The 57,671-nt window shown below is 43.9% G+C and carries 44 protein-coding genes, 1 tRNA gene and 1 pseudogene (2 of these 46 running past the window's edge); 23 read left to right on the plus strand and 23 right to left on the minus strand.

The features are described from left to right. Window positions 1-74, minus strand: the 5' portion of a protein-coding gene (locus P150_RS0112145) for a helix-turn-helix transcriptional regulator (protein ID WP_028897916.1). The gene continues 253 nt to the left of window position 1, outside the view; 74 of the gene's 327 nt are visible here — the first part of the coding sequence; the start codon lies at window positions 72-74; the stop codon falls past the left edge of the window. 558 nt (window positions 75-632) lie between these two features. On the opposite strand from P150_RS0112145, the gene P150_RS18050 reads away from it, so the two are divergent. Further along, window positions 633-887, plus strand: a complete 255-nt coding sequence (locus P150_RS18050; protein ID WP_255327177.1) for a DUF4372 domain-containing protein — start codon at window positions 633-635, stop codon at window positions 885-887. Here the strand turns inward: P150_RS18050 and P150_RS0112150 are convergent. After that, on the minus strand, window positions 784-1,704 hold the full coding sequence (locus P150_RS0112150; RefSeq protein WP_028897917.1) for an IS982 family transposase: 921 nt from the start codon (window positions 1,702-1,704) through the stop codon (window positions 784-786). The genes P150_RS18050 and P150_RS0112150 overlap by 104 nt on opposite strands. A 106-nt stretch (window positions 1,705-1,810) precedes the next feature. Here P150_RS0112150 and P150_RS16495 point away from each other — a divergent pair, with 106 nt between their 5' ends. Next, complete coding sequence (locus P150_RS16495) at window positions 1,811-2,863, plus strand: IS4 family transposase (protein ID WP_231477607.1); 1,053 nt, start codon at window positions 1,811-1,813, stop codon at window positions 2,861-2,863. Window positions 2,864-3,037: 174 nt separating this feature from the next. Here P150_RS16495 and P150_RS0112165 read toward each other — a convergent pair whose 3' ends face one another. The 3 genes from P150_RS0112165 to P150_RS0112175 all read right to left on the minus strand — a co-directional run bounded on the left by P150_RS0112165 (window position 3,038) and on the right by P150_RS0112175 (window position 7,838). Further along, a complete protein-coding gene (locus P150_RS0112165) occupies window positions 3,038-3,745 on the minus strand; it encodes a response regulator transcription factor (RefSeq protein ID WP_028897918.1) in 708 nt (235 codons plus the stop codon). A 67-nt stretch (window positions 3,746-3,812) separates the two neighbouring features. Further along, window positions 3,813-5,354, minus strand: coding sequence for a sensor histidine kinase KdpD (locus P150_RS0112170; protein ID WP_028897919.1), 1,542 nt, complete (start codon window positions 5,352-5,354; stop codon window positions 3,813-3,815). Window positions 5,355-5,675: 321 nt separating this feature from the next. Further along, window positions 5,676-7,838: a translation factor GTPase family protein gene (locus P150_RS0112175; RefSeq protein WP_028897920.1), complete on the minus strand. Its 2,163-nt coding sequence runs from the start codon at window positions 7,836-7,838 to the stop codon at window positions 5,676-5,678. A 199-nt stretch (window positions 7,839-8,037) separates the two neighbouring features. Between P150_RS0112175 and hemW the strand changes: the two genes are divergently transcribed. The 4 genes from hemW to P150_RS0112195 all read left to right on the plus strand — a co-directional run bounded on the left by hemW (window position 8,038) and on the right by P150_RS0112195 (window position 13,012). Then, on the plus strand, window positions 8,038-9,234 hold the full coding sequence (gene hemW / locus P150_RS0112180) for a radical SAM family heme chaperone HemW (protein ID WP_028897921.1): 1,197 nt from the start codon (window positions 8,038-8,040) through the stop codon (window positions 9,232-9,234). Window positions 9,235-9,419: 185 nt separating this feature from the next. After that, entirely contained in the window at window positions 9,420-10,673 is a 1,254-nt protein-coding gene (locus P150_RS0112185) for an alpha/beta fold hydrolase (RefSeq protein WP_036932225.1), read from the plus strand. A gap of 27 nt (window positions 10,674-10,700) precedes the next feature. Further along, on the plus strand, window positions 10,701-11,216 hold the full coding sequence (locus P150_RS0112190; protein ID WP_051617631.1) for a hypothetical protein: 516 nt from the start codon (window positions 10,701-10,703) through the stop codon (window positions 11,214-11,216). Between the two features lie 575 nt (window positions 11,217-11,791). Further along, window positions 11,792-13,012 (plus strand): DUF418 domain-containing protein, encoded by a 1,221-nt coding sequence (locus P150_RS0112195; protein ID WP_028897924.1) that lies wholly within the window; start codon window positions 11,792-11,794, stop codon window positions 13,010-13,012. Window positions 13,013-13,150: 138 nt separating this feature from the next. Here P150_RS0112195 and P150_RS0112200 read toward each other — a convergent pair whose 3' ends face one another. After that, entirely contained in the window at window positions 13,151-15,298 is a 2,148-nt protein-coding gene (locus P150_RS0112200; protein ID WP_028897925.1) for a M3 family metallopeptidase, read from the minus strand. Window positions 15,299-15,683: 385 nt separating this feature from the next. On the opposite strand from P150_RS0112200, the gene P150_RS0112205 reads away from it, so the two are divergent. Continuing rightward, on the plus strand, window positions 15,684-16,829 hold the full coding sequence (locus P150_RS0112205) for an MFS transporter (protein WP_051617688.1): 1,146 nt from the start codon (window positions 15,684-15,686) through the stop codon (window positions 16,827-16,829). Between the two features lie 424 nt (window positions 16,830-17,253). Here P150_RS0112205 and P150_RS0112215 read toward each other — a convergent pair whose 3' ends face one another. Together P150_RS0112215 and rlmD are read right to left on the minus strand one after the other, a co-directional pair. After that, complete coding sequence (locus tag P150_RS0112215; protein ID WP_028897927.1) at window positions 17,254-17,745, minus strand: DUF4112 domain-containing protein; 492 nt, start codon at window positions 17,743-17,745, stop codon at window positions 17,254-17,256. Window positions 17,746-17,832: 87 nt separating this feature from the next. Beyond that, a complete protein-coding gene (rlmD, locus tag P150_RS0112220; protein WP_028897928.1) occupies window positions 17,833-19,260 on the minus strand; it encodes a 23S rRNA (uracil(1939)-C(5))-methyltransferase RlmD in 1,428 nt (475 codons plus the stop codon). A 202-nt stretch (window positions 19,261-19,462) separates the two neighbouring features. Here rlmD and ppdK point away from each other — a divergent pair, with 202 nt between their 5' ends. Next, on the plus strand, window positions 19,463-22,183 hold the full coding sequence (gene ppdK / locus P150_RS0112225; RefSeq protein ID WP_028897929.1) for a pyruvate, phosphate dikinase: 2,721 nt from the start codon (window positions 19,463-19,465) through the stop codon (window positions 22,181-22,183). Window positions 22,184-22,528: 345 nt separating this feature from the next. Here the strand turns inward: ppdK and P150_RS0112230 are convergent. The 9 genes and pseudogenes from P150_RS0112230 to P150_RS0112270 form a co-directional block, all read right to left on the minus strand. After that, window positions 22,529-22,606, minus strand: a tRNA-Arg gene (locus tag P150_RS0112230). A gap of 116 nt (window positions 22,607-22,722) precedes the next feature. Beyond that, window positions 22,723-23,660, minus strand: a pseudogene (locus tag P150_RS16500) (IS30 family transposase). Window positions 23,661-24,090: 430 nt separating this feature from the next. After that, window positions 24,091-25,569, minus strand: coding sequence for an MBOAT family protein (locus P150_RS0112240; RefSeq protein WP_028897930.1), 1,479 nt, complete (start codon window positions 25,567-25,569; stop codon window positions 24,091-24,093). A 7-nt stretch (window positions 25,570-25,576) separates the two neighbouring features. Beyond that, window positions 25,577-26,335 carry an SGNH/GDSL hydrolase family protein gene (locus tag P150_RS0112245; protein ID WP_028897931.1) on the minus strand — a complete coding sequence of 253 codons (759 nt, stop codon included), beginning with the start codon at window positions 26,333-26,335 and terminating at the stop codon, window positions 25,577-25,579. A 3-nt stretch (window positions 26,336-26,338) separates the two neighbouring features. Continuing rightward, window positions 26,339-27,091 carry an exodeoxyribonuclease III gene (locus P150_RS0112250; RefSeq protein ID WP_028897932.1) on the minus strand — a complete coding sequence of 251 codons (753 nt, stop codon included), beginning with the start codon at window positions 27,089-27,091 and terminating at the stop codon, window positions 26,339-26,341. Between the two features lie 48 nt (window positions 27,092-27,139). After that, entirely contained in the window at window positions 27,140-27,733 is a 594-nt protein-coding gene (gene folE, locus P150_RS0112255) for a GTP cyclohydrolase I FolE (RefSeq protein ID WP_028897933.1), read from the minus strand. Between the two features lie 68 nt (window positions 27,734-27,801). After that, window positions 27,802-28,569: an SPOR domain-containing protein gene (locus tag P150_RS0112260; RefSeq protein ID WP_028897934.1), complete on the minus strand. Its 768-nt coding sequence runs from the start codon at window positions 28,567-28,569 to the stop codon at window positions 27,802-27,804. Window positions 28,570-28,641: 72 nt separating this feature from the next. Then, entirely contained in the window at window positions 28,642-30,762 is a 2,121-nt protein-coding gene (locus P150_RS0112265; RefSeq protein ID WP_028897935.1) for a BT_3928 family protein, read from the minus strand. Further along, window positions 30,749-31,303 (minus strand): DUF1599 domain-containing protein, encoded by a 555-nt coding sequence (locus P150_RS0112270; protein WP_028897936.1) that lies wholly within the window; start codon window positions 31,301-31,303, stop codon window positions 30,749-30,751. Before P150_RS0112270 ends, P150_RS0112265 begins: the two co-directional genes overlap by 14 nt. 1,069 nt (window positions 31,304-32,372) lie before the next feature. On the opposite strand from P150_RS0112270, the gene P150_RS0112280 reads away from it, so the two are divergent. The 6 genes from P150_RS0112280 (at window position 32,373) to P150_RS0112305 (ending at window position 42,282) form a co-directional block, all read left to right on the plus strand. Next, window positions 32,373-33,797, plus strand: coding sequence for a CCA tRNA nucleotidyltransferase (locus P150_RS0112280; protein ID WP_028897938.1), 1,425 nt, complete (start codon window positions 32,373-32,375; stop codon window positions 33,795-33,797). 216 nt (window positions 33,798-34,013) lie between these two features. Further along, on the plus strand, window positions 34,014-35,381 hold the full coding sequence (locus P150_RS0112285) for an efflux RND transporter periplasmic adaptor subunit (RefSeq protein ID WP_028897939.1): 1,368 nt from the start codon (window positions 34,014-34,016) through the stop codon (window positions 35,379-35,381). A gap of 23 nt (window positions 35,382-35,404) precedes the next feature. Further along, the gene (locus P150_RS0112290) at window positions 35,405-38,668 is read left to right on the plus strand and encodes an efflux RND transporter permease subunit (RefSeq protein ID WP_028897940.1); all 3,264 of its coding nucleotides are present in this window, start codon (window positions 35,405-35,407) and stop codon (window positions 38,666-38,668) included. Between the two features lie 26 nt (window positions 38,669-38,694). Then, complete coding sequence (locus tag P150_RS0112295; RefSeq protein WP_028897941.1) at window positions 38,695-40,074, plus strand: TolC family protein; 1,380 nt, start codon at window positions 38,695-38,697, stop codon at window positions 40,072-40,074. Window positions 40,075-40,159: 85 nt separating this feature from the next. Next, window positions 40,160-40,942, plus strand: coding sequence for an acyl-ACP--UDP-N-acetylglucosamine O-acyltransferase (gene lpxA / locus P150_RS0112300; protein ID WP_028897942.1), 783 nt, complete (start codon window positions 40,160-40,162; stop codon window positions 40,940-40,942). A gap of 383 nt (window positions 40,943-41,325) precedes the next feature. Continuing rightward, the gene (locus P150_RS0112305) at window positions 41,326-42,282 is read left to right on the plus strand and encodes an aldo/keto reductase (protein WP_028897943.1); all 957 of its coding nucleotides are present in this window, start codon (window positions 41,326-41,328) and stop codon (window positions 42,280-42,282) included. A 531-nt stretch (window positions 42,283-42,813) separates the two neighbouring features. Here P150_RS0112305 and P150_RS0112310 read toward each other — a convergent pair. The 3 genes from P150_RS0112310 to P150_RS0112320 are packed head-to-tail and all read right to left on the minus strand — an operon-like array spanning window position 42,814 to window position 44,151. Then, the gene (locus P150_RS0112310) at window positions 42,814-43,242 is read right to left on the minus strand and encodes a hypothetical protein (protein ID WP_028897944.1); all 429 of its coding nucleotides are present in this window, start codon (window positions 43,240-43,242) and stop codon (window positions 42,814-42,816) included. Further along, the gene (locus P150_RS0112315) at window positions 43,239-43,733 is read right to left on the minus strand and encodes an RNA polymerase sigma factor (protein WP_369793323.1); all 495 of its coding nucleotides are present in this window, start codon (window positions 43,731-43,733) and stop codon (window positions 43,239-43,241) included. Before P150_RS0112315 ends, P150_RS0112310 begins: the two co-directional genes overlap by 4 nt. Beyond that, a complete protein-coding gene (locus P150_RS0112320; RefSeq protein ID WP_155953008.1) occupies window positions 43,723-44,151 on the minus strand; it encodes a DUF6249 domain-containing protein in 429 nt (142 codons plus the stop codon). Before P150_RS0112320 ends, P150_RS0112315 begins: the two co-directional genes overlap by 11 nt. A 589-nt stretch (window positions 44,152-44,740) precedes the next feature. On the opposite strand from P150_RS0112320, the gene P150_RS17685 reads away from it, so the two are divergent. The 8 genes from P150_RS17685 (at window position 44,741) to P150_RS0112365 (ending at window position 53,612) form a co-directional block, all read left to right on the plus strand. Next, entirely contained in the window at window positions 44,741-44,929 is a 189-nt protein-coding gene (locus P150_RS17685; RefSeq protein ID WP_155953009.1) for a hypothetical protein, read from the plus strand. Between the two features lie 210 nt (window positions 44,930-45,139). Next, window positions 45,140-45,859: an NDP-sugar synthase gene (locus tag P150_RS0112335; protein WP_028897949.1), complete on the plus strand. Its 720-nt coding sequence runs from the start codon at window positions 45,140-45,142 to the stop codon at window positions 45,857-45,859. Window positions 45,860-45,867: 8 nt separating this feature from the next. Continuing rightward, on the plus strand, window positions 45,868-46,653 hold the full coding sequence (locus tag P150_RS0112340) for a hypothetical protein (RefSeq protein WP_028897950.1): 786 nt from the start codon (window positions 45,868-45,870) through the stop codon (window positions 46,651-46,653). A gap of 155 nt (window positions 46,654-46,808) precedes the next feature. After that, window positions 46,809-47,759 carry a CDP-alcohol phosphatidyltransferase family protein gene (locus tag P150_RS0112345; protein WP_036932377.1) on the plus strand — a complete coding sequence of 317 codons (951 nt, stop codon included), beginning with the start codon at window positions 46,809-46,811 and terminating at the stop codon, window positions 47,757-47,759. 21 nt (window positions 47,760-47,780) lie between these two features. Further along, window positions 47,781-48,479, plus strand: a complete 699-nt coding sequence (locus tag P150_RS0112350) for an HAD family hydrolase (RefSeq protein WP_036932226.1) — start codon at window positions 47,781-47,783, stop codon at window positions 48,477-48,479. Window positions 48,480-48,595: 116 nt separating this feature from the next. Beyond that, a complete protein-coding gene (locus P150_RS0112355) occupies window positions 48,596-49,903 on the plus strand; it encodes an inositol-3-phosphate synthase (protein WP_028897953.1) in 1,308 nt (435 codons plus the stop codon). Further along, entirely contained in the window at window positions 49,887-52,601 is a 2,715-nt protein-coding gene (locus tag P150_RS0112360) for a DUF5686 family protein (RefSeq protein ID WP_081819328.1), read from the plus strand. The genes P150_RS0112355 and P150_RS0112360 overlap by 17 nt, the downstream gene beginning before the upstream one ends. Before the next feature lie 168 nt (window positions 52,602-52,769). Further along, a complete protein-coding gene (locus P150_RS0112365) occupies window positions 52,770-53,612 on the plus strand; it encodes a pirin family protein (RefSeq protein WP_036932227.1) in 843 nt (280 codons plus the stop codon). 528 nt (window positions 53,613-54,140) lie between these two features. Here P150_RS0112365 and P150_RS0112370 read toward each other — a convergent pair. Both P150_RS0112370 and P150_RS0112375 read right to left on the minus strand, forming a co-directional pair. Further along, on the minus strand, window positions 54,141-54,488 hold the full coding sequence (locus tag P150_RS0112370; RefSeq protein ID WP_028897956.1) for a hypothetical protein: 348 nt from the start codon (window positions 54,486-54,488) through the stop codon (window positions 54,141-54,143). After that, window positions 54,489-55,019, minus strand: coding sequence for a zinc ribbon domain-containing protein (locus tag P150_RS0112375; protein WP_028897957.1), 531 nt, complete (start codon window positions 55,017-55,019; stop codon window positions 54,489-54,491). 185 nt (window positions 55,020-55,204) lie between these two features. Here P150_RS0112375 and P150_RS17690 point away from each other — a divergent pair, with 185 nt between their 5' ends. Continuing rightward, complete coding sequence (locus tag P150_RS17690; protein WP_155953011.1) at window positions 55,205-55,357, plus strand: hypothetical protein; 153 nt, start codon at window positions 55,205-55,207, stop codon at window positions 55,355-55,357. Window positions 55,358-55,442: 85 nt separating this feature from the next. Here the strand turns inward: P150_RS17690 and clpB are convergent, their stop codons facing one another. Then, window positions 55,443-57,671, minus strand: partial view of an ATP-dependent chaperone ClpB gene (gene clpB, locus P150_RS0112385; protein ID WP_028897958.1) — the 3' portion only. 360 nt of this gene lie beyond the right edge of the window; the window shows 2,229 of its 2,589 coding nt (coding positions 361-2,589); the start codon falls outside the window, past its right edge; the stop codon is at window positions 55,443-55,445.

Raw genomic sequence — 57,671 nt, forward strand, 5'->3', positions numbered from 1 at the left:
CGTGCCGGATGCCCCATTGCTTTGGCAAAACGAGCAATCTGTTCCTGCTCTGCTGTGTACTGTTTCTCTTTCACTTCAATTCTCCTTTCTTATTTGTTGTTCGCAAAACTACGAACAATATTTTTAATAGCCAAATTTTACGGCATATTTTTTTCGGATAGGTGCAAGGTGCAAGTATATATCTATATATATAGCTTGCACCTTGCACCTAAGTTGAAATATTAATAATCAAACACTTGCATAATTCAAAACGAATGCGTACTTTTGAACCCAAGATAAATGGAGACAGACATCTGCCAAAAGCAGACAGAAACGCATAAAAAAGTCAGTGTCCAAATCGTACCCCCTTAAAAGGGTAAAGATAGATAAAATATTGATATTTAGGACTGTGAACCGGATGGGTTAAAGACCCATGCGGATCACGAAAGGAGGATTTCAGCAATGAAGTCCTCCTTTTCTTTTGCGATATACTTTCAGTTTATTTTCATTGACTTTTGTATTATACCACTACTGTCCAAAGAAAAATTCTTGAACCTAATTCAAATTGATTATTTTCAATGAGTTACGCGAATATTATTTTTTCGAGATTTGGTTTTGTACTTTTGCAAATCGTATTGCAAGAGGCAGAACTCATGAATCAAGGAAAGACCGTATTCGCTCAAATCATGTCGCTCATACCAAGATATGAGTTCGACAAGTGCGTAAAGAGATACAACGGCAATAGACATGCCATCGGCTTCAAATGCAGAGACCAGTTTATACGCCAGTTCGGGATAATAAATCTTAAAAAAGTTCCAGTTGTCTTTTATCTTCCAAATATACTGACAGCCCATCCGGTTTATTTTCAAAGAAACAATACGCCGCCAATGCCGAGCATAAGTTCATGATGAAATTATGTATCGACCTGTGTCTTGAATGTACAAGGTTTGCCTTGTTTTTCAATAACTCATTTATACACTCTATTATATATCTCTTTCGTAGCATGATTTTATCATACACAGGCATAAGTTTGTTTTTCATCTTTGCTTTCAGTCCGTGTACAAGATGTATTCCCTGCTCAAAGAGTCCCTCAAAGAGTTCCCGCTTGATATATCCCCTGTCTGCGAATACTTTTCCATAGAGTACTTTTGTAAAAACAGACCATACCCTTTGTTCTCTGTCATCCACGTTGGCAGGTGTAAGACAGAATGTTATGACCTCTCCTGTGTCATTGCAAAGCAGATGCAGTTTGAAGCCATGGCACCATCCCATTGTGCCCTTTCCGCTCTTGGCAAAGCCCTCAAAAACCCTATTGAAATATCTTCTTACATTATGGCATACAGGTATCATAGTACTATCGACAAAGCTGATTCCCGTGCATTTGCCAAAGGCGTAAAGTTTCATAAAAGTAAGCATTGTAAAGAACTCCCGAGGCATAAGTTCCACAAAGCGATTGTAGGATACTGCGGTGGGAAAACATTGGGCAAGATGAACTTTCACAAAGAACAGATAATAATGTTTGAAGTTTCGGAAAGTCCCAAAATGGCAGCATAGCAAAATGGTCATAATCTCACTTTCACACATACGCCCCTTACGGTGTCTGACATGCTTGTAGCCTTCGTCTGTGGGAGCTATTTGAAGGTTTTTATTCAATTCTGCGCCTAAATTCTTGCAAAACTCATCAATAACACAGAAAATTTCTATAACTTTGTCTTCGGTAATCATCGCTTATATTGTTTGTAATTAATTGATGTTCAACTGTAAAGTTACAAAAAATAAGCGAGATTACCAACATTTTCAACAACTTTCTTATCCCGAACTGGCGTAGTTTATGGTGATGAGCTTTGCCCAGTTCACCGACCAGATTAGTCTCCGCAGCATTGATGCGACGCTGGTGGCTCTCTCTTCCAAGCTCTATTCGAGTGGAATAAAGTATATCCAACGTTCGACTTTGGCCCATATCAATGAGACCAAGGATTGGCGTATATACCATGATTTTGGGCAGAGCCTGATAGCCTGGGCAAGAGAGCTGTACCAGGACGAACCGTCCCGGCTTGACGTGGATGGCATCGTGTATGCCTTTGACAGCAGCACCATCAAACTGTGCCTCCAGCTTTGCCCGTGGGCTCGTCTGCATCATGACAAAGGGGGTGTAAAGATGCATACACTTCTGGATTTGCGTGGCTCCATACCAACCTTCATCCATCTGACGGAGGCTGCTGTTCATGATTCCAAGACCATGAGTCTGATTCCCGTAGAACCAGGAAGCTACTATCTCATGGACAAGGGTTATGTTGACTTCAGACAGTTGTTCAACCACTTCCATCGTCAGCAGGCTTTCTTTGTGACAAGGGCAAAAGATAACATGAGGTATGAGGTAGTTGAGGAACGTCCTGTAGACAAACAGACAGGAGTTACAAACGACACCATTGTCAGACTTACAGGACCAAGAACCTCCAAGTGGTATCCAGACACACTGCGTATGGTTGTTTACGAAGATTATGCCACAGGTAACGTCTACAGATTCTTGACCAATGACTTTACTCATTCCTACCTGACAATCGCAGAACTCTACAGGGAACGCTGGCAAGTGGAGTGCTTCTTCAAATGGATAAAGCAGCGAATGCACATCAACTCGTTCTACGGAACGAGCCAGAATGCTGTATTCTCGCAGATTTGGATTGCTATCTGCGATTATCTGCTGCTTGCCATTGCAAAGAAAGTGTACCATATTGAACAGGATCTCTATATTTTATCGGCTGCCATCGGGAAGGTTCTCTTTGAGAGGAAACCCTTAGGCGAACTATTCGTTAAACCAAAACGTCCTCAGAATGACTCCAATGATGGTCAGCAGACCTTATGGAAAAATTTCTTTGGACAGTAGTGAATAGAATTATATCGCTGTAAGAAACATCTTATACAGATACTGGACAGATTTATCTATACATCCGTTTCTGACTTTCTTACTGACTCGCTCTGAAATCAGGAAATTTATGTCTCCAACGAGTAAAATATTTAACCCCATCAGGCAAAAATACCTAATGGGGTTAAATCGTATTTATTCCTCTTCAGGCACGATGAGCTTGTAGCCCTTGCCGTGAATATTGATGATTTCAATCTGTTCGTCTTGCTTCAAGTGCTTGCGCAACTTGGTAATATACACATCCATAGAACGGGCATTGAAATAATTGTCGTCAATCCAGATGGTCTTCAAGGCGTAGTCGCGCTGTAAGATTTCGTTGGAATGCGAACAGAGCAATGCAAGCAACTCGTTCTCCTTGGTTGTAAGTTTGGTAGCCTTGCCAGGATCATTGTCGAGTGTGAGCAACTGTTTCTGTGTATCGAAGGTAAAACGGCCAATCTGATACAATGTTGATTCCTTGCTCTTCTTGCCACGAACACGGCGAAGGATTGCTTCAATACGGAATACGAGTTCTTCCATTGAGAAAGGCTTCGTGATATAATCATCAGCACCTATCTTGAAACCTGCAAGAATATCTTCCTTCAACTGTTTGGCTGTCAGGAAAATGATTGGGATTTCAGCGTTTGTCTGACGGATTTCCTGAGCCAATGTGAAACCATCTTTCTTAGGCATCATCACGTCGAGCACGCAGATATCATACTTGTTCTTCAAGAATGCTCTGTAACCAATTTCGCCGTCTGGGCACAAATCTGCCTGATAGCCTTTTGCCTGCAAGTATTCGCTGAGCAGTGTTCCGAGATTCTCATCATCTTCACATAAAAGAATTTTGAAATTTTCTTCCATATCCATAAAGTTTAAATTTATATTTTCTTGTTTAATAAATAATTATTCTGTTTTAAAGGTCAGACGACTAATCGAGAATTACCGGCAGAATGATGGTAAACTTGGTGCCTTTTCCGTAGTCGCTGTCCACTTTTATTTCTCCATCGTGCAAATCTACCATTCGTTTCACATACGCCAGACCTAATCCGAACCCCTTTACGTCGTGGCGGTTGCCTGTGTGTACTCTGTAAAACTTATCGAATATCTTCTTTAAGTTTTCCTTCTTGATGCCTTGTCCCGTATCTCTGATTGTAAGATAGAGATGGTCGTTTGTATTCCACGTTTTCAGATATACGTTGAGGGGCTGATCCGGTTTAGCGTACTTGACGGCATTGTCGAGCAAATTGAAGATAACGTTCTGAAAGTGCATCTCATCTACGTACATCTTGGAGTCTATCGCTTCTATTTCCGTATAAACTTTTCCTCCGGTATGTTCCACACGCAGCGTGAAAGAGTTTGCAATGGTTTCCACCATTTCGTTCAAGTCGGTTTCTTTCTTTTTCAGAACGGCCTTCTTTTGGTCGTACATACTCATCTGCAATACCTTTTCCACGAGGAAGCGCAGTCGTTTTGTCTCTTCATTAACCACCCCTCCAAGGTGTTCTACCATCTTCGGCGACTTTGTCAGACCGCTGTCATTCATCATTTGTGCAGCGAGGGAGATACTTGCGATTGGCGTTTTCAACTCGTGCGTCATATTATTGATGAAGTCGTTCTTTATCTCGCTGTATCGCTTCTGTCGGAATATAACTACGATGGTAAATATAAACGTTACAAGCAGTACGAAGGTGAAGATAATCGACGGAATCATAAACCGTATGCTCGAGAAGATATAGCTGTCCATATCAGGGAAGTGAATCTTCACAACGCCCATTCTGTTCGGGGGATCGTTTCGGAAAAGCACTTGCGAGTAATTGGTTTCCTCGCCGTCTGCCACATAGTCCGGGCATCGATACACCTCGCGTCCATCTTGCGTGAGCACCGAGAAATGATAAGGAATGCTGATTCCATTGTTCATCATCTCTGCTTTCAGGTCCTGATCCAACAGTTTGAAGTTGATACGGTCTTTCAGAGGCTTGTCCGATGCTGAATAAAGAATATTATAAACAACTTCTTCGAGCATAGCTTTCTGGTAGACATATCTGTTGCGAACCACTTCCTGCATTCGTTTCTTGGTGGTGGAAAGCGAACCGCTGTCGCTGCGAAGCACCAAAGCCTTGGGCGTTAATGAAGGGTCGCTCCTTACCAATTTCGACTCGAATGAAGTGTAGGTGTCCGTGGTGTTTGAGCCGGTTGGTGCTTGATGCGTGCCGGTTGCTCCTTTCTGCTTTATCGTATCGTTTTTATTGGTCTTCAATTCGTTTCTGTTTACATCCTCCTCAAGAAAACGCAGGGTTTCGTTCAGCTCCATATTGCGGGAAGCCTGATAGAGCGCACGGTTTACGGACTCATCAAACTGCTCCTTTTTCATCTCTGCCATCTCCTCAATGTAATTGAGTTGCAGAAGAAGCAAAGCAAGGAACGAAAGCCCCATTATGATTGCTATTGTCCAAATCGTTTTCTTTTTCATTTGTCTGTCTTTATCTTGAAGTCGATATTACACATATACTGTTTTTTCCTACAAATATATTAATGTAATCAACTCAAAAATTCTTGAATTTTATATAATGCAAAGATAATCTTATTTCTTAAATTATTAACAAGTAAAAGTTAATTAAATGGTTTTTATTTCGTCTTATTAACAAAAATGAAGCTATATAATTGATAATTATTAATTTGCTTAGGTTGCGAATATTATAAAAGGGATGCTATCATTTGATAACATCCCTATCAATATAAGTTAAACAGCCAACAAGTTCTTCTCAGGAAAGAAATGTCAAGCAATTAAAAACTATTCATTCTCGTCCTTAGCCTCAGCTTCGTGGTCAGCAATGAGTTTCTGCTGCAAGTCGTTTGGAACAAGTTCGTAACTTGCAAACTTGGTAGTGAAACTTGCACGACCACCAGTCAGTGAGCTTAATGAAATGCTGTAATTGGAAAGTTCCTTCAAAGGAATCTTTGCCTGCAACTTCTGATAACCTGCCTCGGAGTCCATACCCATAATCATTGCTCGGCGACCTTGCAAGTCGCTCATTACATCGCCCATATAATCGCCCGGAACATAAACTTCCAAATCGTATATTGGTTCGAGAATCTTCGGCCCTGCCGTTTTAAACGCATCTGAGAATGCGTGGCGGGCAGCCAAGGTAAACGAAAGTTCGTTTGAATCTACTGGGTGCATCTTGCCGTCGTACACGATAACACGTACATCACGGGCATAACTACCCGTCAGCGGACCACGTTCCATACAGTCCATAACACCCTTCAGGATTGCAGGCATAAAGCGAGTGTCAATCGCACCACCCACAACAGAATTGATAAACACGAGCTTTCCGCCCCAAGGAAGGTCTTTCTCTTCCTTTCCCTTGATGTTCATCTTAAATTCCTGACCGTTGAATCTGTAAACAGTTGGGTCGGGCATACCTTCTGCATAAGGCTCAACTATGAGGTGAACCTCGCCGAACTGGCCGGCACCACCACTCTGTTTCTTATGACGGTATTCTGCTTTCGCCTGCTTTGTAAGCGTTTCGCGATATGGTATCTTTGCTTCCTTATATACGGTCTGGAGTTTTTCGTTGTTCTCCAAACGCCATTTCAACGTGCGCAAATGGAATTCACCCTGTCCGTGAACAATAGTCTGGCGCAATTCCTTGCTCTGTTCAACTACCCAAGTAGGATCTTCCTGACGCATCTTCAGCAAAGCAGCCATCAATTTCTCGGTATCCTGTGAGTTTACAGCTTCTATTGCGCGTGTGTACTTAGAGTTTGGATACTTAATGAAGTCGAAACGCTGGTCGTTATCCTTACCATTCAGCGTATTGCCAGTCTTGACATCCTTCAACTTAACCGTACAGCCGATATCACCGGCATTCAACTGCTCTACGGCAACACGGTTGGCACCTGCGCAAGTATATAATTGTCCGATTCGTTCCTTCGAACCACGATCCGAGTTTGTCAGGTCGTCGCCCACCTTTACAGAACCACTCATAACCTTGAAGTAGCTCACTTCGCCGATATGTGGCTCAACACTGGTCTTGAAGAAATAGACAGATTCAGGAGCATTGCTGTCCGGAGCAACTTCCTCGCCACGTGTATTGTGTACCTTAACCATTTCATCAACGAAAGGAACTACATTGCCCAAGAACTCCATCAAGCGACGAACGCCCATATCCTTACCTGCACAGACACAGAATACAGGGAAAATGCTGCGCGCAACAAGTCCCTTACGGATTCCTTCGCGCAACTCGTCCTCTGTCAGAGATTCTGCTTCAAAGAATTTTTCCATCAAGCCTTCATCGTTTTCAGCAGCCGCCTCAACAAGAATCTTATGCAATTCCATTGCCTTGTCCATTTCCTCAGCAGGTATGTCCTCGATAATCGGAGCACCACCTTCAGGTTTCCAACTATATTTCTTCATCAAGAGTACATCAATCAAACTGTTGAAGCCTGCACCTGTCTGAATAGGATATTGAATCTGAACACACTTGGAACCATAGATATCCTTCATATTGTTGATGAGGTTATCGAAGTCGCACTTGTCAGAATCCAACTGATTAATCAAGAAGATTACAGGCTTCTTCAATTTCTCCGTATAACGGAAATTATTCTGTGTGCCAACCTCCGGACCATACTGTCCGTTGATGAGAATAACAGCCTGATCGGTTACGTTCAAAGCCGTAATCGCACCACCCACGAAGTCGTCGCTTCCGGGACAATCGATAATATTAAGTTTCTTATTGTTCCACTCAACGTGAAAAACAGTAGAGAATACTGAGTAGCCGTATTCCTGTTCTACTGGGAAATAGTCACTAACGGTGTTCTTTGCTTCAACACTACCACGGCGTTTGATGATGCCTGCTTCGAACAACATACTTTCGGCAAGAGTAGTCTTGCCACTACCCGCACTGCCAAGCAGTGCAATGTTCTTGATTTCGTTTGTCTGATATACTCTCATATCACGATAGATTTAAGTTGTTAGTAATATTGATCAGTTCCAAGCTGATAAGCAATGCTTACCATTTCTGCCGTCTAAATTATAAATTTTTCAGCTAACAACCAAAATATTTTACAGGAAAAACGCAAAAAAATAAAAGAAATTAGTATTTTTGCAAGTGTTCACATTTCAGTTTTTGCGTACTACTTATATATAATATATGGCAGGTTTATACATACACGTTCCTTTCTGTGCCAGTCGCTGCATCTATTGTGGGTTTTATTCTACGCTCACTCCCAAATCAGCAATGCGAGATGAAAGCACAAACATCATCGACAGGTATGTAAATGCCCTATGCAAAGAACTCGAGCTTCGGAAAGAGTATATCTTCCAACCGAACGCCGGCAACGAAACCGATACAAAGCTGCAAACCATCTACTTTGGAGGTGGCACTCCCTCTCAGATTTCCTTTCGGCATATCAAGCAAATTTTCAATTGCATTCAGACGGTTTACGGCAATCATATCACTTCCTTCGAGGATATGGAAATTACCTTCGAGTGCAATCCTGACGACATTACCGAGGAGTTTGCAGACAATCTTAAACATCTTCCCATCAACAGGATATCGATGGGCGCACAGACATTTTCAGACAAACGGCTGAAATTCCTGAGACGGCGACACAAGTCAGATGATGTAAAGACTGCCATAAGCAGACTTCGCCACGCCGGAATCAAGAATATTTCCATCGACCTTATGTTTGGCTTCCCTGATGAAACGTTGGAAGATTGGCAAGAAGACATAAACGAAGCACTCGCTCTCAACGTTGAACATATCTCTGCATATAGCCTTATGTATGAGGAAGGAACGCCACTCTATCGGCTCCTCGAAGAAGGAAAGGTAAAGGATATGGACGACGAACTCTACCGAACGATGTACGATGCGTTGATAGACAGCCTGTCGGCCAAAGGATACGAGCAATACGAAATCAGCAATTTTGCCAAGCTGACTGATAGCAACGTTTCCTCATTCCGTTCAAAACACAACAACTCATATTGGCAAAACAAGCCCTATCTGGGCATTGGTGCTTCGGCACATTCCTACAATTTGCAGACTCGCCAATGGAACGTTTCCAATCTTCAGAAATACATCGAATCCATAGAAACAGGAAAACTCTATCTGGAAACCGAAATCATTGATGCCGACACCCATTTCAATGACCTCATAACTACCACCCTGCGCACTCGCGAAGGCATCAATCTCAACACGCTTTCTCCCCAATACAAAGCGCATATTCTCGATACTGCCCAACCTTTCATTGCCCAAAAATTACTCGTCCTTGACGGAAATTACCTTCATTTCACACGTGATGGCATCTACGTTAGCGACAGTATTATGGCAGAACTTATGTATGTGTGATTAAAGTTTGGCATATTTCAAGCATATTTAATTATGGGCAATGAACTGATAAGTGGATTTTTTGACTTTGCACTATGTATATACCGTATAAAAAATGTTAGGGTGTTGTGAAAATCATTGAAAACTAATCGTTCTCAATGATTTTTTTGTACATTTGTGGCAGATACTTATAATAATCTGCAATTATGAAACGATTTTTTTTAGTTTTCTTTTGTATTATACTGGCTTCATTTCCGATACGTGCCCAAAAACTCGTTGATGTGTTGAATCGCTTTTATTCCAAGCCAGAAAAAATCTATCAACACTTCATCCATAGCGAGGGAGACAGCATTTGGTCTGTATCTGACGCCGTTTTTCAAGGTGCGGTTACGGCTGAACAGCTTTCGGGACTCTTCAAAACTATTGAAATGCAGTTGGGAGAATATCAAGGCGAAGAAAAATGGGAACTTTCTGCAAAAAGTGATGATGCTCAAACCTATACAAGGATGGTGCTTTTCAAGAATTTCAAAGCACCGATTCATCTTTCTTTCAATGCGGATAACAAACTCATTGGTCTGTTTCTTGGAAATCCGGAAGCTGTCAAGAATGCCTCAGCATTGGACGGAGAACAGGACATTGTCGTTTCAACGGATGGAATGAAACTTCCCGGAAAATTGGTTTTGCCTAAAAATGGCACTGCGCCGTACCCTTGCGTCGTCTTAGTTCACGGTTCCGGACCATCTGATATGAATGAGCAAATAGGGCAGAACAGACCTTTCTACGATATAGCTAAAGGTCTGAGCGAACGAGGAATTGCAGTAATCAGATACGACAAGCGCACATACGTCTACAAAAATAAAATAGCACCTGACGGTAAGCAGGTTAATTACGACACAGAGGTTGTCGATGACGCTGTTGCTGCTGTGAGGTTGGCTGGAACATTCAGGGAAATAGACAAGAAACGCATCTATATTGTCGGCCATAGTCTTGGTGCAAACTTGGCGCCGAGAATCGCCGAGCGTGCAAACAATGTAGCAGGACTTGTGATGATGGCAGGAACTTCAATTACTTTAAAAGAAGTGATACAGAAACAGATACGGGATTTGATGAAAGGCGAACCTCAGGAGAAAATAGATGAGACCATAAAATCGATGATTGATTCGCAACCTGCGAGTTATTGGGAAATGGATGCAGATTATTCTGTTGGCAAAACCTTGAAGAACCTCAAGCAGCCAGTACTCATATTGCAGGGAGAACGGGATTATCAAGTTACGATGGAAATGTATCGTATGTGGGATAAGTATGCAAAAGGCAAGAATATCTCTTGCAAGTCTTATCCTAAACTCAATCATCTTTTCATTGAAGGAGAGGGTGTTTCTACTCCACAGGAATATGCTGTTCCGGGGAATGTGGCACAATATGTCTTGGATGATATAGCAAAATTCATTTTAAAACGGTAATCTGTCTTATCGGATACCATAGAGCCTATGCTGCCGAAGAAATTGTTTGTACTTTTGGTATTTACCCTCATAAAGCTTTCTGCATCAGCACAAGCCTTATGTATTGTAGACGGCTTGCTCACCCCTGATTCTATCCTGTACGTAACATCAGATGAAATGCGCTCTGAAGATGCACCTGCTATCATTGGAAATCGGATTAACGGCATCAGCAAGTATGCCATTAAATCCATTTCCGTGATTGATAAAGACAGTGTATTGAATAAAAACACAGTATTTTGTTACGGGATACAGAGAGATATTGTAATAATAAGAACCAATTCTCTGGCATTGTTTGATTGGGTAGTTGATGGTAAGCAGGTGTTACCCAGACGTCCGTTGAATGTTATTGAATATAAAATATCTCCACACTTATTGCATAAATCATTGCCTAAAGGGATAAACGAAAAGAATATAAAAGATGTTAATATTGTGTTTCGGAATGGCGAAGTACGTCCCGAAGCACGCTCCACGATATACATCAGCACTCGTAAAAAGAAGCATTAGAAGTTTTTGGGAGTGAATTAATTTTGTTTATACGTTTTTACATTCTAGTGTTTTTCTGTTATTTTCCCAAGCTGTTAGCCCCTCTCTTACCCCTTATAATAATAGTCATTTCAGACAGATTAAAACACCATTTCCAAATGACCGAAGATTGCGCTGCATTCTTCGCAAAAATGCAATGCAAACGTGCGAAGAATGGAATGCAATCTTCGCACGTTTGGAGTATGGTGTTTTATGGTTTGATTTTCAATCACTTACAAAATTGATTGTGTTGTGTGTATTTCATAACCTTAAATTCTTGTTCTGCTTTGGCTCAATCTGTACGTTGTTTTGCCAATCTGCCGATTTTCATCAATCGGACAATTTGCTATGTTTCTTCTTCAAGACCTTGGATAGTCTGAAATGCAAACGTAAATGTTGAGACTAATGATTTTGAACGCCTGCCTGATATTTCGTAAATTCAGTTCGCCTAATATAAGGGAGAACATTCTTATTATACTTTGGTGTGGTAAATTTAGAAAAAACTATGTAAATTTGCAGACAATTTGAATTATTTATCCAACACAACTGTATTCATAATGACAACAGATTTAACTCCCACAACCGATAAGCAGCGATATATAATACTGGATGCACTGCGAGGTTTCGCCTTGTTTGGCATCATTTTAGCGAATTTCCCAGAGTTTGGATTGTGGACCTTCCTCTCGTCGTCCGAACAGGCGGCTATGCCGAGTGCAGAGATTGACAGGATAGTGCGTTTCTCGCAATATCTTTTCGTAGATGCTAAGTTTTATGGTATATTCAGTATGCTTTTCGGCATCGGTTTTTCGATTATCCTTAGCCACGCATTTGAACGGGGAGGTAACGGTATCTTTCTTTTCTACCGCCGTATGTCAATTCTTGTTTGCATTGCTCTGCTGCATCTTCTATGCCTATGGAGTGGCGATATTCTCTTGCTCTATGCCCTGATGGGAATGCTTTTGCCTCCGGTTTATCATTTCTCAAACCGTGCTTTGCTGATTACGGCTTGTATTTTGATATTTATTCCGATTGGATTGGACCTGTATCAGGAATTGAATGGTGTAAGCTTTTCTGCACCGATAGTTGATGCTTGGTGGACTAGGGCAAATTCTTATGGTATTACAGAACAGAATTTTGCTACTTGGCTGCGCGATTCGGAGTCTTATTCGGGTGTTCATCAGTTCCTGATGCAGGGAGCAATAGAACGAATGTATGAATTTGTTGATGGTCATCGTCCGATGAAGGTGCTCGGTTTATTTATGATTGGGTATTACATAGGGCGTAATAAATTGTATGCGAAGATAGAAGAACGGCGTGTCGACTTGAAGAAACTCTTTTGTTGGACGCTTGCGATAGGTTTTCCAACTTCTCTTCTGTATGCTTATAGCGCAGTAAATGGGCACGCTTGGGGGCTGACTGTTCATTCTTTGTTGTATGCTGTGAGTGCATTGCCCTTTGCATTGTGCTATATGTCTGGTATGGCGTTGCTTTATCTGAACAATCAGGATAGTAGATTCTTTTATTATTTATCCTTGCCCGGTCGAATGGCTCTTACCAATTATATCGGTCAGTCTGTCATTGGTATCATTCTCTTTTATGGAATAGGTTTCGGATTGGGGCTTCGCTATGGCCTTGCAAGTATAGAATTTATTGCAGTTCTTGTTTTCGCTTTCCAAATGTTTTTCTCTCACTTTTGGATGAAATACTTCAAGTTTGGCCCATTGGAATGGGTTTGGAGAATGCTGACTTACGGCAAGTGGCTTAATCCCAAACGATAAATGGAAAATAAAAAACATTGGATTTGGTTTATCCAAATCCAATGTTTTTATTGTGGAGAATCAAGATTCCGTTATCAAAATCTTGATTCCATTGTATAGACTGTTTTTCGCACGTCTTTATTTTCACAAACTATTTAATTAAAGGCCACGTGCCTTCAGCAAACCTGCTGCATCGGGAGCTTTCAAGCCGGTGAAATCAGAGAAAATGTCGAGCAATTCCTTTGTATTTCCCTTGCTGAGAACCTTTGTGCGGAAAGCATCGCCGGTAGAACGGTTCAGAGCACCGAGTTTAGCGAAGTGGTCAGCTACGTTCACTGCGAGCACTTCTGCCCAGAGATAGCTGTAATAGCCGGCAGCATAGCCACCGCCCCAAACGTGATTGAAGTAAGAAGTATTGTAGCGTGGAGGAATCTGATTGTTCAGCAGGCCGATTTCCTTCAACGCATTCTTCTGGAACTCATCAGCTTTCTCTGCCGTTGGTACCTGAGAAGGCGAGAGCGTATGCCAAGCAAGGTCGGAGCAAGTTGCTGCGAGGTTTTCTCCAAGCGCATAAGCTGAGTGGAAGTTGAGCGAATTGAGCATCTTGTTCTTCAGTTCTTCAGGCATAGGAGCATTTGTCTGATAGTGCTTTGCGTAGTTATTGAACACTTCAGGAATGCTTGCAAAACTTTCATTGAACTGCGATGGCATTTCAACAAAGTCGCGAGACACGGCAGTACCACTCAATGTGTTGTACTTGCAGTTGGAAAGCATACCGTGAAGACCGTGCCCGAACTCGTGGAACATAGTAGTTACTTCATCCCAAGTTACGAGCGTTGGCTGTCCTTCAGGTGCTTTTGCATAGTTGCATACATTATATATGATAGGCAACTGGTCTCGGAAGCTGCTCTGCTTTGCAAAAGCACTCATCCACGCACCACCACGCTTTGTGGGGCGACGGAAGTAATCGCAATAGAAAAGTGCGAGTTGTTTGCCGTTGGCATCAATAACGTCGAACACTTTCATATCCTTATGATAGGTGGGAAGGTCTGTACGCTCCTTGAAAGTCAAACCATAAGCACGGTTTGCTGCGTAGAACACACCGTTTACGAGTACGGTATCAATGTTGAAGTATGGTTTTACTTCGTCTTCAGAGAAGTTGAACTGCTCTTTCTTCATCTTTGCAGAATAGTAGAAACGGTCGTATGGCTCCAGTTTGAAAGCTGCTCCCTGTGTCTTTTGGGCATAAGCCTCAATGGATTTCGTTTCAGCTTCGGCCTTTGGCTTATACGCTGCAATGAGATCTTTCAGGAAACTGTATGCATTCTCCGGATTCTTTGCCATCGCATTGTCGAGCGAATAGGCTGCATAATTCTTGTAACCCATTATCTCTGCCTTTTCTGCGCGAAGCTTTGCTATTTCAACGATAATCGGGTAAGTGTTGTATTCGCGTGTACCGTCAGTACGATGGATAGAAGCCTCGTAAACACGCTTGCGCAATTCACGGTTGTCCAGACTGGCAAGAATAGGCTGTTGCGTTGTGTTTGAAATCACGATGCAGTATGGTGCTTTGCCGCCACGGCTTTCAGCATCCTTCTTGCACTGTGCAATGTCGGCATCGCTCAAGCCTGCCAGTTCCTTAACGTCGTTCACCCATACGGTAGATGCCACGCCGGCTTTTGGCAACATATTGCCGAACTCCTGTTGGAGTGTAGCCACACGGCTGTTGATTTCCTGCATACGGTTCATTTTTTCCTTTGAAAGAAGTGCACCGGCACGAACGAAACTCTTGTAGATTTCTTCTGTCAGCTTCTTGTCTTCGCCCTGCAATGAACTCAGTTGATTGTCGTAAACATATTTAATGCGCTGGAAGAACTTCTGATTGAACTTCACTTCACTGTCAAAATCCGTGAGCAAAGGGATAACTTCATTCTCAGCAGCTTCAATTTCCGGAGTCTTTTCAGCTTCTGTTACACAGAAGAATATGTTTGAAACACGGTCGAGCAGTCGTCCGCTCTTTTCATACGCAAGGATAGTATTCTCAAAAGTAGGCTTCTGCTTGTTTGCTACTATCTTCTTTATTTCAGCACGCTGCTCTTCAATGCCGGCTTTGATAGCGGGCAGATAGTGTTCACCTTTGATTCTTGTGAAGTCGGGCGCACCATACTGCAAGGTGCTTTGCTGCATAAGTGGATTGGAATACATTGATTTTACTTTCTTGTCTTTAGGACCTGAAGCGGCACTTGCCATAAGTACGGCGCACGCCAGTCCGGCTGTAACGAATGTTTTTTTGAAATTAGTGTTCATAAACATTTATTTGTTGATTTGAAATTAATGCTATTTATATAGACGTATTCTTCATTCAATAGATTAACCTATCGGCATTATAATGCAGATGTTTCAGCAAAAATAAAAATAAAAAACGGTAAAGTGTAAGGTTTAGATACTTTTTAACTAAAAAACGAGCCTATTCTTTAGCTTTTCTTTATATTCACAGACTTCTATTAGACTGGATCCGATATGGTGGAAGGTGCTCTTTCATCGCATATTATCATCATTGCACACTATAAATTAGCAATCAATACGTTTGGCATTCATTGTAAAAATACGTACTTTTGCAGAACTGAAAGCATAAAACGAAAGGAAATTTGTGATAATTCTCGAAGAAAATGAAGGCATTCCACGCAGTATAATGTTTCTGATGGCGATAATGGCAGGCTTGACAGTTGCCAATCTTTACTACAACCAGCCTTTGCTGGAAGTCATCAGCACGGAGTTAGGAGTAAGTCAGGTATTGACCAATCTCATTACAGTTATTACACAGATAGGTTATGTCTTTGGACTGATGTTCATTATCCCTTCAGGTGATCTCTTCAGTCGAAGAAAAATTATCCTTTACAGTATGTCGGTTGCCATAATTACGGCAGCAGTCATTGGTTTGTCCCACAATATCTATCTTATTTGGTTGGCATCCCTGTTGCTCGGAGCGTCCTCTGTAATCCCACAGCTTTTCATTCCCGTTGCCAGCCAGTTTTCCCGACCCGAAAACAAAGCCACCAATATGGGCTATGTGTTGTCGGGATTGCTCACGGGAATCCTTGGAGCACGTGTCATAAGTGGTTTTGTGGGCGATATGCTCGGTTGGCGTGCAATGTTTCTGATAGCAGCCTGTATAATGATAGTGTGCTGCACACTCTGCAAATTCCTTATGCCTGATATGCAACAGAACTTCAAGGGGACGTATCCACAGCTTCTCAAGACAGTTTGGAGTATCTATCGCACCCATCCTCTCATTCGTCTCTATTCCATCCGTGCAGGTTTTGGATTTGGTAGTATGCTTGCCATCTGGGCTTGTTTGGCTTTCCATATTGCGGGAGAACCCTTCAATGCCGGCAGCGATAAGGTGGGAATATTGGGATTGTGTGGAGTTGCCGATGCTTTGTCGGCTTCCGGAATGGGAAAGTTCATTCCTCGGTTCGGAATTCGTAGAATGAGTGCTGCCGGTGCTTTGCTGCAGATGTTGGCTTGGTCGGTAGCTTATATTTTCAATGACAGCTACGCAGGTTTGGCAGTGGCTATCATTATTGTGGATGTAGGCATTCAATGTCAGCAGTTGAGCAATCAGAGTGGATGTTTGCAGGAAGTTCCCGAAGCAAGCAATCGTGCAAACACAATCTTTATGACCACCTATTTTATTGGAGGAAGCCTTGGAACCTTCTGTGCGGGACTGGGGTGGGAAGCAATGGGATGGGCAGGCGTATGTGTCGTAGGTCTTTCCTTCGCTATGGTTTCTTTGTTGGTTTCCACATTTGAAGGTAAGATGCTTGCCGGTCATTAGAATTTCATCCGTGCAGAATTATGAATAATCACAACAAAAACCTCTTTATAATTCGCTTATTTTGAATAATTTATTTTTATTTTTCAAATATCACATTTATTGATGTGCAATCATAAGGCTTTAATTACAAGTGTCTTATGATAAAAAATAGTTTTTTGCGCATAATAAAACCTCAATAAATGTTGCAAAATGAATATAAAATCGGAAATAAAGAATATAAAATCTCCTTGTTTCTTCGCATTTTCTCTATTCATTCTTGCGATAGACGCAATACATTTATCGCAAGAATGAAATATATTCTTCGTGTTTTTGGAATCTAAAAGGGTTAAAAACTCCAATCAATCTGATAAATACTGTCTGATTTTCTCTATATTGCTGAAAAATAATATCGTTTTTTCAGTAAATTATTTTTACGATATTACCATTAGTTCCACAGGCTGTTAAATCCTATAATATATTTCGTAGCAGTTATGAGTGCGTACAGCATCCCCGCAATGAGCGCAAGGAAGATGAATATTCCGACAGCACTTTGTGTGGCACGCTTGTTCACGTTTCGGATGATTTCCTTATCGCCGTCCACGAATCCTCGTATCATCATCATATTTTCTCTGTTGGAGCGATAGAAAAAATCGAGTACGTTGCCGAGATAGAATGGTATCAGTCCGAGCAGCACGTCGCGGAGAATGTTGTTGGCTATGGCAAGGGTAAGCGATACGCTCTTTACTTTCACGAGTGCAAACCATATATATATCAAGGCAAAGAGAGCTGTAACAAAGTCGCCAATACCAAGTGGAATAAGCCCGATGACTCCGTCCAAATAGTATTTGTCCAATATACGCTGTAATTGGTCCATTTGTTTGAAAGTGATGCTTCGGACAATTTTCTCCTTCGCTATGTTGCGCCTTGTTTCGTTCATCTTTATATTTTGGGGAATTTGAGTGTACAAAATAAATACAGGCATAGAAGAAGGTTGTATCTTCTATGCCTTTTAAAACAAATTTTATTATATTCGTTCTTCAAGCAGTACCACGTTTTCCACGTGTGGTGTGTGTGGAAACATATCCACAGGCTGAACGGCTGTTACCTTATAGTCTTTGTCGAGCAATGCCAAATCGCGCGCCTGTGTTGCCGGATTGCAACTGACATAGACAATGCGCTTGGGATGAGCACCGAGAATCACGTTTACAACATCCTGATGCATACCTGCACGAGGAGGGTCTGTAATGATTACGTCCGGACGTCCGTGCTGTTTCACAAACTCCTCGGTAAGAATATCCTTCATATCGCCGGCATAGAATAATGTATTTTCTATATTGTTAATTTCTGAATTTACCTTTGCATCTTCAATCGCTTCGGGAACGTATTCAATGCCGATAACCTTTTTGGCCTTTTGGGCTACGAAGTTTGCAATCGTTCCCGTGCCGGTATAAAGGTCGTACACGAGTTCTTCGCCGGAAAGGTTTGCGAAGTTTCGGGCTACGGAATAAAGGTGGTATGCCTGTTCCGTGTTCGTTTGATAGAAACTCTTCGGGCCAACCTTGAACTTCAGATCCTCCATCAATTCAAAAATATGGTCGTTCCCCTTGAAGACTTCCAGTTCCAAATCATTGAACGTATCGTTCCCTTTCTGATTGTCTACACAGAGAAGTGATGTTATTTCGGGGAAATTATCGGCAACGTGCTGCATCAATCCTCTTGCGCGTGCATCGTCTCCCTCCTCGTCGTAATGGAATTGCACAAGCACCATCCATTCGCCGGTATTGGAATTGCGCATCATTATGTCGCGGAGCAGTCCGTGCTGTTCCCGAATGTCATAGAAAGATATTCCATTGTCCAGAGCATAGTCTCGAATTGCATTTCTAACCTTGTTACAATAGTCGTCCATTAAATGGCATTTCTCAATAGGATAGATCTTGTCGAAAGCTCCTGTGATGTGAAAGCCTATTGCTCCTTGAGTCAGTCCCACGCCTTCAGGAAGTTCAGTCAGTTCTTCCTGAGTGTACCAACGTTTGTTGGCGCAACCGAATTCAAGTTTATTGCGGTACTCCCAAATCTGTTGAGAGCCCATAATCGGGGTAAATTCAGGTAACTCAACCTTACCTATACGGGAAAGTTGGTCGAAAACCTGCTTTTGTTTGGCTTTCAGTTGTTCCTCGTAAGGCAGATTCTGCCATTTGCAACCACCACAAATTCCAAAATGAGCACATTTGGGTTCTATGCGTGTAGGGCTGTATGAAACAAAACGGATTACGGTTGCTTCGCAATAGCTGTTTCGTTTCTTTCTGACTTGCAGATCAACTACGTCGCCGGGTACAACGAAGGGCACAAAAACAACCATATCATTGACGTGAGCAACGCATTTCCCTTCTGCTGCTACGGCTTCAATGACTACATTCTCCAATATTGGCAATGTTTTTCTCTTTCTACTCATTTCTTAATGTTTGGCTGCAAAGTTACCATTTTTTTGGTATTTCGCCATCAATAAACTGATGTTTTAGCCCATATCAGGCTAATTAAACAACAAAAATGCAAAGTCGATGTTACATTTTGGGATAAAAATTTGTTATAATTACAAATTATATATATATTTGCACTTACGAAGAATTTACTATATATAATATTAAAAAAAGACTATGAGTGTAAAAAGAGTTTATACCTTCGGTAATGGAAAAGCTGAAGGTAAAGCCGACATGAGAAATCTCCTTGGTGGCAAGGGTGCCAACCTCGCGGAAATGAATTTGATCGGCGTACCAGTTCCTCCAGGATTTACAATTACTACGGATGTATGCAACGAATACTATGAAGTAGGAAAAGAAAAGGTTGTTGAACTTCTTTTAAAGGAAGTTACCAGCAGCGTGAAGCACGTTGAAGGTTTGATGAACTGTAAGTTCGGAGATCCGTCGAATCCTCTTTTGTTGAGCGTTCGTTCAGGTGCTCGCGCCTCTATGCCGGGTATGATGGATACCATTCTTAACCTTGGTTTGAACGATGTTGTTGTTGAAGGTCTTGCTAAAAAGACTGGCAACGAGCGTTTCGCATTCGACAGCTATCGCCGATTCGTGCAAATGTATGGCGATGTTGTATTGGGTATGAAGCCGGTAAACAAAGAAGATATCGACCCATTTGAAGCCATTATTCAGAAAGTTAAGGCACAGCGTGGCATTAAGCTCGACAACGAAATGACCGTTGAGGAGCTCAAGCAGCTTGTTGCTGAATTTAAAAAAGCCATCAAGGACCAGACTGGTCAGGATTTCCCAACTGATCCTATGGAACAGCTTTGGGGTGCTATCTGCGCCGTTTTCACGTCTTGGATGAACGAGCGTGCCATCCTCTATCGTAAGATGGAAGGCATTCCACAGGAATGGGGTACTGCCGTAACCGTACAGGCGATGGTATTCGGCAATATGGGCGATACGTCTGCTACTGGTGTTTGCTTCTCTCGTGATGCAGGTTCTGGCGAAAACGTGTTCAATGGCGAGTATTTGGTAAATGCACAGGGCGAAGACGTGGTTGCAGGTATCCGTACTCCACAGCAGATTACAAAATATGGTTCACAGAAGTGGGCTAAGCAGCAGGGCATCGAAGAAGAAGTTCGTGCTTCAAAATATCCTTCTATGGAGGAGGCTATGCCTGAAATCTATGCTCAGTTGGACGCTCTTCAGGACAAGCTCGAGAAGCACTATCACGATATGCAGGATATGGAATTCACGGTTCAGGATGGTAAGCTGTGGTTCCTTCAGACTCGTAACGGTAAGCGTACCGGTACTGCTATGGTTAAGATTGCAATGGACTTGCTTGCTGAAGGCGAAATCGATGAGAAGACAGCACTGAAGCGTTGCGAACCAAACAAACTCGATGAACTGCTCCACCCGGTATTTGACAAGGAAGCATTGACAGCTGCTCGCGTTCTTACACGTGGTTTGCCTGCATCTCCTGGTGCTGCTTGTGGTCAGATAGTATTCTTTGCAGATGATGCTGCAAAGTGGCACGAGGATGGCCATCAGGTGGTAATGGTTCGTATTGAGACATCTCCCGAAGACTTGGCTGGTATGTCTGCTGCCGAGGGTATCTTGACAGCACGTGGCGGTATGACCTCACACGCTGCCGTAGTTGCCCGTGGTATGGGTAAGTGCTGCGTTTCTGGTGCCGGTGCAATGGTTATCGACTATAAGGCACGCACGGTTGAGATTGACGGTATCGTTCTTCACGAAGGCGATTATATTTCTATCAATGGATCTACCGGTGAGGTTTACTATGGCGAGGTCAAGACACGACCAGCTGAGGTAACAGGCGATTTCGCTAAGCTGATGGATCTTTGCAAGAAGTACACAAAGCTCGTGGTTCGTACAAATGCTGATACTCCACACGATGCAGAAGTTGCCAGCAATTTCGGTGCAGTAGGTATTGGTCTTTGCCGTACAGAGCACATGTTCTTTGAAAACGAAAAGATCAAGGCAATGCGCGAAATGATTCTTTCAGATACTGTTGAAGACCGTGAGAAGGCACTCGAAAAGTTGTTACCATTCCAAAAGCAGGACTTCTACGGCATCCTGAAGTGTATGGATGGTATGCCGGTAAACATCCGTTTGCTCGATCCACCTTTGCACGAATTCGTGCCACACGATTTGGAAGGTCAGGAAATTATGGCAAAGGAAATGGGCGTAAGCGTTAAGTTTATTCAGAAGCGTGTAAACTCATTGTCAGAACATAACCCAATGTTGGGTCTCCGTGGTTGTCGTCTCGGTAACACATTTCCTGAAATCACAGCAATGCAGACGCGAGCTATCCTCGGTGCTGCCGTTCAGTTGAAGAAGGAAGGCCTTAACCCAATGCCGGAGATTATGGTTCCTCTCGTAGGTATCGTGAACGAGCTTGATATTCAGGAAGGCATCATTCGCAAGACAGCTGAGAAACTCTTCAAGGAAGAAGGCGTTGAAGTTCCATTCAAGGTGGGTACAATGATTGAAATCCCACGTGCAGCCCTTACCGCAGACTTGATTGCCAACAAGGCAGAATACTTCAGCTTCGGTACGAATGACTTGACACAGATGACTTTCGGTTATAGCCGTGATGACATTGCCAGCTTCTTGCCAAGCTACCTTGAGAAGAAGATTCTCGACGTAGACCCATTCCAGGTTCTCGATCAGCAGGGTGTTGGACAACTGATTAAGACAGCTGTCGATAAGGGACGTGCTACACGCAAGGATTTGAAGTGTGGCATCTGTGGTGAGCACGGTGGCGAACCAAGCTCAGTCAAGTTCTGCCATCGCGTAGGTCTCAACTACGTAAGTTGTTCTCCATTCCGTGTGCCAATTGCACGTTTGGCAGCGGCGCAGGCATCGCTTGAAGATTAAAGCGTAATTAACTGATATACAAACAATTAGGCTGTAACTCCTTGGCAGTACAAGGGTTACAGCCTAATTTCGTAAAGGGGCGGATGCGCAGATGACCATTACTTCTTGTTTTGTTATGTTAGTATGAATTGTACGGCGAAAGAAAGTAAAGAGAAAGCAGTAACACATCTGAAGATGAATGGTAACAAATTTTGTTTCTGATAGGTTGTTTTTGTTCCCATTACTTCCCATTTCCCTTTTGGTTTAACGTTTAGTATAACTCCTGTAAATGTGTTAGTTAGCTGACGAGTAACTATATATCAACAAAAAAGAGGACATTGTTGCCAATGTCCTCTTTTCTTGTGATGGTGATTCCGTTGGGGTTCGAACCCAAGACCCACAGCTTAGAAGGCTGTTGCTCTAATCCAACTGAGCTACGGAACCATTAAATCGGGTGCAAAAGTAGTCTTTTTATTTGTTTTTACCAAATTATTTCGTATCTTTTTAGAATATAAACTGAAAATGATGAAAAAGTGTAGAGTCAACCAGCAAGTGCAAAATTACAACACATGTTTGAAGAACTCGCACTTTGGTGTGGAAAAGTTTAGTTTTTCCCTTGGTCTTTCATTCAATATCTTCTGTATGGCCATAATCCTCTTGTCCGTATAGTTCTCAAAGGAATCCTTTTTAGGTATATATTGTCTGATTAACTTGTTTGTATTCTCAATGGGTCCCTTTTGCCATGGACAATATGGATCTGCAAAGTACACAGGCACGCCCAACCATTTCGTGATATCCTTATGTGCGGCAAACTCAGGTCCGTTGTCAGTGGTAATGGTCTTCAGTCTGTCCTTGTATGGCAGCAGCAGTCTCCTGACTGCTTTTGCCAGAGGCTTCGACTGCTTCCCAAATGGCAGTTTCTGCATAAGCAACATATTGGTGGGTTTCTCCACCAGTGTGAGTATGGCGCGCTGGGCAGGGTCGACGATCAGGTCCATCTCAAAGTCTCCAAATCTCTTCCCGTCCACTTCCTTGTTTCTCTCATGGATGCGCACCCTGTCCTTGACAGGAAGATGCCCCCCTTTGGGTGATGCCTGTATTTCATCTTGTGTCTTGTGTGCCCGGCAAGTTTCCCTGTCGGGTCATCGTGGATGATGTTGTAGATGGACTGATGGGACACCCTTATCCCATCATTCACACGCAGATACCCCGATATTTGTCTTGGAGACCATTGGTCATTAACGATATATTCCTTGATTCTCCAGACCAATTCGTCGGAGAGCTTGGAGTTCGTCCCCGTTCTCTCTCTGCGCTGCATGGCCATGTCGTGCGCCTTCGTCCAGATATACTTTCCCGAGGGCGTGCTGTTGCGTTTGATTTCACGTGAGAGTGTTGCCTGACTGATGCCGACGATGGCGGCAATTTCTTTTCTTGCGGTTTTCTTTTGAAGTAAGGCGAAAATTTGCGACCTTTGCTCCGAGATTAATTGATGATACATTTACAATACAAAGTTAGTTAATCTTGGGGAGACTTCGGTCTCCCTTTTTAAATTTGTATTGCTGGTTGTTTCTTTTTCCTCGCCGAGAGATGCACACAACCTCTCGCTACGCTTCGAGAACGTCTGCATCTCTCGGCGAGGGCTACTCTTTTTTGCACTTCGATTTGGAATCTTCAAAGGGATAGAGGCATAGGACTAATAGCAAGCCTGATTTGCTCAATTAATTCGCAAAAGCATTCCCTTGGTATTTTGAATTTCAATTTTTTATTTGCTGCAAATCTTCTTTTCAAACTTTATTATTTGCTGATGGCTAATGTTGGAGAATGTCTCTGCCTTCAATACATATTGTTTGATAAAGTTCAATTATATTTTCAATACTTCTTTTTGAATCGTGAAGGAAGAATTTGTTTGTAAAACTCGTTGAAATGTCTTAAAACTGTGTGTAGATGAAAGGCTGAACATTGTCTTGGCTGAAATTGATAATGAGCTGAAGAGTAATGAGGAGGATAATAAATTTGAGAATTGGGTGTGCATTGATGAATTTCTCTTGCATCCAGTCGTAGTCGTGTTTGCGGATGGAATGAAGCTCCAGACCTATTGCCAACAGCACCAACCACATTGGGCGAGCCATCAGGAACGGATAGATGTCGCCGAGGTGGAGGTTTGTGTAAAGATTTGTAAAGATGGAGAAAGCCGTGTCAAGGTTTGGTGCACGGAAAAATACCCAAGCACAGGCTACATAAGTAAAGGTAATGAGCCAACTGGTAGCTTTGACGGGAATCGTGTTCTTTATTTTTTTCAAGCCGTGATTGGATGCGAACTTATGAATAATCAGTCCGACACCGTGCAGCACTCCCCATATAACGAACATTCCCGATGCTCCGTGCCACAATCCGGCGACGGTCATCGTAAGAAAACTGTTGGAATAGGTTCTGATGTTACCTTTCCTGTTTCCTCCCAGTGGGATGTAAATATAATCTCTGAACCAAGATGAGAGTGCAATGTGCCAACGATGCCAGAATTCTGTCAGGTTCAGGCTTTGGTAAGGGAAACTGAAGTTGTTGGGAAGTTGGAATCCCATCAATGCCGCAAGTCCTATTGCCATATCGCTGTAACCGGAGAAATCGCAATAAATCTGGAGTGTATAGCCGAGCACGCCCATCAGGTTTTCAAAACCGGAGTAGGCCAGTGGATTGTCGAAAACAAGGTTGTTGAACTGTGCCAGATAATCGGCTATGAGGCATTTTTTCAGCAATCCACAGATGATGAGCCATAAACCTTTGTTTATGAGTGCTTTGTCTGTCAGTTTAGGTTCGTTTACCTGTGGTATTAATACTTCTGCCCGGGTTATTGGTCCTGCTATGAGCAGGGGAAAAAAGGTAAGGTAAAAGCTGTATTCTGTGAGTCCTGTTGTTTTCGGGAACCTCTCCTTGTAGACGTCTATCGTATAGCTGATGGCCTGAAAAGTGTAGAAAGATATGCCGATGGGCAGTATCATTTCCGTCAGTGCAAAGTTACTGCTGAATATTCCGTTGAGAATTTCCAAACCGAAGTTCGTGTATTTATAGTAGAGTAGGGGAAAGAGTTCAAGAAAAATAATCAGTCCAAGTCCTACTTTTCGTGGTTCTCCTCGCTTGAGGCGCATCATTTTCTTAGTGAGATACCAAGAAATAACGGTTGCAGCAGGCAATAAAAGCATCAAGGCACCATTCGCCTTGAATGCAAAAAACAGGCTGAAAAGTATCACGTAGGCCTGCATCCAAGTTTTTCTGCAATGGTTTATACCTATATATATAGCAAAAAACAACAGGAATGCCACCATAAAGGGTAGGGTGCTGATCGACCATTCCTTGCTCGATGTGGTAAGGAAAGTGCCCAATGCGCTTATTGTCTGTTGTAAATCTATCATAGTAGGTTTAGAATCCTTCAAAACTTGGTTGCAGCAATCTCGTTAAAGTTGCTTTGTGATGACCTTTGGGAATATTCAGTTTTACAGGGTCTGCTGCTTCCTTGCCCGACATATAGGCAGCCGCCTTGTCCATCCATGCCGCTGCCGCATCCCACGTTGGGTGGTAATGGTCGGGGCCGCGTTGCAGTCCTAAGCCTCTGCTGTTGAAATAGTGTCCTTTTCCTGAATGTCTTGCAATGATATCCAAAATGCCCGTATCGCCATTCCATTCGGCCGGACCAATCCAAACAAATGGAGAATTGCCTATCTTTCTGACAATCTCTTGGATATATTTCTCCCTTACGTCCAAGTCGTTGATGAAAAGTTCGTTGCTTCCGAGGCAGAGAATGATGTAGGTAGGCTTGTATTCAGCCACCAAATGCTCCAGCGTGTTGGTAGTAGCCCACTTCTCGGTAGTGGAACTGTACCATATTACGGTGTAGAGCTTGTGTCCGTTTTCCTTTGCATAATCTCCCAGTCTTCGGGAAAGCCCTTCCACCATTGAGTCGCCGATGAAGAGGAAAGTGTGGTTGCTGATGGCTTTCTTCGCTTTTTTCTGTCTCGCTGTTGCTATGGTGTCCTTGCTTTCTGATTTTCTGAGTTCGGCAAGATTTATTTTCTTGAGCAGCAGATTTCCCACCGAAATATCCTTTGGTATCACGGCATAAATGATAACGGCTGCCAGAGCAGCAGCCATTATAAGTAGGATTTTGATCTGCTCGCGCATTGATTAGAAGTTTACTACCACTTCTACGGGACAATGGTCGCTGCCCAATACATCCGTATGAATCTTGGCTTCAGCGAGTTGCTCTCTCAAACGCTCTGAAAGTAAGAAGTAGTCGATGCGCCAACCGGCATTCTTCTCTCGCGCCTTAAATCTGTACGACCACCAAGAATAAGTTACCTGTTCGGGATAAAGCGTGCGGAAGCTGTCGATGAAGCCCTTGCCGAGGAACTGTGTCATCTTGGCTCTCTCCTCGTCAGTGAAGCCTGCGTTCTTGCGGTTGCTCTTCGGATTCTTCAAGTCTATTTCCTCGTGTGCCACATTGAGGTCGCCACAGACGAGCACTGGTTTCTTTTCGTCCAGTTTCTGGATATATGCCTGAAAATCGTCTTCCCACTGCATTCGGTAGTCCAATCGGCGCAGACCGTCCTGTGAGTTTGGCGTATAGACCGTTACAAGATAGAACTGTTCCATTTCGAGCGTGATGACACGACCTTCGTGGTCGTGCTCGTCGATTCCCAATCCATAGGCTACGCTTAGGGGCTTATGCTTTGTGAAGATGGCCGTTCCCGAGTAGCCTTTCTTGTCGGCATAGTTCCAATAGGATTCGTAGCCCGGGAAACTGATGTCTAATTGTCCTTCCTGCATCTTCGTTTCCTGAAGACAGAAGAAATCGGCATCAATGGCCTCAAAACTCTCCTTGAAGCCCTTGGTTACACAGGCACGGAGTCCGTTTACGTTCCAAGATATAAATTTCATAAGTCTGTTCTTTTGTTATGTGGGGTGTTATATTTTGTAAGTGAGTCTTTAGATTCTCTTCGTTTCCGTTTTGAGAAGGTTCATAAATTCCTCACGTGTCTTTGCTTGATTGAATGCGCCGCTGAAAGCACTCGTTGTTGTGATTGAATTTTGCTTTTCAATGCCCCGCATCTGCATGCACATGTGCTTCGCTTCTATGATAACCATTGTTCCCAGAGGCTGCAATGTATCTTGAATACAGTCCTTTATCTGTTCGGTAAGCCTTTCCTGTACCTGAAGACGGTGGCTGAAGATATCAACCACGCGGGCAACCTTGCTCAGCCCTGTGATATGTCCGTTTGGAATGTAGGCTACATGCGCCTTTCCATAGAACGGAAGTATATGGTGCTCGCACATTGAGAAAAAATCGATGTCCTTGACGATTACCATCTGATTGTATTTCTCTTCAAAAAGCGCATCGGTCAATACCTTGTGTGGGTCTTGCGTGTAGCCGCGGGTCAATACCTGCATTGCCTTTGCCACGCGCATAGGAGTTTTTTCGAGTCCTTCCCTTGTAGGGTCTTCGCCTAAAAGTGTAAGAACTTCCTTATAGTGTGCTGCCAACTCATCGAGTCCGTCGCGATATTCTATATTTGTATTCATAGGATTGGATATAGTGTTATTAGTCTTATTTCGTAATGCTGTTTTTGAAATACGATATAATGATTTTTTTAATAAGTTTCTTCCATTGCCGGCGTCCCGTCAAGATATGCTGTTGTCTTGATGGTTACCATCGTTCTGATGATGTTTGCGTGGGAGTAACCCTCCTTCTTCAGTTTCTTCATCACTGCCCGAGCCTTCTCGTAGCTTGTGAAATTCCCCACCTGACACATCCATCGGGGAGAGTAGAAGTGTACGTAAATCGGTTCTTCGGGACAAATCATCTTCACTTTCTGTCCGATTTTTTCTGCTTCCTGTCTTGCTGCTCGGGTATTGCCGCCCGAATAGGCCAGAACTCGGAATCCCCGGGCTTTCTTTGCGCCTCTGACGACGCGCTTTGTTACGGTTCGTGTCTCGCCGGTGCCGTCGCTTTCGCTTGCAACTTGCCTGCGCACCCTCTTGCGCACCCATTTGGTGCGTTGCGTGATAGCTCCTGTCTGCGTGTTGCTGTCTGACGGCTTAGCCACCTCTATCTTTGGCTGAGGAGGCATCTGCACGACAGGAACTTTCAGTTCAGGCTTTGCAGCGGGTTTAGATGCCGTCTGACTGGCAGCCATTGTCTGTTGCATCTGCTGTCTTCTTGCGTTTTCCTTATTCTCTTTGGCAGCTTGTTTTGCAGCTTTCCTCTCTGCTTTCTTCTCCGCCTTAGTCTTTGCTTTCCTGTTTCCGTTCACAACTGCATCTACATCAGCACTTTGTGTAACGGTAACTGTGCCTTGTGCATTTACAGCGATTGCGCTGAAGAATGCAATGACTAATAGTGCAAGGAATTTCTTCATCTGTTTTTTTGTTAGGATAATCCTGCAAACGCCGTGTGAAAGGGCATTTACAGGATTATTATGGTTGGAATATTATTTCTTCCAAGCGTCGATGATAGCCTTGAAATCGGCAGCCTTCAAAGAAGCACCACCAATCAGACCACCGTCAATGTTTGGCTTGGAGAAGAGTTCGTCTGCGTTCTTGGCATTGCAGCTGCCGCCATAAAGAATGCTGGTTTCGGCAGCAATTTCCTTACCGAACTTGTCGGCTACGATAGAACGGATGTAGGCAAGCATTTCTTCTGCCTGATCAGACGTAGCAGTCTTACCCGTACCGATAGCCCAGATTGGCTCGTAGGCAAGAATGATGTTCTTCCATTCCTCTGCGCTGAGATTGAATACAGAACCCTCGAGCTCTGCCTTTACAACTTCGTTCTGCTTGTTTGCCTCACGCTCTTCGAGAGATTCGCCGCAGCAGAAGATAACCTTCAGACCGTTTGCAAGTGCCAACTGCACCTTCTCCTTCAGAATTTCGGCTGTTTCGCCATAATACTGGCGGCGTTCAGAGTGGCCGAGGATTACGTATTCAGCACCAGTGCTCTTTACCATAGCTGCCGAAACTTCACCTGTGTAGGCACCTTTCTCCTTGTCGGCACAGTTTTCAGCACCGAGACCCACCAATTCCTTATCCAATACGTTGGCCACGCTTGCCAAGTGGATGAATGGGGTGCAGATTACAACGTCGCAATTTGGCTTGTCGGCCTTCAAAGCGTCGTTGATTTCAGTTGCCAGAGCAATACCTTCTTGCAGGGTTTCGTTCATTTTCCAGTTACCTGCTACAATTTTCTTTCTCATTTGTCTTTTACGTTTTAAGAGTTGATATAATTTGTTCGACTGTTCTTTCTTCACGAGCCATTGTTCTTTTTCCTTCAGCCATTGCTCGCGCTTCTTTACCCATTGCGTCCACGCCCAGATTCGGTCGGCCACAATGAGGAGAATCAGTGGGAGAATGTAGCACAATACGATGGCGAAGATTTTCGACCACGTGCTGTCCTCTGGTTCGTGCCCGATGGACAATAAGTTCAAAGGTGCATTCAGTTCCTCAGCCGTAGGCAGGTCGTTGTGGCTCCACTTGTTGATGATTGTGCCCTGATAGAGCAGCAGCAGTCCCGGATTGCTGCGGATAACCGTCTTCAGTGTGGTTCCGTCCGTAGTATAGATGGGATATTCCGCGCCGGTAACGTCTCTCCAGTGCTTCACGCCGTAATCCGTACTGGCCGACAGACCGTAGAAATCGTAGCCGTGTTCCTTTGCATATTCATAGATATAGTCTATCTCTCCGAAATTTCCGTCTTCTGCCACTTCAAAGAATGGTGAGATAAGAAGGAACGTATAGTTCTTCTTCGTGAGAATAGCCTCTGTCAGATCCTCTCCCGTTTCCTCGTTCGTGATGGAAAAGTCGTGGATTGGCGGCTCATATCCCTGTTCTACAATCTCCTGTTTTGAGTCTATAAACACCCAAGTGCTGTCGTCGTAGGGAAAATTCTTCTCGTCAAATTCTTTCTGAACGCCGTCTTTCACGCAGATAAACGTGTTCTTGTAGACCGTAGGCTTCGCATCCTTCGGAATTTCCATTCCCTTCTTGATGTTCTGACCGATGAAATAAGGTCGGAAATCGAAGATGGGCAGGTGGTAAAGACTCAATACGGATGCAACTACGATAAAGACAATCGTGAAGTAGGTGGCAATCCACTGGTTGGTCTTTGAAATGAACCGCACCTGATAGAGCGGCCATTTCATAACGACGATTGACGCTGTCAGGAGAACGACGTTCTTTCCGAAGGTCATAGAATTAGACAGCCGAATGGCATCGCCGAAGCAGCCGCAGTCCTGAATAGGATTGCCGATGGTCAGCCAAAGTGTTACAGCCGTCATACAGACCATAAAGAACACCGTCAGCTTGCTTACCAGTCTTCTCTGTATTGCCAGCAGAATCAGCACGCCGAGCGTAAACTCGATGGCTGAAAGGCCGATGGAAGTAATGAGCTGAATCCACTCCGGCACCTTTCCGGCAAGGTTCAGGGCTTCAAGATAGTCGCCTATCTTGTATTGCGTTCCCAAAGGGTCGATGCTTTTGACAAAGCCCGAGAAGATAAACGTGATGGCGAGCAATGTCCGGCACAGATTGACCAGAAAAGATTTAAACTTGTTCATTTAACTTTATTGCTCCGAAAACTGCATAGTTGATGATGTCCATATAGTTGGAATCGATGCCCTCACTTACTAAAGTATTGCCGTTGAGGTTTTCAATCTCCTTCACGCGCTCAATTTTTGTAAGGATAAAATCCGTGTAACTGCTCACGCGCATATCTCTCCACGCCTCTCCGTAGTCGTGGTTCTTCTTCAGCATCAGCTCGTAGGCCGACTTTGCGTGCAGGTCGTAGAGTGCCAATGCCTCGTCGGGAGTGATGTCCACGCTGTCTACAAACGATTTCTCCAACTGAATCAGCCCGATGACGCCATAGTTTATCAGCGCGATGAATTCCGGACGTATGCCTTCTCCGACACGATTCTCGCCCGTGATTTCCAACGAACGGATGCGCTTTGCCTTGATGAAAAGCTGATCCGTGAGCGAAGACGGGCGCAATATGCGCCACGAAGCACCATAGTCGTGAAGTTTCTTGGCAAAAAGCGACCTGCACTCTGCCATAGCATCTTGGAATTGCTGTTCTGTTCTGGAAATCTGTTGTGCCATTAGATACCTGTTTTTGAATGCAAAAATACAGAAAATCTCTGAACTGGCAAAACATTCTTCCGAATATAATACCCCATTTTGAGATTACGTCTGCAAGTTAATGCGGAAAATGTTCGGGTTCGAGATTGGCAAATAAATGCACAAGTGAACTGTTTTACCGGCAAATCTGTTTAAAGCCCTATTGTTTCAGTCCTGCTCGTCTGTCATATTTCCTGTGCATAGAGCGATAATATACTTACCTAAAGTTCGCAATAAGTCTGATTAAAAAGCAGTATGATTGTTCTGAAAATAATTAATCTTCTTTTGGTTTAATCTCTCACAGAGATTTCTGGTTTGTCTTATCCTGAACTGGCATAGAAAATGATTGGAAATACAGATAAATTCCCTTACCTCCTTGTTCCCTCGTCGTCTCGTCCCCTTGTTTCCTCTTTTCTCTGATTTCGGACTTTATCCCGAAATCAGAGAAAAGAATCGGAAATATATTGACAAACGTCTTTGAAATACGTCGATTTTTCGCACAGAAGATTTTTATTTTTCAAATATGCGATTTTTCGAGTAGTTTCGTAATATTTTGGTTTATAGAGAGTTGTGCGCAAGCTGCCAAAAAGTGTGCTGAAATTTATAGGGGAAAATGGGAGAATAGGATAGAAAAATTCCGATAATGACCTGTAAAGCAGTTGTATTCTTCACTATATTGCTTTCCATTCTTGCGAAGAATGCGATGCCATCATCGCAAAAGCGCAATGCCATTTTGCGAAGAATGAAAATCAAGGATTGTGAAAACGTGTTTCTTGCGTCCGAAAATGCAAGAGCATTTTCTGGTTTGCGATTTTTCAAATGTTAAATTTTGATGAATAAACTTTACAAAAAGGTTTGTTTATTGCACCTTGGATATTTGCTGAACTATCCTTTTTTGAAAAGAAATTCTATTTATGAACTGCTTTCTTTGACTTCATTTAAATCAATACTGAACTCGAGTGTTAGGGCAAAATATTGTAAAAAGCAAATGGCATTCAGCTAAAATACGGTGGAAAATGATTAACTTTGTACGTTCAAAACAGAAATTTTAATGCGAGAACTTTCAAATGCCGAACTGGCAAAGCTTTTAGACAAGGATATTTTTCATCAGATTTCAACTGCTGCCGATAAGCTCAACTTGGAGTGCTACGTGGTAGGTGGGTATGTTCGCGACCTCTTTCTCGAACGGCCTTCCAACGATATTGACGTGGTTGTGGTGGGTAGTGGCATCCGTGTGGCGAACGAACTGAAGAATATGCTCGGCAAGAAGGCGCATATATCCGTTTTCCATAATTTCGGTACGGCTCAAGTGAAATACAAAGGAATGGAAATTGAGTTTGTTGGTGCGAGAAAGGAAAGTTACAGCCGCGACAGCCGGAAACCGATAGTTGAAGACGGCACTTTGGAAGACGACCAGAACAGACGCGATTTCACTATCAATGCACTGGCAGTTTGTCTGAATGGAGAGAGATTTGGCGAACTGGTAGACCCGTTCGGTGGGGTGGACGATTTGTGGGACGGCATCATCAGCACGCCGTTGGATCCGGATATCACTTTCTCTGACGATCCGTTGCGTATGATGCGATGTGTCCGCTTTGCCACCCAGTTGAACTTTTTCATAGAAGATGAGACCTTCGATGCGCTTGGTCGCAATGCAGAGCGCATAAAGATTATAAGTGGAGAGCGAATAGCCGATGAACTGAACAAGATTATGGCTACACGCACGCCAAGCAAGGGTTTTGTTGATTTGTATCGTTGTGGACTTCTTGAGCTTATTCTGCCCGAAATGATAGCCCTCGACATTGTTGAAACCCGAAACGGAAAGGCGCATAAAAATAATTTCTACCATACTTTGGAGGTTTTGGACAATGCCGCACGTGCAACGGACAACCTGTGGCTTCGCTGGTCGGCACTTTTCCACGACATCGGCAAGCCCAAGAGTAAGCGTTGGGAGCCATCGGTAGGTTGGACTTTCCACAATCATAACATCATCGGTGCGAAGATGATTCCTACAATCTTCAAGCGTTTGAAACTTCCTATGGATGCGAAGATGAAATACGTGCGCAAGATGGTGGACCTGCACATGCGTCCGATAGCCATTGCCGACGATGAAGTGACGGATTCTGCCGTTAGAAGATTGATGAACGATGCCGGAGACGACATCGACGACCTGATGACGCTTTGCGAAGCCGACATCACAAGCAAGAATGCCGTGCGAAAGCAGCGATTTCTTGATAACTTCAAGATTGTGCGCGAAAAGCTCGAAGACTTGAAAGAACGCGACTATAAACGGTTGCTTCAGCCCTGTATTGACGGCGATGAGATTATGCAGATGTTCAATCTCAAGCCCAGTCGTGAAGTGGGTGCGCTGAAGCAGACGTTGAAAGAGGCTGTTCTGGACAATCGTGTTCCCAACGAACGCGAACCTTTGATGGCACTTCTCAAGGAGAAAGCCGCCGAGATGGGGTTGATGTAACTCAATTTTGTAATCCTATTGACTGTAATTATTGTTAAATGTGGTTGTCGTTTGCAGCTGCATATAAATAATATTGTGTAAATTTGCAGCGTGAAAACTTAGTAATATATTTTTAGTTTTCTGTATCTTGGTCTTAGTGAAGGCCGCTGAAAGATATTGTCAGGAGTATTAAAAGGTATGAATTATCCAAACAACAAAGAATATTATATAAAAGGTATGAAAAAAAGCAAGTTTTTACTGTCTGCTGCGCTTGCAGTAGTGGTATCTGTACTTACAAGTTGTGCCGGTGGTGATAGAAATTTGCCCACCAGCGACAAGTATCCTGTAATTAAGATTGGTGCAGCCAATGCACAGATGAAGACAACTTATCCTGCTACCATCAAGGGTATTCAGGACGTGGAGGTGCGTCCGAAGGTCAGTGGTTTTATCACTAAGTTATATGTCCAGGAAGGACAGGCTGTTCGTGAAGGACAAGTGCTCTTCGTTGTAGACAATGCCACCTATCAGGCTGCCGTTCGTCAGGCAGAAGCAGCCGTAAATTCGGCACAGAGTGGTGTGAATCAGGCTCGTGCAGGTGTTGCTCAGGCTTCAGCAGCACTGAATTCGGCCAATGCGCAGGCTGCAACGGCGCAATTGACCTACAATAACAGCAAGAATCTGTATGCCAACAAGGTAATCGGCGACTATGAACTTCAGACAGCCAAGAATGCTTATGAGACAACTCAGGCGGCAGTGAACCAAGCACGCAGTGGTGTAACGTCTGCTCAGGCGGCGGTTAAGCAGGCAGAGGCAGGCGTGCGTCAGGCTCAGGCTGGTCTTGCAAGTGCAAAAGAGAATCTTAGTTTCTGCTATGTGAAGAGTCCTGCAAGTGGCTTTATCGGCAGTCTTCCTTATAAAGAAGGTGCATTGGTGAGTCCGTCGTCGGTTCAGCCGGTTACTACCGTGAGCAACGTTTCTACGATGGAGGTTTACTTCTCTATGACGGAGGCAGACATTCTTGCCCTGACGCGTACAAATAGTGGTTTGAACAACGCTATCAACTCATTCCCTGCCGTAAGTCTTCAGTTGGCTGACGGCTCTACTTACAATCACGAGGGTACGATTGTAAAGACCAGTGGCATTATCGACCCTGCTACGGGTACTGTGAGTGTTATCGCCCGCTTCGCAAATCCTGAACACTTGTTGAAGAGTGGTGGTAGTGGTAAGGTTCTCATTGCAAAGAACAACAACAACGCTTTGCTGATTCCACAGGATGCAACCGTCCAAATTCAGGATAAGTTCTTTGTTTACAAGGTAGATGCAGAAAATAAGGTTCATTATACCGAAATCAAGGTGGATGCGCAGAACGACGGCAAGAACTATATCGTAACAGAAGGATTGAAACTTGGCGATAAGATTGTCTCCAAGGGACTGACGACACTTCAGGACGGTATGAAGATTACTGCATTGTCTCCTGAAGAATACGAAGCTGAACTGAAGAAAGCAGAAAGTCTCGGCGAGAAGCAGAAAACAGCAGCAGGCTTTATGGAAGCTATGACGGGCGACAAGGCCAAGAAGGAAGATGCTGAGAAGGAAGACAAGTAAAGACGTTTTAAAACACAAGATATATGACATTTACTAATTTTATAAAGCGTCCGGTGCTCTCAACCGTGGTCTCAATCTTCTTCGTGCTCTTAGGTACGATTGGATTGGTATCATTGCCTGTTGAGCAGTATCCTGATATTGCGCCGCCTACCATCTCCGTAATGACTACATATCAGGGTGCCAATGCTCAGACTGTATTGAACTCTGTGGTAACTCCATTGGAGGAAAGCATCAATGGTGTAGAGAATATGACCTACATCCAGTCTTCTGCCACAAACAGTGGTATGGCGCAGATTACTGTTTATTTCAAGCAGGGAACGGATCCGGATATGGCTGCGGTCAATGTTCAGAACCGTGTGTCGCAGGCTCAGGCCTTGCTTCCGGCCGAAGTAACACGTGTGGGTGTAACGGTATCGAAGCGTCAGTCTTCCAATGTTATAATGTATAACCTTACAACGGACGACGGAAGATATGACGATGAGTTCCTGACGAACTACAATGCCATTAATGTGGTGCCGCTGCTGAAGCGTATCAATGGTGTGGGCGATGTTCAGACGCCGGGTATGAAGACCTACTCTATGCGTATCTGGCTGAAGCCTGACAGGATGATGCAGTATGGACTTGTTCCGTCTGACATTTCTGCTGCTTTGGCTGAACAGAACATAGAGGCTGCTCCGGGTTCATTCGGCGAACAGAGTGATATGAAGTATGAATATACTATGCGCTACAAGGGGCGTTTGCAGACTAAGGAAGAGTATGGCAATATCATTATTTCGAGCAATACCAATGGTCAGACACTCCATTTGAAGGATGTTGCCGACATTGAATTGGGTGGATTGATGTATTCTGTGGCAATGAAGAGCAATAATCAGCCTGCCGTTGTGGGTATGGTTCAGCAGATTGCCGGTTCAAACGCTACTCAGATTGCAAGCGATGTGAAGAAGGCATTGGAAGGTGTGAGGAAGAATATGCCTCCCGGTATGAAGATTCAGATTACTCAGGACGTAACGGAGTTCCTCTTTGCATCTATTGAGGAAGTTATCTTTACGCTTGTCTTGACTTTGGCATTGGTGTTCTTGGTGGTATATATATTCTTGCAGGATGTCCGTTCCACTTTGATTCCGATGATTGCCGTGCCTGTTGCATTGATTGGTACGTTCTTCTTCCTTTGGATGTTCGGTTTTTCTATCAACCTGCTCACGCTGTCTGCGCTGCTGTTGGCTATTGCCATCGTGGTCGATGATGCCATTGTGGTGGTTGAGGCAGTACACGCCAAGCTCGATTTGGGCTACAAGAGTGCGATGACAGCGTCTATTGATGCGATGAACGAAATCTCTGGAGCCATCATTTCCATTACGTTGGTAATGGCATCTGTGTTCGTTCCTGTGTCGTTTATGAGTGGAACATCGGGTACTTTTTATAGAGAGTTTGGTGTAACGATGGCTATTTCCATTGTTATTTCAGCCTTGAATGCATTGACCTTGTCGCCTGCTCTTTGTGCCATCTTGCTGAAGCCGCACGCCGACGACCACGAAAACAGAAAGAAGTCTTTCGTAGATCGTTTCCACGATGCCTTTAATACACAGTTCGATAAACTGAACGAGAAGTATAAGAAAGGTGTGGAAAAGGTTATCAATCATCGTCTGATAACTGGTCTTTCGGTAGTTATTGGTATCGTTGCATTGGTAATCACAATGTCTACAACCAAGACAGGTCTTGTTCCTGACGAAGACACGGGTGTTCTTTTTGCAGCCGTAACCTTGCCGCCGGGTACTTCACAGGCTGAGTCTATGAATATGACGAACCATATTGACAAGATGCTTGCCAGCAACCCATACATTGAAACACGTGTGCAGTTGGTAGGTTACAACTTCATTGCCGGTCAGGGATCAAATCAGGCTACGTTTATTATGAAGCTGAAGCCGTTCGAGGAACGCAAATATGGTTTCTTTGACCGTGTCAAAGCCGTTTTCAGCGGTGCTGGTATCGCAGGTTTGTTCATTGACCCTACATCTTCTAATATGGTGTTGGGTATGATTTACAAGCAGACGGCAAGTTTGAAAGGTGCTCAGGTTATTGCCTTTGCTCCTCCGATGGTGCCCGGTTTTGCTATGGCAAACGGTCTTACGTTCACTATGCAGGACCAGACGGGTGGCGATTTGAATAAATTCTATCAGATTACTCAGGACTATTTGAAAGCATTGAATGAGCGTCCGGAAATCGCAACGGCGATGACTTCGTACAATCCTAACTATCCACAGTATCTCGTTGATGTTGATGTGGCTAAGACAAAGCAGGCTGGTACATCGCCGGCTGCCGTACTTTCCGTGCTCCAAGGATATTATGGAGGATTGTATGCCTCTAACTTCAATGCCTACGGAAAGCTCTATCGTGTAATGATTCAGGGTTCGGTTGAAAGCCGTATGACCGAAAGCAGCTTGAATAGTATCTATGTTCGTACTGCCGGAGGTATGGCACCGGTAAGCGAGTTCTGCACTTTGAAGCGCGTTTATGGTCCCGCTTCGGTTGAACGATTCAATCTCTTTACCTCCATCAATGTGAATGCGAGTCCGGCTGATGGTTATTCATCCGGCGATGCCATCAAGGCAGTGGAGGAAGTGGCTGCACAGAAGTTGCCGCAGGGCTACTCTTACGAGTTCTCCGGTTTGACACGTTCAGAACAAGAGTCTTCAAATTCAACGGGTATCATCTTCGCACTCTGTCTTGTGTTCGTTTATTTGATTCTGAGTGCGCAGTATGAAAGTTACATCTTGCCGTTGGCAGTAGTGCTTTCTATTCCATTCGGTTTGGCTGGAGCTTTCATTTTCACGCAGCTCTTCGGACATAACAACGACATCTATATGCAGATTTCGCTTATTATGCTCATCGGTCTGTTGGCAAAGAACGCCATCCTGATTGTGGAGTTCGCACTTGAACGTCGCCGTACAGGTATGGCCATCAAGTATGCAGCCATTCTTGGTGCCGGAGCGCGTCTTCGTCCTATCCTTATGACCTCACTTGCGATGATCGTTGGTCTGTTGCCGTTGATGTTTGCAAGTGGTGTAGGCCGTAACGGTAACCAAACATTGGGTGCTGCCGCAGTAGGTGGTATGTTGATTGGTACATTCATTCAGGTGCTCGTTGTGCCGGCTTTGTTTGCCATCTTCCAGTATCTTCAGGAAAAGTTGAGTCCGATTGAATTTGAAGACGAGGACAACAAGGAGGTTGCTAAAGAAATCGAGCCGTATGTTTCAGGCCCTGCTGACACGTACAGAATCGAGGAATAAGCGTTATTGAAATTATATCAGAAATAATGAAGAAGTTAAATATAATCATCTTAGGTTTTGCAGTACTGTCATTGACAGGCTGCAAGAGCCTTTACGGCACCTATGAACGCCCCGATGTTGTGTCGGAAGGAATTGTTCGCGACCCTGTCAATGACCAAGCTACGCTCGAAGGTGCTAATGATTTCGGTAACTTGCCTTGGCGCAGCGTCTTTACCGACCCTCATTTGCAGGCAATTATCGAGAAGGCATTGGAAAACAATCCGGATTTGCTCAATGCGGCACTCAACATTGATATTGCAGAACAACAGTTGAAGTCTGCGAAATTGTCGTTTCTTCCATCAGTAGTATTTGCTCCACAGGGAACGATTACCCATTTTGGTTCGCATACTGAAGCTACAAAATCCTATGTGTTGCCAATCGCTGCCAGTTGGGATATAGACCTTTTCGGCAAGTTGCGCAATCAGAAGAAGGCTGCACAGATGGCAATGCTCCAGATGCAAGACTACAAGGTAGCTGTTCAGACAGGCCTTATCTGCAATATTGCAAACCTCTACTACACATTGCTGATGCTCGACCGTCAGAACGAAATCGTTACCAATATGGCCGGACTCACCAAGAATACGTGGGATATGATGCAGTTGCAGATGGAATTCGGGCGTGCCCGTGCCACGAGTGTTCAGAGTGCACAGGCTGCTTACTATGGAGTTCAGACGCAAGCAACAGACATCAAACGCCAGATTCGTGAAGTGGAAAACTCATTGAGTCTTCTGATGGGCGAACCTGCCCACACGATTGCACGAGGAACATTGGCCAATCAGAGTCTTCCAACCAACTTCTCCGGTGGAGTGGGAGTGGAACTGTTGAGCAATCGTGCTGATGTTCACGCAAAGGAAATGGCACTCGCACAGTGTTTCTACAACGTTAAGACGGCGCGTGCCCAGTTCTATCCGTCTCTCAACATTTCTCCAACAGGTGGCTGGAGCAACGGCAACGGTCTGGTAAACCCTGCGAAACTCTTGTTGAGCGCAGTAGCCAGCCTTACGCAGCCTCTCTTTATGCAAGGAAAACTGAAGGCTGGACTCCGTGTTGCGGAGGATCAGTACAAGCAAGCCTACAATACTTGGCAGAACAGTGTGCTTACTGCCGGTTCGGAGGTGAGCAATGCTTTGGTGGCTTACAATGCGGCTGAGGAAAAAAGCAAGCTCTATGATCAGCAGATTGAAGTCTTGAAGACCAATGTTGAGCATACACAGATGCTTTATCGTCAGAGCTCCAGTTCCTATCTTGAAGTGATTACAGCGCAGCAGAGTCTGCTGAATGCTGAAATATCTCAGGTGCAGGATCAGTTCTCCAAGCTCCAGGCCATCGTAAACCTTTACTATGCATTGGGTGGAGGCTCCAAGTAATTAAAACAAGTGTAAACTACCAACGTTATCCCCGGTCAGCAAGTTGGGCTACTTTCCTGAAAAAGAAAGTACGGGGTGAAGCAATATGAGTAGTGAAATCAGTCCAAGAGCCGAGATTTCTCCAAAGGCAAAGATTGGAAACGGCTGCAAGATATTTCCATTCGTTTACATTGAGGACGATGTTGTCATTGGCGACAACTGTATCATCTTCCCGTTCGTAAGTATCTTGAACGGAACTCGTATGGGAAATGGCAACAAGATTCATCAAGGTGCTGTAATCGGCGCACTGCCACAGGACTTCAGTTTTGTGGGAGAAAAAAGCGAATGTATTCTCGGCGACAACAATGTCATCCGTGAAAACGTCGTTATCAATCGTGCAACTCACAGAGGTTGTCAGACCGTTCTCGGTTCAAACAATTTCCTGATGGAAGGCGCACACATAAGCCACGATACAAAAATCGGCAATAATTGCGTGTTCGGCTATGGTGTGAAAATATCCGGCGACTGCGAGATTGCCGACCACGTAATCTATTCTTCAAGTGTTATTCAGAAGGCAAAAACCCGCGTTGGTGTTGGTGCTACGATTCAGGCAAGCACCACATTCGGCCGAGATGTGCCTCCTTACATCATTGTCGGTGGTACACCGGTAGGCTATGGAGGCGTAAACTCAACTATGTGCAGCGCAATGGGCATAGACGATAAAGTGAAAAAGCACATAGCCAACGCATACCGCTTGATATTCCACGGTCAGACGTCGGTGTTCGATGCTTGCATTCAGGTAGACCAACAGGTGCCTGATTCGGAAGAGATTCGCAATATCGTGAATTTCATACGTGAAACAGAAAAAGGAATCATCAGTAAATTATAAAATTCATACCTGTAAATTTGTGATGATAGTAAGGACTGGCCGTGAGGTCAGTCCTTATTTTTTTATTTGTGTGATGAAAAGATGTCAGGAGACAAGTGAATAAGTGGACAAGGAAACAAGGAGACAAGAGAACAAGGTGGCAAGTGAATAAGTGGACAAGGAGACAAGTGAACAAGTTTACGAGTAAGTTTCTTTTATAAACTTAAAAAGTCAGATGAAAGTAAGTGTACTGTCGTCTGAAAATGAAGAAAATCGCTTGCCAACTGTCTGACTTGTATCCTTGTCTATTCATCCGAGAATCCGAATTATCATAGCCAATCCTTTCCTTTCTTCGTTCTTTTTCATTATATTTGCATATCAATATATACAAAAACAACAAGACTATGGAATTAAAAGGACATTATTTAGCTGATGCAAACCGCTATCAGAGGAGTAAGGATATATTTCAGAGATGTGGAAAGAGTGGGGTGCTGCTGCCCAAACTGTCGCTCGGTTTCTGGCACAATTTCGGAAGCGTAGACCCATACGAGCGCAGCCGTGCCATCACACACTATGCTTTCGACAACGGCGTAACGCACTTCGATTTGGCAAACAACTACGGATCGGTCTATGGCTCGGCAGAGGAAACTTTCGGACGCCTGATGGATGATGATTTCGCACCTTATCGCGACGAGCTGTTTATCTCCACCAAGGCCGGATATGATATGTGGGAAGGGCCATACGGCGAGTGGGGTTCGCGCAAGTATCTGTTTGCCAGCCTCAACCAGAGCCTCAAGCGAATGCACTTGGACTATGTAGACCTGTTCTACAGCCATCGTTTCGACCCCAACACGCCTGTTGAGGAAACTTGTCAGGCTATGGTAGACATCGTTCGGCAAGGCAAGGCACTTTATCTCGGTATCAGCAACTGGCCATTAGAACCTTTAAAGCAGGCCTTTGAATATCTGAAAGCCCACGATGCACCACTCCTTATCTATCAGGGAAAACTGAGTATGATAAACCGTACACCAATTGATGAAGGCATTCTGAACTTCTGTGCCGATAATGGAATTGGTTTTATCGCCTTTTCTCCACTCGGGCAAGGTCTATTAACCGACCGTTATAAGAACGGAATACCCGAAGACAGTCGTATGGCAAAGGGTAAATTCCTCCGAAAGGAAATGCTGACAGACGAACTTTCCGCTCGACTCAAGCAATGGGGAGCGGAAGCTGAGGTGGCAAACCGTTCTTTGGCAGAGCACGCTCTTCGCTGGGTTCTGGAGCAGCGTGGGATTACTTCCGTGCTTGTTGGCGCAAGCAGCGTGGAGCAACTCGCCACCAACCTGAAATGTATGTTTTAAAAGAAGATTCTGTTTCAAAAGAACACTTGAGTTCGGGATAAGTCCCGAACTCGGGAAAACAGACACACGCAGCCGGATGCCAACCTCAAAGAATCCTTTATTACAAAAGCAAAAGCGCAGGACTGCCGTCCTACGCTTTGTTATTCTCAGTAAGGCTGAACCTTACCTTATGCTTGATTTTGTGGGTTTCGCCTCACGGCGTTCCCCATTCAATCTTGCATCTTTTTGTTATCCTTACTTGAATCAATCTTAATAACCTTACAACTAATCCTTTGTTCCTGAACAATCTCTTTTGTTCTACCTTAAAATTAAAATAACTAAAAACCTAAATCTATTACTATTAACCTAAACAATCTATTAACCTTTTGTCTTTTGACAATGCAAAGGTAGAAATGTTTTGGCGACTAACAATATTTCTGCAAGTTTTTCTATGCAAAAGTGTCTTTTTCTTGATGTAAATCAAACGCCTGTGTGCGAGCACATCAGGCGGTTATGCTTTAATTGACTTTGGTCAGTCGGCAGTCCTTTCTGTTAATCGACTTTTTCTCCCGACCCGTTCATCGTTTTCTGAATCTTGATTTCCTGTGTTCGGACCATAAACCATCCCACCGTCTTCAGCGTGGCAATGCCCATAAACAGAGAGATAGCCGTAAGCGTAACGAACCTGCTGTTCTCATTGAGCAGCGTAAAAAGCGGCAGATTGATGTTGAACGTGAACAACGGCACGTTTGTGGGCATAGTGAGAATGAGGAAGAATCCAATACATCCGAACACCAGACCGACAACGAATGCCACCAGTACGGCCATCCGATACCTCTGGATGCGTGCCTCGCTATACTTTCTGACCAGTTCTATGTCGTCCAGTCGCTTGTTCAGCGCAGCCATATATGCTTCGTTGCTCCCCAAGTCGGGCTTGTAGTCAGCAAAAAGCTCGTCCAAAGAAAAATCCTGTTCTTTCATCTGATAATCTGTTTTAAATGTTCGCGTCCGCGCGATAGCTGCTTCTTCACGGCATCCTCCGAGTTTTCCACAATTTGCGCAATCTCCTTGATGGAGTATCCCTTGAGATGGAATAGAAGAATAGCCGTTCGCTCCTTTTCGGGCAGTTTGTTCAGTGCCGCATATAGCTCCTGATACTTGTAGGAATCATCGGCGGCATTCGGCGCAACTGCATTCACAGCCTCGTTGAGTTGCGATAGCTTCCTCGATTTCTTCCTCGAATCCAGAAAAGTGTTGTAGGCAATCCGGTAGAGCCACGCCGTGAACTTCTGCTGCTCATCGTAATTCTCTGCGGCGAGATAGGCCTTTACCAGTGCTTCCTGTGCAATATCTTCGGCATCGGGTCTGTTTCCGCAGCACAAGGCAAGCAGAAACCTGCGTAGAGACTCCTGCTCGCTTGATACAAGTTCTATGAATCGCTTTCTGTTCACGATAGCAATGTTATCCTTCAACAATCTCCTGCTCCTTGTTCAACAGGAGCTTCTTACCAGTATAATAACTACACAAACTTGCTATTCCGTAGGCAAGAGCGAAAATCCCTGCTGTTCCTAATATCATCGTGCTGTCGTTCATTCCTTCAAATTCAAAATAGTGCAGCACGGCTATTGCGATTGCACCGATACCGACGGTGGTGGAAGCGCAGCCGTTGAAGAGTTTTCCGATAACCTTTTCCTCAGTAGACTTTGCTGAACCGAGTAGCTTGAGGAATTTTTCTATGTCTGCTTCGGCATCTTTTTCCAAAGCCTTCATAATGAGATTAGTTCTTTCCTTAGTTTCGTTAGTCTTGTGCTTGAACACAATCCATACTATCCATACCGGCATAACCACGCATATACTGATAGCCATTAAAAGTTGATCGATGTTGTGCATAATTTTTATTTTTTATTAGTTTAACTTCATTTCTGAACCAGTTCACTTATATAACGAATCTGAGATGCAAAAAGTGACATCGCAATCTCACTTTTTCAGAAAATGTGATAGAATTGTATGAAAATACATTTTCATACTTTTCTTAACGTTTATAACTGTTTGGTAATCAGTAGTTTTGTTGCTTTGTTGCAATCTTGCGAAAAATGCACTGCAATCTTCGCAAAAACGCATTGCAATCTTGCGAAGAATGGATTGCAATCTTCGCACGTTTATAAAATGTATATCTTTATCTGCTGGCATTGCTATTATTTTGATGGAGCAATTCTGTTAGTTTGACATTTGGTATAGTTTGAAATTTAGCATCCATAAAATCTTGATATAAATCAATAGGATACTTATTCTTGTAAAGTTTTAGCTATATTTTTTTCTGAAAATTTCGAGAAACACTATATTTGCAATTATATATAATAATGTGTGTATAATTCTGATATGAATTTTTAGACTGAAGAAATCAGAAGCAAAGCACATTGAAATAAATAGACTGATAGGATAAACAGAGTCACTTATTAGATAATTAAACTTGGAGAAAATGGAAAAGAAACCGTATGAAGCACCAGTTTTGGTGGTAGCTATGTGCCAGTTGTATAGCCTTTTAGCATCTGCTTCTCAGCAGACATCAAGCGTTACCAGAACAAATGTAAAGCCTACGACGAAGAAATTTTTAGGTATAACAGAGAGAGGAATAACAGATTTCTCGGCAGAGAAGTGGGTGGACTGATAAAAATCTATTGTTATCTGCATTATGTTTGCTGCCTTGTCAATTATTATCTTGTAGTCCCTTGTCTGCATCCTCGCTTCTTGCCCTCTTGAATAAATAAAACCTAAAAAATAGAATACGTCTTTAAGATTTCAGCAAATATTATGTATCTTTGCAGAATACCGTATTTGAATTTACAGATACAAATATGTAAAAACAGATTGTGCAAAGATGAAGTATGCAATAATTGCTGCCGGCGAGGGTTCGAGACTGATGCAGGAAGGAGTGAAAGCTCCGAAACCTTTGGTTGCTGTCAATGGGGAAAGGCTCATTGACAGGCTCATCAGGATATTTGTGCAGAACGACGCAAGCGAGATTATCGTTATCTGCAACGGGCAGATGACGGACGTGCATTGCCATCTTGAAGCATTGAAGCGTGAAGGACTGAACGGAAAGCAGATTCCATTGCGCTATATCGTGAAATCAACCCCGAGTTCGATGCACAGTTTCTACGAATTGAGCAGATATATAGGCGAAGAACCGTTCGTACTAACTACCGTTGATACTATTTTTCGTGAAGAAGAATTTACGGAATACGTGAAAGCATTTCGGGAAAATGCCGAGACTGACGCCTTTATGGGGGTTACAGATTATATCGACGACGAAAAACCATTGTATGTTGGGGTGGAAGACAGCCTGAACATCAGTGGTTTTTTTGATACGAATGAGTCTGGTTGTCAGTACATTTCCGGAGGAATCTATGGCTTGCGTGCAGAAACAATCCGAACGCTGAACGACTGTATCGAGCGAGGCGAAAGCCGTATGCGCAACTTTCAGCGTGCATTGCTAGCCGATGGTTGGCAAGTAAAGGCATATCCTTTCTCTAAAATACTGGATATCGACCACGCTGAGGACATTGAGAAGGCGGAAACATTTGTCAAGGAGAAATAATCGGACCTATGAAAGTAATCGGCATTCAACGCGCTTCCTGTTTTTCTCCAAACTCTGTGGAGAAGGATAGGGAGATATTGGATGCGGTGGTGGGAAGATTTGGTGGAACGATCGTGTCCGAATCTGACTTGAGAAGTGAGGATCTGAACGCTGCCGACATCATTTTCAATATGGGCAGACTGCCTGAAACGGTGGCTCTGCTGAAGAGGAAAGAATTTGAAGGCACGCTGATATTAAATTCCGGAACAGGAGTTGAACGATGCAGGCGCAGCAATTTGGTCAGGTTGATGAGGGAAAATCATATCCCTCAACCTCCGTTGTTTGGAACAGACGGCTATTGGATAAAGCGTGGCGATGCATCGGCACAGAAAAAAGAAGATGTGCGCTACTGCAAGAGCGACGAAGAACTTGCGATGGCAAGAATGGATTTCGCTGAACGTGGAATAAAAGACATTGTGGTACAGGCTCATATAAAGGGCGACCTTGTGAAATTCTATGGCGTTGAAGGCACAGGATTCTTTCGGACGCTTTATCCCGGTGATGACGGCGAGTCGAAATTCGGCGACGAAGCCATCAATGGTAAGCCCCATCGCATTTTCTATGAGAAGCAGAACTTGCAGGCCAGTTCTGAATTGTTGGCTCGAATGGCCGAAACGCCGATTTATGGTGGCGATGCCATCATCAATTCGGAAGGCGACTTCTTCATTATCGATTTCAATGATTGGCCGAGTTTCTCACGCTGTAAGGAGGAAGCAGCCGAGGCAATCATATTTAAAGTGAGAATGCTGCAATAAAATAGCATAATTCACGATATATTTATATAAGCTAACAATAAAATAAAGAAAGGAAGGATAGAGAAGAGACGGAATTGAAATGGTAAATGTCCGCTCGAATATGGCGATTTTTTCAGATAATGTCCATACTCTTAACCTTCTTGTTTCATATACGGATGTTGGAAAATAAAAGTTTTAAAGAATTGCTGCGGGCATCCTTCAAGTCGGAAGATACGGAGGAGTGGCTCGACGTATATTTCACAAGACCGATAGGACTGGCCTTTGCTCTGATGTGGCACAAGTTGGGTGTATCGCCCAACAGCATTACCATATTGTCCATATTCTTGGGAATTGGGGCAGGGTATATGTTTTATTTTCAGGATATTTGGCACAACATAGCAGGTGTACTTCTGTTGATGTTTGCCAATTTCTGCGATTCAACAGACGGACAACTGGCACGTCTTACCAATCAACGCTCTATGAAAGGGCGTTGTCTGGACGGATTTGCAGGGGATGCGTGGTTTGTTGCCATCTATTTGGCCATCATCCTCCGCATTTGGTATCAGCCAATGCCCGGTACCGGCGAGGTTTGGGGCTTTTGGAGCTTGGCACTTGCAGCAGTTGCAGGTATCGTGAGCCACGCACCGCAAAGTTCATTGAGCGATTACTATCGTCAGATACACCTGTATTTTCTTTTGGGAAAAGAAGGCTCAGAGTTGGATTCTTACGAAGCAGAGCACACTATTGTTGAAAGTTTGAAAGGAAAGAAGGGTGTTTTCTGGGACCGAGCGTTCCATTCCAACTATCAGGGATACTGCAAGGGACAGGAAAAACGCACACCTGAATTTCAGAAACTTCACAAAGCCTTGAAGGAGCGATACGGAAGTGTAGAGAGGATTCCACAAGAATGGAAGGAGGAATTTCTGAAAGGAAGCCGTCCGTTGATGCCGTTCACTAACTTCCTTACGTTCAACTCGCGCGCAATACTTATTTATATAACTTGTTTGCTGAATTGTCCTTGGGTGTATTTGTTGGTGGAAATCATTTTCTACAACGTGCTCTATGTGTATATGCACAAGCGACACGAAGATTTGTGCAAGGAAATGTTGGCAAAGTTAAACGAATAATGAGGTATAATCCATAAAACTATGGACATAAAAGGATATATTTTCGACTACGGTGGTACGCTCGATACTGCCGGATGTCATTGGGGGAAAATGATTTGGCACGCTTACGAGCGTCATAATATCCCCGTAACTGAAGATATGTTTCGTGAAGCCTATGTGTATGCCGAACGGACATTGGGCAGAAAGCCTGTTATTCAGCCTGACTACAATTTCCATAAAACCTTGGAAATGAAACTCCGGATAGAGTTCGATTATCTTGTGGAGAAAGGATATATTACAGAAACCGGATTCTCATTGGCAAGTAAACGCAGCGCAGTACTCGAAGACTTGTATGCCGCTGTAAAGGAAACAACAGGTAAGAGCAGGGAAATCCTTCTGAAGCTGAAAGAGAAATATCCTTTAGTGCTTGTCAGCAATTTCTATGGAAACATTTCCGTTGTGCTCGAAGAATTTGGTTTGGATGGCATTTTCGGAAAAATTATTGAGAGCGCAGCCGTAGATGTGCGCAAGCCCGACCCACGAATCTTTCAGATGGGAGTGGATGCTGTCGGACTGAAAGCCGACGAGGTAATGGTAGTTGGCGACAGCTATAAGAAAGATATAGTTCCTGCTCACAGTATCGGCTGCCAAACAGTATGGCTGAAAGGCGAAGGATGGGTAGAGGAAAACTATCCTGATTGCGTTGCCGACAGAATCATTGCAAGCCTAAAGGAACTGTGATTGAAGATGATTAATGGAGGTTGATAATCAATCTTTCGCTCATAGTATTTAAAATCAACAAATAACAATAAACGGTTTAGAATGCCGTTAATTAAAAAATAAAAACAACTGTAAGAATGAAACAGACTATGGTAGCCCCGGCAGTGGGTAAATTAGGTGTTATGGTTGTAGGTTGTGGAGCTGTTGCAACAACATTTATGACTGGTGTGTTGATGGCTCGCAAGGGCTTGGCAAAGCCAATCGGTTCTATGACCCAATACGATAAAATCCGTGTTGGTAAAGGTAATGACAAGAAATACTTGCCTTATGATGAGATTGTGCCATTGGCAAATCTCAACGACATTGTTTTCGGCACTTGGGACGTTTATCCACAAAATGCTTATCAAGCTGCTGTTTACGCAGAAGTATTGAAGGCAAAGGATATAGAGCCTGTTCGCGATGAACTTGAGGCTATCAAGCCTTTGAAAGCGGCGTTCGACAAAAACTATGCTAAGCGTTTGAATGGCGATAATGTGAAGGACTGCAACACTCGTTGGGATATGGTGGTGGAATTACGGAAAGATATCCAAAATTTCAAGAATCAGAACAACCTGAATCGTGTTGTAGTGATTTGGGCTGCTTCGACAGAAATTTATGTTCCGGTTGATGAACGCTATCACAACACGCTTGCTCAACTGGAAGAAGCAATGAAGGCTGACGACCGTGAACACATTGCTCCGTCTATGTGCTATGCTTATGCTGCCTTGAAGGAAGGATGTCCTTTCATTATGGGTGCGCCAAACACTACCGTTGATATCCCGGCTATGTGGGAATTGGCAGAACAAACAAAGATGCCTATTGCGGGGAAGGACTTCAAGACAGGGCAAACGCTTGTCAAATCGGGCTTTGCTCCAATCATCAAGACCCGTATGTTGGGACTTTCAGGTTGGTTCTCTACAAATATTCTTGGCAACCGCGACGGGCTTGTTCTTGACGAGCCGGCAAACTTCCACACAAAGGAAGTAAGCAAACTTTCTACGCTCGAAACTATCTGCAAGGCCGACGACCAGCCGGATCTCTACGGTAACATTTATCACAAAGTACGAATTAATTATTATCCACCTCGCAACGACGACAAGGAAGGCTGGGACAACATCGATATCTTCGGCTGGATGGGCTATCCGATGCAGATAAAAATCAACTTCCTATGCCGCGATTCTATCCTTGCTGCGCCATTGCTGCTCGACCTTGTTTTGTTGAGCGATTTGGCTGCACGTGCCGGCCGTTACGGCATTCAGCGTTTCCTGAGCTTCTATCTCAAGAGTCCGATGCACGATTATACGCAGGGAGAAGAGGCAGTGAACAATCTCTTCGAGCAATACACTATGCTCAAGAATGCTATTCGTGAAATGGGTGGTTACGAAGCAGATGAAGAAATTGACTAAAATATTTGAAAACAGGAAGCCATTAAAGAAGTTTTTAGAAGCAAAGACAAGCCTGTGCAACTGCATAGAGTGCTATCATTCCTTCGAATCAATACGAGGAAAAAGTGTTTGTTCTGTATTCTCTGACTTCTTGACTTCCGATATTACCAACTTAAGAGTAGCGAGAATCTTATCCTCGCTACTCCTGTTCTTTGTGTTCGCACTTGTTGCTGAGGCACAAAATATCCGTTGCTATGTCATAGACTCCCGTACCGGCGACAGCATTTCATACGCAAATGCAGTTTACCGCGATTTGAAAATAGGTGCATCGAGCGATGTATCGGGTCAATTTACCATTGCCCGACACAATGGAAAAACATTGGAAGTAACGGCAGTAGGCTATAAACCACGCAAGATAAAGATTAACGAAAAAACTCCGGACGAACTGGAGATTACGCTCATCAGCGATTCAAGACAACTTGAAGGCGTTGTTGTAAAGGCGAAGCGTCGTCGCAGGTATTCAAGAAAGGATAACCCGGCAGTAGAACTGATGAAAAGGGTCATTGCTGCTAAGAAAGAAACTAATTTGGAAAACCACGATTATTACCAGTATGACAAGTATCAGAAGGTAACGATGGCGATAAACAACCTTACTCCGGAAGAAATAGAGAAAGGTATGTTCAAGAATGCGCCTTGGCTGAAGGATCAAATAGAAGAGTGCCCTTACAATAACAAACTGATACTTCCTTTTTCTGTGGACGAAACGGTAACTCAACACGTTTACAGAAAGAATCCCAAAGACGAGAAAGACATTATAAAAGGACAGACAACGAAGGGTATTTCGCAGTTGATTCAGACAGGTGGCGCACTCAACACAGTTGTAAAGGACATCTTTAAAGACATTGACCTGTATGACGACCAGATAGAATTATTGCAAAAAAGATTCCCTTCGCCTATTGGTTCTACGGCTATTTCATTCTATCATTTCTACATTGACGATACGGTTATGGTAGACAACGACCGATGCATCCGATTGCAGTTTATGCCTGCCAACCAACAAGACTTTGGTTTTCGTGGCGAACTATACGTTTTGAACGACAGTTCCCTGCACGTGCGTAAATGCGATATGCAGTTGCCTGCCAATACGGGTATCAACTTTGTGGATGCGATGAAGTTCCAACAGGAATACGAAAAACTTTCCAACGGCGAATGGGTATTAAAGAAAGACGTAATGGTGGCAGAATTGGAACTGACCGACCTTCTGCGTCGTGTCATTGTCATCCGAACAACTGGATTGAAGGATTATGCCTTCGAGCCTATTGACAAGAATCTTTTTAAGGGCAAGGCGGCAGTTACCTACGATCCTAATATGAAGATGCGTGACGAAAGTTTCTGGAATGAGCATCGTACTGCCGAACTCACAAAGAGCGAGGAGGGAATGGGCGATTTTGTGAAGCGAATGGGAAAGACAAAGAACTTCAAGTTTGTGATGTTCTTCGTGAAGGCATTTGTGGAAAACTTCATTGAAACCGGTTCTACGGAAACTCCCAGTAAGGTGGATATTGGTCCTGTAAACACCTTTGTTTCCAAGAACTTCGTAGACGGAATCCGTCTACGGGCAGCAGCACGCACTACCGCCAACTTCAATCCTCACTGGTTTCTCGACGGTTACTATGCCTACGGCACGAAATCGAAACGCCATTACTACGGGGCAAAGGTAACTTACTCGTTCAATAAGCCTGAATATCAGCCTATCGAGTTCCCTATCCGAACCCTTTCATTGGAATCTTATCGCGATGTAGAATCGCCTTCAGACAGATATCTTATTCATAATAAGGATAATATATTTATGACTTTCCGTCCGGTAAAGGTCGAGAAAATGTATTTCTATGACCGTCAGATGCTTAATTTCCAATGGGAAACCGAATACGGACTCGGAATTACATTTAATCTCACGGCAGAAAGTAATCGGCCGATAGGCGAACTCGTGTACGAGAAAATGGACGGAACGATTATAGATAAGGTCAGAATGACCTCAATGTCTGTCGGTTTCGATTATCGTCCGGGACAGAGCTATATCAATTCAAAGCAGAATCGGGTAGAGGTAAATCTCGACGCTCCACAATATACTTTAAAGCATAGGGTAGGCGTGAAGAATTTGCTCGGTAGCGATTTCAAGTACAACCTTACCGAAGCATCCGTTTATAAGCGTTTCTGGTTAGGCAGTTGGGGACACTTCGATACGCGTTTGAAAGCTGGTGCTCAGTGGAACAAAGTTCCTTACCATCTGCTCATTATGCCCCCTGTGAACACCTCTTACTTTGAGCATCAAGGCACATTCAATTTGATGGAGAATTTGGAGTTTCTCAACGACCGTTATGCACTGTTCAATCTTGCTTGGGACTTGGAAGGAAAAGTTTTCAATCGTATTCCTCTCGTCAAGAAACTGAAATGGCGTGAATACATTGCACTCAAGGGTATGTGGGGACATCTGACGGACAAGAACAATCCTACGCTCGCACAGAATGCAAACGATACGGAGCTTTATAAGTTCCCTGTCGGCACGAAGGTTATGACACACGATCCGTATCTTGAATTTGTAGTTGGTGTGCATAATATTCTGAAATGTCTTGAAATAGACTATGTTCGCCGACTCACTTACAATGTTCCGGGCATTTCCAGAAACGGTATCCGATTCGGATTCAATCTGGTGTTCTAAGCTAAAATCTATAAAAAATAAGTTTAGAAAGGACAGCATCCACGACAGATGCTGTCCTTTTTTCTTGCCTTTAATGCCGATTCTGCAACTCTGACATACATATACAGACTGGCAAGACTTTTGTTTATATAGCAACGAAACATTAATGAAATAAGAAAAAAAAGGATAATGAAAGAAAGAAAAATAATACAGAAAGTGCAGGGAGTGAAAGCGACGGATGGCGCAGGTGTAAGGCTCGTGCGAGTGTTGGGACACGAAACCATCTACGACTTTGATCCGTTCCTGATGCTCGATTCATTCGACAGTTCCAATCCCGAAGATTATCGCAGAGGCTTCCCCGAACATCCACATCGTGGCATCGAGACCGTGAGTTTCATTGCGAAAGGAAAGGTGACACACAAAGACCATTTGGGAAATGAGGAAACCATCGGCGACGGCGAAGCGCAATGGCTCACAGCCGGCTCGGGCGTTTTCCATTCGGAGCAACCGGGTGGCGACAGTCTGTTGGGATTGCAGTTGTGGCTGAATATGCCCAAGAAAGACAAAATGACAGCTCCTCCTGCCTATCGCGAGATTGTGAGAGACGAGATAAAGGAGTTTCCACTTGAAGGAGGCAAGCTAAGATTGCTGACGGGCGAATATCAGTGCCACAAGGGTTTTCAAGGAAAATACATTTCATTGGATTATTACGACATTCATCTGGAACCGAACGTAAAAGTTTCACTCAATGTGAAAGAAGGCAATACGGTAATGATTTTCACGCTTTTGGGCGATGTTGTGTCAGGAGGAACCCACGTCAGCGAAAAGGCGGCTGCCCGTTTCGACAACGGAGATACCGTAACCATCGAAGCAGGAAGCAATGGAGCGCAGGTTATGCTGATGTCTGCAAAGCCAACCAACGAACCGATTGCGTGGTATGGTCCGATTGTTATGAACAGTCAGCAAGAGATTCGCAACGCTGTTCACGAACTTAATAACGGTACATTCATCAAGGCTACCACGCAATATTGATGGTTTGCATTTTAGAAAACATAAATAATTATCCTTTGGAGCAATGCCTCCAAAGGATTTACAGCCTTGTTGGTCTCCATTCGACTATTCCGAACTCAGATATTTTGTAAAAACTGATTACCCAAAAACACTCATTATTTTTCTTCCATTTAGAGATTTTCAAGCCTTGTTTTGATGATTGAAATTAATTTTTCGGAATATTGGAATACGATTGTTCGAAGATAGAAAAGCATTTTTGCGAAGAATGCACGCCATTTGTCGGAAGATTGCAGAATGAAAATACGAAGAAAGGAGTAAAAAATAAGGCAGATAATCCTTATTTATTGTTCTGAATGCGAACAAATACAGAATGCAGCAATGCACAAAGGAGCAGCGCAGAAGCATATGTGCTTGATGCTTAGTTTTTTATCTTTGCACACTAAAAAAGTGCATTTTTGAAAAATAAAAATATTTTGTGCAGAATAATGAAATTATACAGAGGGTTTTGTAAAACTTTCTGACAGTTCTGAAAACAAGAAATACAGAAGTTTAATATGGATTTCTGTTTGCTCTCTTTTTCTTTCTAAGGTATTTTATCCAAGCATACGGCTTGCGTTTCTTCAGATAATCAAGGTCGTCCATATTTCCGTAAGCCTCGCGCTCAAAGGAAATACTGGTGTATGCACGGCCTTTCATAGGAATGCGGATGAGCCATTCCACGACATACCAGACATAGAAAGGCAGGAAAAGCATTTCCATCATCTGCTTCGTGTGAATCCTCTCGTGGTTGATAAGTTCCTCGCTCAGCATCACTCCGGGATGAACAAAGAGCATCCCGAAGAGATTGATGGCGTCATAGTTTCTTGCCGGAATCCGTTTCGTTCTGAATATTCTCATTTATTCAGTTTCAATAGTCTCAACGTGAGGTCTCGGAGCAGCAGGCGAAGCCGATGCAGAAGAAAATTCTGAACTCGAAGTGCTGCTTTCGCTTGCGCTGGAAGCTGCATCGGATGAAGCTGAACCAGAGGCATCGTTGCGTCTTGCACTGTGGGATTTTCTACGAGTTTTGCCACGAATGCTCGAGAAAACCTTGTCGGCTTCTTCTTCCGTAACTATGTCTGTGGAATCCTTCACAGCTGCTGTATCAACTGCTACTGTGTCGAAGGTTACCACAAACTTGTCGGCAAGTGTGGAATCCGGCTCAATTGCGGTCTGCGTATATTCAGGATCGTGCTGATGATTAATGTAATAGAAGAATCCATAACCGGTAAGGAAGATGGTTCCGATGATGATGAATATCACCAGACTACGGCGCAAAGTAGGCTCATCCTCTTCTCCGTGGTTGTGCTCCTCGTGTAGATTTTCTCCACAATGAGGGCATTTTTCTTCATAATCTTCTATTTCTGTATTGCAGTTTGGGCACTTCATATGCGTGAATCTTGTTGTATTTATGGGACAAAGTTACATTAAATCAGCCATAAATCAAAATAAATGAGTCTATTTTGTGTGAATCTTCATTTGCTCATTTCCACAGAAAAGAGTATCTTTGCAGCCATATAGAATCGTTTCCTATACCTACGAACTCAACATTAACAACAGAAAATCATAATGAAATGAACAAGAAAAATCATCTTCTTTATATCTTCATTGCCTTTATACTGATTTTCGGTGCTTTATGCCTTGGTTATCAATACGGCAAAAGTTGTGCAATAAGAGACAATCAGAAGGCTGCAACAGGGAATGATACGGTGCTGATAGTGCCTTGAAAGGAATGAAACGGAGGATAAAAGTAAACGAGGATACACCCCTCTCGGGCATATCCTCGCTGTTTAATGTGTATTTAGCAAAAAATTAATTTCTGAATACCAGACCATCGCCAAAGTAGTCGATAATGATTGGCTTTTCGCGACTTACTTTTTCGGCAAGCAGCGACTTGCTGAGGTCGTTGAGCACGTAGCGTTGGACGGCTCTCTTCACTGGTCGGGCACCAAATTCCGGATCGTAACCCACTTCTGAGAGATAGCCAACGGCATCGTCGGTCCATTCCAAAGCAAAACCTTGTGGTGCGAGCATTGCCTTTGCACGCTCCAACTGCAAGCGAACAATATTGCCGATTTCCCTCTTTGTAAGCGGCAGGAACATTATTGTTTCGTCGATACGGTTGAGAAATTCGGGTCGGATATTAGCCTTCAGCAGATCCATTACATCGAGTCGTGTATCAGCAATCCACTTCTCTCGGTTTTCATCCGTAAGGCTGGAGAACTTCTCCTGTATATATTGTGAGCCAAGGTTGGAGGTCATTATGATGATAGTGTTCTTGAAGTTCACCACACGTCCCTTGTTGTCAGTGAGATGGCCATCGTCCAATACCTGCAAGAGAATGTTGAATACGTCTGGATGTGCCTTTTCAATCTCATCGAACAGCACTACGGAGTATGGTTTGCGTCGAACAGCTTCGGTCAGTTGTCCACCTTCGTCGTAGCCAACGTAGCCCGGAGGCGCACCGATAAGCCGGGAGACGCTGAATTTCTCCTGATATTCGCTCATATCGATACGTGTCATCATCGTTTCATCGTTGAAGAGATAATCTGCCAAAGCCTTTGCAAGCTCGGTCTTACCGGTACCGGTGGTGCCCAAGAAAATGAAGGACGCAATAGGTTTCTTCGGGTCTTGCAGTCCGGCACGCGAACGGCGGACAGCATCAGCCACAGCCGTGATGGCCTCTTCCTGACCAACGACGCGCTTGTGCAGTTCTTCCTCCAAATGAAGCAGCTTCTCACGGTCGCTCTGCAACATCTTTGTAACCGGAATACCAGTCCAACGGCTCACCACTTCTGCGATATCGTCTGCCGTAACTTCCTCACGAACCATTGCCGAACCACCTTGAGTGGCTTGCAGTTGTAACTGAATGTTGGCTATATCATCGTTGAGTTCCTTCAAGCGGGAGTAGCGAATCTCTGCCACACGTTCATAATTGCCTTCACGCTCAGCACGTTCTGCCTCGTATTTCAGTCTTTCTATCTCCTGTTTGTCCTGTTGAATCTTATTGACGAGTGCTCTTTCGCCTTCCCATTTGGCACGATAGCTGCGTTCCTGCTCCTTCAGTTCGGCAATTTCCTTGTCTAATTGGGCAATCTTCTCGGTGTCATTCTCACGCTTGATGGCCTCCCTTTCTATTTCGAGCTGTTTCAGACGGCGTGTGATTTCGTCCAGGTCCTCTGGAACAGAGTCGCGTTCCATTCTCAACTTCGCAGCAGCCTCGTCCATTAGGTCGATAGCCTTGTCGGGAAGGAAACGGTCTGAAATATAACGTTCGGACAAGCGCACGGCAGCGATGCAGGCATCGTCCTGAATGCGCACCTTGTGGTGGTTTTCGTAACGCTCTTTCAAGCCGCGGAGAATTGAAATGGCATCGAGTTCTGATGGTTCGTCCACCATAACAGTCTGAAAGCGACGCTCCAAAGCCTTGTCCTTCTCAAAATACTTCTGGTATTCATTCAGCGTTGTAGCACCAATGGCGCGAAGCTCGCCACGAGCCAAGGCAGGCTTTAGGATGTTGGCTGCATCCATTGCTCCCTCACCACCACCGGCTCCAACCAGAGTGTGGATTTCGTCGATGAAGAGAATGATGTTGCTGTCTGAATTGGTAACTTCCTTAATGACGCTTTTCAATCGTTCCTCGAACTCGCCTTTATATTTTGCACCTGCAAGCAATGCACCCATGTCGAGCGAATAGAGTTGCTTGTTCTTCAGGTTTTCAGGCACATCGCCACGAACAATTCGCCCTGCAAGTCCTTCAGCAATGGCTGTCTTACCAGTACCTGGTTCTCCAATGAGAATCGGATTGTTCTTGGAACGGCGCGAAAGAATCTGCAAGACCCTGCGAATCTCTTCATCGCGCCCGATTACCGGGTCGAGTTTGCCTGCACGTGCATCTTCAACGAGATTACGGGCGAACTTCGAGAGAGCCTGATAATTCTCATCACCACTCTGCGTCTGCACCTTCTGTCCTTGACGAAGGTCGTTGATGGCTGCGATAAAATCCTTTTCGGTGGCACCTGCATCCTTTAGGATTCGGCT

It is taken from the genome of Prevotella sp. HUN102 (assembly GCF_000688375.1).
Lineage (GTDB): Bacteria > Bacteroidota > Bacteroidia > Bacteroidales > Bacteroidaceae > Prevotella.

Coding starts and splice junctions, on each gene's coding strand:
- folE (WP_028897933.1), bottom strand. CDS start 27,733: ATGAATACAAATATAGAATATCGCGACGGACTCGATGAGTTGGCAGCA.
- P150_RS0112195 (WP_028897924.1), top strand. CDS start 11,792: ATGACAACAGATTTAACTCCCACAACCGATAAGCAGCGATATATAATA.
- P150_RS0112215 (WP_028897927.1), bottom strand. CDS start 17,745: ATGAACGAAACAAGGCGCAACATAGCGAAGGAGAAAATTGTCCGAAGC.
- P150_RS0112250 (WP_028897932.1), bottom strand. CDS start 27,091: ATGAAATTTATATCTTGGAACGTAAACGGACTCCGTGCCTGTGTAACC.
- lpxA (WP_028897942.1), top strand. CDS start 40,160: ATGAGTAGTGAAATCAGTCCAAGAGCCGAGATTTCTCCAAAGGCAAAG.
- P150_RS18050 (WP_255327177.1), top strand. CDS start 633: ATGAATCAAGGAAAGACCGTATTCGCTCAAATCATGTCGCTCATACCA.
- ppdK (WP_028897929.1), top strand. CDS start 19,463: ATGAGTGTAAAAAGAGTTTATACCTTCGGTAATGGAAAAGCTGAAGGT.
- P150_RS0112285 (WP_028897939.1), top strand. CDS start 34,014: ATGAAAAAAAGCAAGTTTTTACTGTCTGCTGCGCTTGCAGTAGTGGTA.
- hemW (WP_028897921.1), top strand. CDS start 8,038: ATGGCAGGTTTATACATACACGTTCCTTTCTGTGCCAGTCGCTGCATC.
- P150_RS0112340 (WP_028897950.1), top strand. CDS start 45,868: ATGAAAGTAATCGGCATTCAACGCGCTTCCTGTTTTTCTCCAAACTCT.
- P150_RS0112290 (WP_028897940.1), top strand. CDS start 35,405: ATGACATTTACTAATTTTATAAAGCGTCCGGTGCTCTCAACCGTGGTC.
- P150_RS0112310 (WP_028897944.1), bottom strand. CDS start 43,242: ATGAAAGAACAGGATTTTTCTTTGGACGAGCTTTTTGCTGACTACAAG.
- P150_RS0112240 (WP_028897930.1), bottom strand. CDS start 25,569: ATGATAGATTTACAACAGACAATAAGCGCATTGGGCACTTTCCTTACC.
- P150_RS0112305 (WP_028897943.1), top strand. CDS start 41,326: ATGGAATTAAAAGGACATTATTTAGCTGATGCAAACCGCTATCAGAGG.
- P150_RS0112200 (WP_028897925.1), bottom strand. CDS start 15,298: ATGAACACTAATTTCAAAAAAACATTCGTTACAGCCGGACTGGCGTGC.
- P150_RS0112190 (WP_051617631.1), top strand. CDS start 10,701: ATGCTGCCGAAGAAATTGTTTGTACTTTTGGTATTTACCCTCATAAAG.
- P150_RS17690 (WP_155953011.1), top strand. CDS start 55,205: ATGAACAAGAAAAATCATCTTCTTTATATCTTCATTGCCTTTATACTG.
- P150_RS17685 (WP_155953009.1), top strand. CDS start 44,741: ATGGAAAAGAAACCGTATGAAGCACCAGTTTTGGTGGTAGCTATGTGC.
- P150_RS0112245 (WP_028897931.1), bottom strand. CDS start 26,335: ATGCGCGAGCAGATCAAAATCCTACTTATAATGGCTGCTGCTCTGGCA.
- P150_RS0112270 (WP_028897936.1), bottom strand. CDS start 31,303: ATGGCACAACAGATTTCCAGAACAGAACAGCAATTCCAAGATGCTATG.
- P150_RS0112295 (WP_028897941.1), top strand. CDS start 38,695: ATGAAGAAGTTAAATATAATCATCTTAGGTTTTGCAGTACTGTCATTG.
- P150_RS0112205 (WP_051617688.1), top strand. CDS start 15,684: ATGTTTCTGATGGCGATAATGGCAGGCTTGACAGTTGCCAATCTTTAC.
- P150_RS0112150 (WP_028897917.1), bottom strand. CDS start 1,704: ATGATTACCGAAGACAAAGTTATAGAAATTTTCTGTGTTATTGATGAG.
- P150_RS0112335 (WP_028897949.1), top strand. CDS start 45,140: ATGAAGTATGCAATAATTGCTGCCGGCGAGGGTTCGAGACTGATGCAG.
- P150_RS0112170 (WP_028897919.1), bottom strand. CDS start 5,354: ATGAAAAAGAAAACGATTTGGACAATAGCAATCATAATGGGGCTTTCG.
- rlmD (WP_028897928.1), bottom strand. CDS start 19,260: ATGAGTAGAAAGAGAAAAACATTGCCAATATTGGAGAATGTAGTCATT.
- P150_RS0112370 (WP_028897956.1), bottom strand. CDS start 54,488: ATGAGAATATTCAGAACGAAACGGATTCCGGCAAGAAACTATGACGCC.
- P150_RS0112350 (WP_036932226.1), top strand. CDS start 47,781: ATGGACATAAAAGGATATATTTTCGACTACGGTGGTACGCTCGATACT.
- P150_RS0112355 (WP_028897953.1), top strand. CDS start 48,596: ATGAAACAGACTATGGTAGCCCCGGCAGTGGGTAAATTAGGTGTTATG.
- P150_RS0112185 (WP_036932225.1), top strand. CDS start 9,420: ATGAAACGATTTTTTTTAGTTTTCTTTTGTATTATACTGGCTTCATTT.
- P150_RS0112165 (WP_028897918.1), bottom strand. CDS start 3,745: ATGGAAGAAAATTTCAAAATTCTTTTATGTGAAGATGATGAGAATCTC.
- P150_RS0112260 (WP_028897934.1), bottom strand. CDS start 28,569: ATGAAGAAATTCCTTGCACTATTAGTCATTGCATTCTTCAGCGCAATC.
- P150_RS0112280 (WP_028897938.1), top strand. CDS start 32,373: ATGCGAGAACTTTCAAATGCCGAACTGGCAAAGCTTTTAGACAAGGAT.
- P150_RS0112360 (WP_081819328.1), top strand. CDS start 49,887: ATGAAGAAATTGACTAAAATATTTGAAAACAGGAAGCCATTAAAGAAG.
- P150_RS0112375 (WP_028897957.1), bottom strand. CDS start 55,019: ATGAAGTGCCCAAACTGCAATACAGAAATAGAAGATTATGAAGAAAAA.
- P150_RS0112320 (WP_155953008.1), bottom strand. CDS start 44,151: ATGCACAACATCGATCAACTTTTAATGGCTATCAGTATATGCGTGGTT.
- P150_RS0112265 (WP_028897935.1), bottom strand. CDS start 30,762: ATGAACAAGTTTAAATCTTTTCTGGTCAATCTGTGCCGGACATTGCTC.
- P150_RS0112365 (WP_036932227.1), top strand. CDS start 52,770: ATGAAAGAAAGAAAAATAATACAGAAAGTGCAGGGAGTGAAAGCGACG.
- P150_RS0112345 (WP_036932377.1), top strand. CDS start 46,809: ATGTTGGAAAATAAAAGTTTTAAAGAATTGCTGCGGGCATCCTTCAAG.
- P150_RS0112175 (WP_028897920.1), bottom strand. CDS start 7,838: ATGAGAGTATATCAGACAAACGAAATCAAGAACATTGCACTGCTTGGC.
- P150_RS16495 (WP_231477607.1), top strand. CDS start 1,811: ATGGTGATGAGCTTTGCCCAGTTCACCGACCAGATTAGTCTCCGCAGC.